The sequence below is a fragment of the Longimicrobium sp. genome, from assembly GCA_036387335.1.
Lineage (GTDB): Bacteria > Gemmatimonadota > Gemmatimonadetes > Longimicrobiales > Longimicrobiaceae > Longimicrobium.
The window spans coordinates 1-44,594 of the sequence record DASVTZ010000059.1 but is presented as its reverse complement, the minus strand read 5'-3'; the positions used below and the strand labels follow the sequence as shown (position 1 = coordinate 44,594).

Sequence of the window (44,594 nt, the reverse complement as noted above, 5' to 3'; positions counted from 1 at the left end):
TGAGCGGGCGAGTTCTCGCCAGTTGTCGGGAAGGAAGCGGGTGATCACCGCCCACTCTTCCGCAAGGATGTCGGCTCTCATGGAATCCACGATAAGCCGGCTCGTTGCCACGTGCAAGCCTTAAGTTAACGCGTATGGGATAAATCCCCCGGCTGGAACAACGGGAAGCCCACTAAAGTGGGCTCGTGAAATGGGGCATCGGAACCCGAGTCCGCGCAGGCGGACTTTGTGCTGTTGTTGCTGCGAGTTCACTCGCCCGGGGTAACCGGGACCGGCGTTGATCGATCGGAGAGGTCCGCCGGCGCGGGTGCGCGGGCGGACCTTTTGTCAGGGTGCGGCGGCGGGCTCGGGGGCGTGGCGGCGGCGCCAGAATTCGCGGGCGGGCCAGCGGCGCTCCTCCGCGTAGTAGCGGGAGCGGGCGCGGAGGTAGCCGGCGAACTCCTGCCGGATGAAGTGGTCGTAACGGCGCATCCCCCGCTCGTCGCTCGTGGTGAGGAGGTCGCCGGCGGCGTAGGCGGCAAAGATCCCCGAGCGGAGCGCCTTCAGGACGCCCTGCGAGGAGAGCGGGTCGAAGGTGGACGCGGCGTCTCCGGCGGCGAGCCAGCCATCGCCCGTGGGAGGGTCCAGGCGGCGCGAGCGTGGCGCGCGCACCAGCGGCGGCCCGCACGGCTCGGCGCCCTCGAGGAGGGACGAGGTGACGGGTGCGGCGCGCAGGGCATCCAGCCACCCCCGCTCCTCGTCCAGCCGCAGCGGGCGCGCGAGGTCGCTGTCCGTCATGCACACGGCCACCCGCAACCCGCCCGGGAGCGCCGCCGTGTACCACCAGCCGTCCGGGAACGCTTCTACCAGCGTCCCCGCGGGGGTGGGGCGCGCCTCTCGTAGAAACCGCGCAAAGCCGGCCAGCCGGTCCACCACGCGCGACCGCGCACCGCCGTGGCGCCGCGCGAACGATGCGGACGGGCCCGTGGCGTCGATCACGAAGCGCGCATGGAGCGCGGGCGCGCCGTCGAGCGCGAGCCGCCATCCCCCGCCCTCCCGCTCCGCGCCGGTGACGCGCGTGGAGCGGCGGACCGACACGCCGCGCCCCTCGGCCGCGGAGGCGAGCATGGCGTCGAAGGCGGAGCGGTCCAGGTGCCATCCCACCGAGTGCACCGAGCCGAAGAAGTCGTGGTCGTGCGGCCGGGCGCCGCCCCACGCCGCGGAGGTGCCGTATGCGGGGCGGTGCTCCTGAGCCTGGAACTCGTCCCACACACCGAGCCGCCGCAGCACCTCCGCCGCCGGGGGCGGAAGCGTCTCGCCGATGCGCGGCTCGGCGTAGGCGCTCGCCTCCAGCAGGGTGACGGAGAGGCCCGGCGCGTGGGCGCGGAGGGCGAGCGCGGCGGCGCACCCGGCCGGGCCGCCGCCCACCACCGCGACGTCCGTCATCCGGCTACTTCGCCAGGACCGCGTAGAGCGACGCCACCACCCCCGCCGGCGCCGTGCCGCCCCCGCTCGGGTGCGGGATGGTGCGCACCACGCTCCCCACGATGGCGCGCGTCTGCAGGGCGTCCGTGCTGTTGGGCCACACGGGCACCAGCCACCCGATGTAGTCGTACACCCATTCGTCGCCGCCCACCACGCCGCGCCCCTGGAAGCGCACCTGGCTCGGGTTTCCGTAGCTCATGGAGCCGCGCAGGTTCAGCGACCACCCGCCGCCGCCGATGCTGCCCGTGAGCTGCTCCGGCCCGCTCTCCTCGATCACGATGGTGCCGTAGCCGAAGAAGAGGTCGGCCCACGGCTGCGGGTCCTTGGACGGGTCCGGCGCCAGCGCCGGGTCGTTGAGGAGGCTGCGGTACGTCCAGCTTCCCACGAAGGGGTTGGTTCCTTTCATCGCGAAGTCTCCTGCTCACGGGAAGTGCGCTCCACGCCGATGAACACCGGGTCGCCGGGCGCGGGGCTGGGGTCGGGGTTGCGGATCACGAAGGGGAGCCGGCGCCACTCCGTCACCATCTTGAGGTCGCCCGCGTTGGTCTGCGTCACGCCGCGCGCCCAGTCCAGCCAGCGGTAGCCGCGGGAGCCGTCGGGCGCCACGGGGAGCGGCTCGTAGTTCTGCATGGGGCGGTGGGCCGGCCACCAGAGCGTCTCCCAGCTCCGCTGCTGGCGCTGGAGGAGCGTGTCCTGGGGGTTGGTGTAGTCGATCACGTTCCACAGCTCGTAGGTGACGTCGATCACCTGCGTGGAGCACTCGTTGAAGTCCGCCTGCCAGGGGATCGCCATGTGCTTGGTGAGGTCGCCGGGCTGCATCCCGGTGTCCAGGTCGTCCGTCTGGCTCAGCTGCTCGTCCGCGTAGCCGATGTAGTCGGTCTCCGGGGTGGCGCCCCGCCAGGCGTTCGCCTGCGCGGCCGTGAGCGAGAAGGCGCTGAACACGGGGTCGGCCTTGATGCGGTACGGCTCCAGCCAGATGGCCGGGTTGCGCATGATCCACCCCACCTCGCCACCGGGGCAGAAGGCGCCGCCCACCGCGTGCGACAGGACCCCCTGGTCGAGGTCGCGCCCGGTGCGGATGGGGCTCACCGCCCACGGGTTGTCCGGGTTCACCTCGTCGACCCACTTCTCTTCCAGCTCGTTGATGAACTTCCCCTCCGCCCACTGGGTCAGCAGGTAGTACTGGAAGTCGGTGAGGCGCAGGAACTTGGAGGGAAGGACGTTGCTGATGGGGTTGTCGCCGGAGAGGAGCGGCATCAGCGGGAGGTTGAAGACGCGCGTGGTGGCGCGCCCTCCCCGGCTGAAGCGGTTCTCCTCGCCCGGCTCGCGCAGGAGGGAGAAGAGGAACTCGCGCTCCGGCCGGAAGGGGTCGCTGGTGTGCCGCGCGATGCACTCCCGCAGGCACTCGCGGTGCACCTCGCCGCTGTAGAGGCGGCGCATCTGGCGGCGGAGGGCCCCCTCCACCTTTTCGCGCACCCCCATGGGACGCTTGTCCTCGGGGGCGGAGTTGTAGACGGGGGCGCGCTGCGTCTTGAGCGCCGTGCCGTGCGCGGGTCCGCTGGGGATTGCGGGGCCCAGCCGGTCCAGCAGCGCCGCGACCTCGTCCTGCACCCGGCCCCGTGCGTCCGCGCGCTCCGGCGACGAGGCGGACGCGGCGAAGCCCCGCGCCATCTGGTCGGGCGCCCCCGCCGGCTCCGGAGCGGCGGCGAAGGCGGCCACGGCGCGCTGGAGGCCGTCCAGCAGGTCGTCCGGCACCGAGTCGGCGGCCGCGGCCCGCATTCCGCGCGAGCCCTGGTCACCGAAGCCGGCGGTGCCGCGCAGCATGGCGCGGATGGGGGCGATCACCGCCGCGCTCACCTCCTCGCCACAGCCCGCCGCCACGCACTCCTTCACCCGCTCCCAGTCCACCTGAGGCGCCGCGCCGATGCAGCTGGGGTCGAAGGTGCCGCGCGCGGTCTGGTTGTGCGGATCGTTGGACTGCGCCAGGATGCTGGTGAGGTACAGGTACTGCTCCGGCCGCCAGAGGATCGGCCAGATGTCGCGAAAGAACCAGGGGCGGTGGTCCGGGTTCCACCCCAGCCGCCCGGCCTGCCACACCACCAGCGCCTCGCTGTCGCGCGGGTCGATGCGCTGCGGGCAGTCGAAGGTCCCCGCCTCGCCGTACAGGTCGGTGCGGAGGGCGAAGCGGCGCACGAAGAGGTCGTACACCGTCTCGTCCATCGTCACGATGTCCGGGATGTTGGGCACGAAGTCCGGGTACGCGGCGATCACCCACGCCGGGTACTCCACGTCCACGAAGCGCGTCGCTTTTACCTCTTCGGAGAAGAAGACGAGGCGCGCCATCACCGGGCCGTCGCTGGTGTCGTCGAACCACCCGTCGTTGTTGGCGTAGTGGTCGATGCGCGGCTGCCCGAAGTCGTCGTACAGGTAGGTGCCCGCGTTGCCGTGCCCGCCCAGAACCAGCAGGCGCGCCTGGTCGTCCACCATCAGGTCTCCCAGCGTCTCCACCGATGCGGGCTTCAGCGGCGGCGGAAAGGTGGAGGCGTACACCTCTCCCCCTTCGGCCGAGAAGCGGGCGCGGCGCGTGGTGTTGAGCGACACCACGCGCGGGCCGGGATCGACGATCAGGTTCTGCCGCGCCTGGTCCGCCGTCACCTGCGGGTTGCGCCGCGGGTGGTCGGCCGCGTAGCCGTGCTCTCCCTGGAGCTGCTGGAACTCGTACCACGACGCCTTCTTGTTGGCGAGGTGCACGCGCCACTGGATGTCCACCAGCGTGCCGTGGTTTCCCCCGCCCGCCACCTTGTCGCCCACCTTGAGGGGGCGCCCGTCCGGGTTCTCGTCGTCGTACACCCACACGCCGAAGCGCGCGGCCTGGCGCCGGATGCGCCCCGCATCGTCCTTGAGGTGCGTGGCGCGCTGCTCCGTGCCCGCGGGTGCGCCCAGCGGCAGCGAGTTGCCGTCCTGGTCGCACTCTATGGGGAGCGCGGCGGGCTGCTCGGCCGCGATGCAGAAGCCGTCGGGGCTGTTCCCCAGGCGGGCGATCCCGATCCCGGGATGGATCCTGTATACCGTCGCCATCGTGGAGTTCTCGGGGTTCGGGGTCAGTCCAGGAAGTTGAGCGACATCCCTTCCAGCCTCAGCAGCTCGTTCTCTTCGCAGTAGTCCGCGCCGATCACCACCAGCGTCACCTGCAGCGTGGTGGCGCCGGCGTCCAGCAGGGCGCGGGCTGCGCGCGTCACGTTCACCCGGTGGTTGCGCGGGGTGTTGTGGCTGCGCGGGCGCAGGTCGAAGGGGCGCGGCTGCCCCGGCGTGGCGCAGTGGCCCGGCCCGCCGTAGCACTCGCCGTGGCCAAACACCGCCAGGTAGCCGCCGAAGTTGTCTCCCTCCACCGGCGTCTGCGCATTGGCGTCCGGCAGGTTCAGGAAGACGCGCACGAAGCAGGAGCGCTCCAGCTGCGGAACGCGGTGCAGCCTCACCTCCACCTGCCGCGGCTGGCGCGCCGCCTCCGGCACCTCAACCGGGTCCGACACGAACCTCCCCACCGGCGCCTCCAGCCCCACCGGAATGGGGAAGGCGCAGCGGACGTACTCGTAGCCGAAGCGCGAGATGTCCAGCGTGTCGCCCGCCGTGTAGCCCCACGGCGTCATCACGGAGGTGAGGTCGGTGGGCTGCGCGTGCGGGTTGAGCTGCTGCCACTCCCACCAGATCCGGTCGACGTTGGCGTGGATCGGCCAGAAGATGGGGTCGTAGGAGGCGGTCAGATTGCTGAACATGTCGCCGTACTGCACCTTCCTGAAGCCGTAGAACTCCTCCTTCGTGTGGAACTGGCGCCCCGCCACCGTCACCATGCGGTTGCGCTCCAGGTACGACGCCCGGCTCAGCGCCTCCCCGGTGGACTTCGACGGCGGCGCCTTGTAGTCCGGGTTCATCCCCCCGGTCCAGATGTGCATGGTGTTGTGCGGGTTCTGGTCGAGGAACCCGAAGGCGTCGTTGTACTGGCTCCCCCCGCCGAAGTCCCGCCAGCTGCGCAGCGACATGATCTCGTCCATGTCGCGCGCGGTTGGATAGTGGTAGTGGATCCGCTCGTTGATGGTCTGCGACTCCCCCGCGCTGTTCTGGTACTCGGACGGAAAGCGCAGCGGGTACCAGAGCGGGTTGCCGATGACCAGCGCCTCCACCCACGGGTCCGACAGCGGCCGGTGGCTGAAGTCCACTCCCGTGGCTTTCTCGAGCGCGCTGAAGAAGTCGTGCAGCGAGCGGAAGAGGCGCCCCCCGCCCAGCTTCTCCGTCACCGCGTCCGCGTACCGGTGCCAGTCGTCCACTTTGCCGGCGAGCAGCGCCAGTCCCTCGCCGGTCAGGTACGCCTTGAACGACTGGGGGATGATCCACCCCTTGTACGGATGCGTGGGGCAGTACTGGGGCATCGTCCAGTCCCAGTACGGCATGGTCACGCCCGGGCAGACGTCCTGCATCGCCTGCTCGAACTCGTACAGGTAGATGCGGTGCCACGGAAGGAAGCGCTCCCACCCGTGCTGGCAGTGGTCCTGGTGGATCAGCGCCAGGTTGTTGTAGTTGCGGTAGTCGCGCGGCCACTTGTTGAGCGCGTACAGCTCGCGGAAGGCGAAGCGAAGCTGCTCCAGCTGGCCCGCCGTCAGGCAGTCCAGGTTCATCCGCTGCTTCACCTCCGGCCGCGCGCCCTGCTGCTGACCGCCGCCGTACACCGTCCCCGCCTCGCGCTGCAGGCGCAGGGCGGTGGGCTCGTCCACGCGCAGCCGCGGGAGCTTCTCCGTGCGGCCCGGCATCACCAGCTTCACCAGCCCGTGGCGGTAGTCCTCCGCCGGGCACCCGTCGTCGATCCAGTCGCTGATGAAGCGGATGTCGTCCTCGCTCATCCGCTTGCCGCCCCACGGGAGGCGCGGAAGGCGCGACCCGTCGAAGGGGGGCTCGCCGCGCAGCCCGCGGATCAGCCCGGAGGTGGCGCCGCGGCCGGGGAACGGCGCGCCCTCCGGCGAGGGCGGCGGGCAGCTTCCGCAGCCGCACCCGCCCCCCGGCGCGGCCGCCTGCGCGGGGGCCACCATCCTCACCCCGTGGATCTCGGCGGCGTTCAGCGTCTCCAGGTCGCGCCAGAAGCGCCCGGCTCCGGCGTACTCCGGTTGCTTGGAGTGTGCGTCATCCAGCAGCGCCTGCACCCGCTCCCAGCGCGTGAGCGTCTCTTCTGCCATGCTGCGGTGTCCTCGTTGCGGCGAAGGTGAAGGGGGAGTGCCTAGTGCCTAGTGCCTAGTGCCTAGTCCTAAGTGCTAAGTCCTAAGTGCTAAGTGCTAAGTGCTAAGTGCTAAGTGAAAGCGCACTAACGCACTCACGCACTCACGCACTGCCGTTCAGGACTTAGCACTTAGCACTTAGGACTTCCATTCTCAGTTCCTCCCGTGCGCGTGCCCCGGCGTCCCACCGCGCGGATGATCGATCGGCAGGCGCTCCACCACCTCCACCACCTCCATCATCCCCAGGTCCTCGTGGTCCAGGATGTGGCAGTGGATCACGAAGGCGCCGGTGTAGTCCTCGTACTTCGTGTACACGTTCACCGTGGCGCCCGGGGGGACGATCTGCGTGTCCTTCCACACCCACTGCGGCTGGCCGTTGGGGCTGGTGCGCTGCACCTGGAACGGGTTGATGTGGATGTGGAAGACGTGGGGCAGCGGCGGAAGTCCGTTCTGCTGCACGTCGCCCACGGTGGTCAGCGACCACATGTCGGTGTCGTTCAGCTCCAGGTAGCGGATGCGCGTCTCGTTGAAGGGCGCGTAGTTGATCTGGAAGGTGTTGCGGCTCTCGGTCGGGTTGAGCCCGCTCCCGAGCTTGAAGACGGCTTCCTGCACCCCGTTCGCCTCGGCGGCGCGCTGCACGTTGGGGAACGGGTCGAGCGCCGCCATCTCGGCCGCGGTGGGGAGCGCCATCGTCGTGGGCGGCCCCTCCACCACCACCAGCGCGAGCAGGTTAGGGTCTTCGGGGGTGCCCCGCAGCGCCTGCGCGGTGCTGGCGGAGTCGTCCATCAGCCGGTAGGTGCCGGGGGTGGTGCTGGCCTGCACCAGCACGTCGCTGCGGTAGCCGGGGTACAGCACGAGCGGCTGCCCGGGGCCCCAGCTGTCGATCCGCCCCGTGTAGATGCCGTCCGTGGCGATCTCGTGGAGCGGGTGCCCGTCCAGCCGCAGCGCCACCGTCTCGCGGAACGCCCCGTCGATCACGCGCCAGCGCTGCACCTCACCCGGACGCATGCGGATGACGGGCACGATCTGCCCGTTGATGGTCACTCGCCGCTTGGAGCTCTGCCAGGTACAGGCGCTGCTTCCCGCGGCGCACAGGCTGTCCGAGCTGGGGCCGTCGGGGAAGAAGGCGGTGATGTCGTTCGCCTCGCCGTTGGCGTCGTACAGCATCGTCTGGATCACCATCACCTTCTCGCCCGCGTTGGCCGCGGCCAGCGAGCGGGGGATGGTGCGCGGGTCGTCGTCCACGATCAGCGCGCCCGCCATCGCGCTCCCCACCTGGATGGCGGTGGAGCCGTGCGCGTGGGCGTGGTACCAGTAGCTGCCGCGCGTGTGGTCGGGCGGAAGACGGATGTCGTACCGCTGCTTCTCCTGCGGCGCGATGGCCAGCAGCACGTTGTCGCTGTTGCCGCGCGGCGACACGTGCAGCCCGTGCGTGTGCAGGTTGGTGGTGTTGAAGGTGTACGGGCGCATGGTGATGAACGCCGCGCTGTCCTCCTGCAGGAACTGCGAGTCCGCCTGTGCCCGCGACTCACGCGGCAGGCGGTTGTCCAGCAGCGGCGCGATCACGTCGCCGGGGCGCACGCGAAGGGTGGGACCCACCAGCGCGCCGTAGTAGCTGCGCACCTTCAGCGGGCACCCCGCCAGCGATGTAGTGGCCGGGTCCGTGTACTGCACCACCAGCGTGGTGTCGATGCGGCCGTTGCGCGAGCGGATCTCGGGCGGGTTGCGGAACGGCTGGTTGCCGTACCGGGCGACGTCGATCTCCTTGAACGCGCACCGCGGGTCGGGAGCGCGCTGCGCCTCGGCGGATACCGCGCCGGCGACGCCCAGCAGGGCCGCGGCGACGATGTGTGCTCGCATGTTGGGGATGGCGGGGGTGTGGAGGCTGGGAACCGTGCGGCGGGTGAAGCCGCGGGAGGACGGCTACAGGGCAAATCGGAGTACAAGTACTGGCGCATTCAGAGCCCTGGCGCACCTGGAGCCCTGAAGCGGTTCAGCGGTCGGGGCGGCGTCTTTCCGCTGCCCGGCATGCGGTATTATTCGTGTCGGACGGCCCGATGTCAACAAAGTTAAGGCGCGTACCGTTCGTGGCGCACGACATGTTTCCACCCTAACGCCTTGTCACCACGGCGGAAGCGCGTCGCTGCACTGGTTGGAATTTGCGGGGATGCAGAGCGGGCCGCGGGGGTTTGAGCGCCTGGAGAGGCCCACAACCCGCGCCTGCATGCCACCTGCCCTGCCCTACCTCCAGCCCCTCGGCTCCAGCTCTCCGTACTCGCTCCGTCCGCCGCCCGACGCCCGCAGCTCCTCGTCCTCGCGCAGCCTTTCCGCGAACTCCCTGCGCTCCACTTCCGTGAGCTGTTCCGGATGGAACCCTCGCTCGCGGATCAGGGGCGCATCACCATCCATCCTGTAACGGTCCATAGCGGTCCTCCTGGGGGGGTGATCGGCGGGAAAAACGCCGCCGCACCTTCCGTGCCCCGCGCTTGCCGTCCGCGCCCGCGGGGAGGCCCTGGAGCACGTACAACCGACGCCGCGCCTCGCATCGATGGGAGTTGAGCGCGGCGCTTGCATCGGACGCCGCGCTCCATGGCGAATCACCGCAGCGTAAGGGGTTGGATGAAGTTGTTCCGAGAATCAGGAGGCGCGCTCCTCGCGGCCCTCCTCGTCGTTACGCAGGGGTGCGGCCAGGCCGAGCGCGCGGGTGAGCGCACCGGCGCCGCGGCCCGCGACACGCGCGCGGACGCCCCCGCCCGGCCCGCCGTCGCGCCGCTCCCGCTGGACGCGGAGGGGCGCGCGTGGGTGGATGCCCGGCTCGCCGAGATGGGGCTGCGCGAGCGGGTGGCGCAGCTCGTCTTCCCCTGGATCTCCGGCAAGTCGGTCGGCGAGGCGCCCGAGGAGGCGGACCGGCTGGCGCGGTGGGCGGGGGTGGAGCGGGTGGGCGGGGTCATCATCTCCACCGGCACGCCGGCCGCCATCGCCGCCAAGCTGAACGCGGCGCAGGGGCGTGCGCGCGTGCCGCTCCTCGTCATCTCGGACCTGGAGACGGGGCCCGGGATGCGCCTGCGCCCCGGCGGCACCCCCATGCCCCCGGCGATGGCCTTCGGCGCGGCGAACGACGAGAGCCTCGCCCGCGCCGCCGGCCGCGCCACCGCCGCCGAGGCGCGCGCGGTGGGGATCCACGCCACGCTCGGCCCCATCCTCGACGTGCAGTCGGACCCCGCGAACCCCATCATCAACGTCCGCTCCTTTGGCGAGGACCCGGCGCTCGTGGCGCGGCTGGGGAGCGCGTGGGCGCGGGGCGCGCAGGAGGGCGGCCTTCTCGCCATCGGCAAGCACTTTCCCGGGCACGGCGGCACGCGCACGGACAGCCACGTGGGCCGCGTGATCGTCCCCGCGGACTCGGCGCGGCTCTTCGACGTGGAGATGGTCCCCTTTCGGCGCGCGGTGCACGATGGGATGGCGGGGGTGCTGGTGGGGCACATCGCGGCCGTGGGGCTGGAAGGGCCGCAAGCCGCGCCCGCGTCGCTCTCGCCGCGCATGACGGCCGGGGTGCTGCGCCGCGACCTGGGCTTCAGCGGACTGGTGGTGACCGATGCGCTCAACATGGGCGCCGTCACCCGCGACCACACCCCGGCCGAGGCCAGCATCCTCGCGCTCCTGGCGGGCGCGGACGTCCTCCTGCAGCCGCCCGGCCCCGAGGACGTAATCGCCGCCATCGTCCGCGCCGTTGAGTCGGGACGCATCCCCCGCGCGCGCATCGACGACGCGGCCCGCCGGGTCCTCGCCGCCAAGGCTGTCGCCGGGTTGCAGCGCGGCGCGCGGGTGGATGCAGCCCAGCTCGCCGCGCGTGTGGGGACGGCCGCGCACCGCGACGTCGCGCGTCAGGTGGCGGAGCGCTCCATCGTCCTTGAGCGCGACGAGCGGCGCCTCCTCCCGCTGCGCCGGGGGATGCGCGTTCTTCACGTCACCTATACCCGCAGCGGACGCGGCCCCGGCGGCGCCACGCTGCAGAGCGGCCTCGTAGCCGGCGGCGTGGTGGCGGAGCACGTCCGCGTCAGCCCCGGCACGTCCGCGGCAACCTTTGCGCGGCTGCGCGAGCGCGCCCGCGCCGCCGACCTCCTGCTGGTGAGCGCGGAGGTGGCGCCGCTCCAGTACGCGGCGCTCGGCGTGGGCGGCGGGTTCGCGCCGTTCGTGCAGTCCGCCGCGTCGTCCGGAATCCCGACCGTCGTCGTGTCGCTGGGGAGCCCGTACCTGCGCAGCGCCTTCCCGGCCGTGGGCACCTACGTCCTCGCCTGGGGCCCCACCGGCGTCACCGAGAGCGCCGCCGCCCGCGCGCTCACCGGAGCCGAACCATTCCGCGGGCGCCTCCCGGTGACGCTCCCCGGCGCGCGCTGAGCACCTTGCCGCGACCGTGCGCCGGGGCGTACCTTCGCGGGGTTCCTCACCCCCCTCCGCCGCCCCCGGGAGACCCCGCCGATGCGCCAGTTCCGCACCCTCGCCATCCCCGCCGCGCTCCTGCTGCTCGGCGGATGCTACGCGCCCTCAGTCCAGATGCCGTCGTACGAGCCCCGCCCCGTCGCCATCCCCGCCGAGTGCGACGCGCTGGCCCAGCGCGCCGCCGCATCGGGAGCCGCGCAGCTCACCGAGGCCGACTTCCGCATGCTGACCTTCTGCCAGCACCAGCAGCTGATCCGCGCGCAGGAAGAGGAAGCCGCCGCCCGCAAGCTGGACGCGCACGCCCGCACCGCCGGCCTCGCCCTCCAGGCCGCCACCCTCGTCCTCGGCGCCACCATCGCCGTCATCACCTGGGTGTTCTGAACCGGCCATCCGTGTTTCGTTTGTTGCGTTTGCGGTGACCCGGGTGCTATATTTGGGATCACACCAACGCACGAGGCCGGGAACATGGCAACCGTAGAATCTACCCGCGAGCTCCTTGGCGCTCTGGACCCGTCCGCCACCGGGATCGATCGTCAGGAGGCCGAGCGCAGCGCCGCCGCCCTTCAGGGGCTGCCCGAGGGAACAACGGTAACGGTCAGTGCGCCAGGTGGGTTCAAGGCCGCCCTTCCTCCAGCCGTGGTGGACATGGTGGCGACGCTGCTCTACGAGGCATCGGTCGGTCACGTGGTGGCGCTCGTCTCCGCCGCCCCGGAGGTGACGACGACTCAGGCTGCCTCACTCCTCGGAGTCTCCCGGCCCCACATCACCAAGCTCGTCGACTCGGGCCGTCTGCCCGCGCGCATGGCGGGCTCCCATCGCCGCATCCGGCTCGCGGATCTGCTCCGGTACAAGGTCGAGCGAGACCGCCGGCGTGAGCTGATCGACGATGTCGTGGACATGAGCCAGGAAATGAACCTGTACGAGCTCCAGGCAGCCCCGCCACGCCGGTCCGGGAGGTGATGCCTGCGACCCAACGCTCTGCCGCGTGCGCTACTGGACGCAAACACGCTGTTCGGTGCGCTCATCAGGGACGTCCTCCTCAGACCAGAACAACGAGTTGTTGTGGAGGTTTATCTCGCCAACTTCACTTTGGCTGCCAGTTACCAGTTTTGTCGTACAAATCGCACTCCGCGAACCCCCCCGCGTTCCAGATCGCGTCCAAGCAAGGACGTAGAACTTGAGTTACGTCTGCATCCCAGTCTTCTACGATTACCTCCGGGCAGGTTACTATGTCCCGATCCACAGCAACACCGCTGAGAAACCAGCGCTGGCCAGCGGCAACTTGGTACCCCTTGATGCCTACCAGCCCCAACATGACGACTATGGGGAGTTGGACGCTCAACTCCCTCTGAGCCGCGAGGTACTTCAAAACACTTTCGACGAGTTCGGTCGCAAGGAGCATGGCCGGAATCGTCCGTTGATTGGCCTGACCAGGATCGAGTAATCTGGCCTCCACCGCTTCGATGGCGCCGTGGCGGAATACCTGGACGTACGAACCGATCCGAGGTCCGGACCGGGAAAAGGTGGCAAATCCGTCCACATTGTAACGCTTGTCCCAGCCGTTTGAGTACAGCGGGGCTAGCGAGAGTGTCTGTCTCCCGGAAAGGCGAACATCGAACGGAGTGCCGGAGTCTGCCAGCCGGAGCGGCACCAGATGAAGCACTATGAGCGCGGGACCACTCATATCGAAGGCTCCCTCTCCGGCGACGATACGTGCGAGACGCTCGTCACGGAACCGCCTGATCCGCTCTACCGCATTTGCGGAGCCGAGGAATTGGGCGCGCAACTCGGCAACATCGAGCTGATATTTCCCCGCCGAAGTCCGCGAGAAGAACCGCGAGAGGTTCTTGAAGACAACCATGTGCGGCGGTGCCCAACTTTGCGGGACGCGAATTACGAACACGTTGTTCCCGTTCGCCAGTGGAACGGCCCGTAGGTGGATCCCGGGAATGCGGGGCTCTACCCCCGTGCGGACGATGTTTTCGAGCCGGAGGATCTCCGCATCAGGATCGGCCGAGTTCACGCCCACGAGCCTCGTCGGAACTCCACCTGCCTCCTCGATTCCGTAGAGGAGATCCCCACCCGCGGCGTTCGCGAACGACGAGACATCGCTCAGAAACTCGCGCTTCTCGTCGTCGCTGTTGCCCGGCAGCTGGCGCTTGTATTCGATATGGCGACCTTCGGGCACTCCCTCTGTGAGAAGTTCCTGAAGGTCCTGTTCGGCTACAGCCTCCAACGGTTTCTGTACCCCAGCCATCACCAAGCCTTGGGTTTGTGGTTGAGCAGAACGAGCTTCACCGTGACGAAGTGGGCAGGTTAACCCTGGGGTCGACGCGTACGCCGCCTGAGCCTCAGATGCAAAAAGGGGGCATGGACTGGTGCGGATATACGCAAACCCCCTCCCCCCGGCAGTTTGGGGGGAGGGGGATGCGTCGCGGAGCGACGCTGGGGGTGGGGCCTCAGCTCCCCGGCAGCACCGAATCCGCCTGCGCGGACGCGACCAGCACGCGACGTGCGCCCTGCCACCAGGAGCGGTTCGGAAGCGGGCTCTCGGTGACGTGGCCCGCGTAGCTGCTGGCGTGGATGTAGCGCCCGTTCCCCACGTAGATCCCGATGTGCGAGATGCGCCCGCCGCGCCCGAAGGTGATCAGGTCGCCCACGCGGAGCTGGGACACGTCGCGCGGCACCTCCTGCCCCATCCGCGCCTGCTGCGCCGAAGTCCGCGGGAGCTGCACGCCCGCCATCCGCATGATGTGCCGCACGAACCCGCTGCAGTCGAACCCCGTCTCGGGACGCTCGCCGCCCCAGGTGTAGCGGAGGCCCATGTAGCTGCGCGCACGCCGCACCACCGACTCCTCGGAAGCGGAGGCGGCCGGCGCGGGGGCTTCGATCCCCAGGAAGCGCTTGATGTAGGTCTGGGCGGCGGCGGGGGCCGGCACGGCGAGCAGGACGGAGAACGCGAGGAGGAACGGGAGGCGCGCAACGGCGCGGCGCGGCTGTGCTTTCATCGAGCTCTGCGGATTTCGGTTCGCGCGCCGGAACTGCGCTCGGCGCGTGGGGAAGAGACCCCGGTCAGCGGTAGGCTGGGCTTGGGAAGGGCGGCAGAATACGCTCCCCGGAGGCCCCTGTCAACACCCGCGTGGCTGCCACGGTATCAGCCGCAGCCCCCGCGGTTGCCACGAATCGCCGTGCAGGACTAGATTTAGAGCGACTTCGCGGAACAACGTGGCGCGGCCACTTCGTAATATCTCGTACGTCAGTCTGGAGACAGGAAGATGAGCGTAGCAGAGTCAGCCGAGCGGGTGCGGGTCACGCTCCCGGACGGCTCGGTCCGCGAGCTGCTGAAGGGCAACTCGGTCCGCGACCTGGCGGAGCAGATCGGGCCGGGGCTCGCCAAGGCCGCGCTCGCCGCCAAGGTCGACGGCCAGGTGGTGGACCTCGCGCGTCCCCTGGAAGGCGACGCGCGGGTGGAGATCCTGACCGACAAAAATCCCGAGGCGCTCAACGTCCTCCGCCACTCGGCCGCGCACATCATGGCGACGGCCGTGCGCCGCCTGCGCCCGGAAGCCAGGATCGGCTTCGGCCCGTCGATCGACGACGGCTTCTACTACGACTTCGAGGTGAGCCGCCCCTTCACCCCCGAAGACCTGGAGCAGATCGAGAAGGAGATGGCGGCGGTCGCTAAGGAGAGCGACCCCTTCGAGCGCCGCGTGGTGAGCCGCGAGGAGGCCCGGGAGCTCTTCGCCGGCGATCCGCTCAAGCTGGAGCGGCTGGAGGAGCTGCCCGAGGGCGAGACGATCACGGTCTACCGCAACGGCCCCTTTTTGGACCTGTGCCGCGGCCCGCACGTCCCCACCACGGGGGCCCTCAAGCACTTCAAGCTCCTGAACGCCGCCGCCGCGTACTGGCGCGGCGACGAGAAGCGGCAGACGCTGCAGCGCATCTACGGCACGGCGTGGTTCACAAAGGACGCGCTGGAGCAGCACCTCCACCGGCTGGAAGAGGCCCGCAAGCGCGACCACCGCGTCCTGGGCAAGCAGCTCGACCTCTTTTCCATCCAGGAGATGGTGGGGCCGGGGCTCGTCTTCTGGCACCCCAAGGGCGCGCTGGTGAAGTGGCTCCTGACGCGCGCGGTGGAGGACGACAACGTGGCCAACGGCTACTCCCTCGTCTCCACGCCCAACATCACCCGCGAGGAGCTGTTCAAGGTCTCTGGGCACCTTCCGCTCTACGCCGAGAACCAGTTCCCGGCCATGGAAGCGGGCGCGGGCGAGGGCGAGGAGGTGAAGTACCGCGTGAAGCCGATGAACTGCCCCATGCACGCGCTGATCTTCAAGAGCCAGCCGCGCAGCTACCGCGACCTCCCCATCCGGTACTCGGAAGTCGCCAACGTGTACCGCAACGAGCGCTCGGGCACGCTGCACGGCCTGCTGCGCGTGCGCGGGCTGTCGATGGACGACGCCCACATCTTCTGCACGATGGACCAGATCGAGGACGAGATCTTCCTCTGCCTGGACCAGGTGGACCGGCTGGTGAGGGAGACGTTCGGCTTCGAGCTGAGCTTCGAGATCAGCACGCGCCCCGAGGAGCGTCTCGGAAGCGACGACGTGTGGGACCAGGCCGAGGCGACGCTCCAGCGCGCCCTCGAGCGCAAGGAGATCCCCTTCGAGGTGGACGAGGGGGGCGGCGCCTTCTACGGCCCCAAGATCGACATCAAGTTCAAGGACGCGATCGGCCGGCTCTGGCAGGGCCCGACGATCCAGCTCGACTTCCAGCTCCCGGAGCGCTTCGAGCTGGAGTACACGGGGCAGGACAACAAGCCGCACCGCCCGGTGATGGTGCACCGCGCCATCTTCGGCACCCTGGAGCGCTTCACGGGCAACCTGATCGAGCACTTCGCGGGCGCCTTCCCGGTGTGGCTCGCGCCGGTGCAGGTGGTGGTGATCCCCATCAGCGACGACCAGGCCGAAGTCGCGCGCCGCTACGCCGCCGAGCTCAAGGCCCTCGGCATCCGCGCCGAGGCCGACGACCGCGGCGAGACCCTGAACTACCGCATCCGCGAGGCGGAGACGCAAAAAGTCCCCTACATGGCCGTCATCGGCGGCCGCGAAGCCACCGAGGGCACCGCCGCCGTCCGCGTTCGCGGCGCCGGCCGCAAGCAGGAGATCGTGGACCGCAAGGAGTTCGCGGAGCGCATCCTTGAGCAGATGAGGACGCGCACGCTGCAGGTGGGGTTTGGGGAGGGAAGTGCGTGAGTGCGGGGGCCCCCTCCCCCGCTCGTTCCTCGCGGCCCCTCCCCCAAAACAACCTGGGGGAGGGGCGCACGTATGGATTCGTGCTCCCCTTCCTGTCATCCTGAGCGACGCGCCTCGCCGACCTTGCCCGTGCACCATGCTCATGGCGCGTAGCGAAGGATCTACTGTGCGTTCCGGAATGCCGGGGGACAGGTGCGGACCCCGGCCCAGCGTCGGCTCGACCGCGTGACGCACCTTTCCGCGATGCGGCTCTCGCAGGATGACAAGAAGGGGCTGTAATGCGGGGTTCGCACTCACACCCCGCACTCACGCACTAACGCACTTACGCACTCCCCTCCCCGCCCGCATGACTCAACACCCTGAAAACGCCACGGCCGGCGACATCTTCCTGCGGATCGTGGCATACCTCGCCCGCGGGTATCTACTGCTCCTGACGCTGGCATCGATCGGGGCGCTCAGCGAAGGACCCGATATCCTGTTCCTGCCGTTCGGGTTGATCCTGACCGGCGTGGCGCTGGCGGTCGCGTGGTTTTTCTTCAAGGAGAGACGAAGGCTGCGCCTCCTCGGGGTCGCGGTGGTGGCGGGAGCGGCGGGGGCGGTGTTGGCCGGCGGCGGAGCAGCCGAGTTCTTTGCGGTTCTGCTGGTCATATGGCCGGTAGGGGTGGGACTACCGCTGATGCTGGCGCTCCAGGGCCTGCCGGGCGTCCATCCCTGGAAGCTGGGGAGCGCGCCCTCCCAGCCGCGCCTCGAGGAAGAAACGTCGCACGTCTCCCCCGCGCTCCCCTTCGCGCGGCCGGAGAGCCTGGAGCGGGGCATGGATGCGGACGAGGCCCGCATCCACCAGCGGCTGCGGGAGATCGACTCGCAGCAGGCGCGCATCGACGGTGTGCAGGCGATGCTGGAGCGCGAGGTGGGACCGGCGGCCCTCCAGCCCGTGCGCGAGAAGCTGGCGTACGCCGAGAGCGTTCTTCTCAGCCAGCGGGCGCGCCATGAAGCGCGGCTCTGGTCGATCGACCTGGTGCGATGGCAGCAGGAGCTGTCCACCTTCGTGGAGCACACCGCCGAGTCGACACTGGCCGACGCGCAGCGCAGGCTGGCGGAGCTCGCCTCCGTCGTCCAGAGCGGCAAGGCCCTGCTCGCGAGCTGGGAGCGCGACCAGCGGATCGGCGCGACGCCCGAGGGAGAGCGGTGCATCACCCACCTGCGCGACCTGCTGGCGCGCTGCGAAGAGGTGCGGCAGGGGATCGTGGTGCAGCAGGCGATGCTCGCCATCCGCGGGATCGCACCCACCGAAGACGAGATGCGCACGACCGCCCTCTCCACCGAGCCGCTGGAGAGCCTGCAGACCGAGCTGGGCCCGGACGGCTCCCTGGCCGCGTCGCTCGCCGGCTTCGAGGCCGAGCACGAGCGCCTTCGCGAAGACCACGCCGCCGCGCAGGACGTGGAACGCTTCCTCACGCAGCTGGAACGCGGCCAGGCGTAGCTTCTCGCACGCGGCCCGGCCAGCCATTCAACCGAAGAACTTCGAGCTTGCACAAAAGTAAGTACGCGCTAACTTTGATTAGCGCGTTCTTACTTTCATGGTGCTGATGAATACCACTAATCGTTCGCATCATCCATTCGGTACCCTGCTCGATCCGGTGCTTGGATCGGAGGCAGCGGTGCGCATTCTGCGCGAGCTTTGCGTTGCCGATGCGCCGCTGATCCGCGCGGAGATCGCGCGCCGCAGCGGGCTCAGCCTGCCCGGCGTCGGAAGCGCGCTGCAGAGGCTGCACACCGCCGGCGTGGTGGAGCTCGTAGGCGGGGGCGCGCGGCAGTCGGTCCAGATGCGCCCGCAGCACCCGCTCGCGGCGCATCTGGGCACTCTATTCTTCGCCGAGCGCGTCCACGGCGAGGCGGTGCTGGAACGGCTGCGCCGTGCGGTGGCGAGTGTGAAGCCCGCACCGCAGGCTGCGTGGATCGATACTCCCAGCGCGCCGTCGCCTGCCGTGCTCACCGTGCTGGCCGGCGCGCGCGACGTCCCCACGACACGCGAGCAGCTGCGCGCCCCGCTCGCCGAAGTGCAGAGCGAGCTGGACGTAGCGGTCGAGGTGCACATGATTACGGATGCGGACGTGGCGACGGCCGCCGATCAAACCGCCTTCGCGTGGGGGCATGCGACGCCAGTCTACGGGACCGGACCAGCGGGCGCCGCGACGTCGGGCCCGCGCGCGAACGGCGGCCGGACGCACAAGGCCCGCGATGCATCGGCGCTGCAGCGCGGTCTCTGGATCGCGCGGCAACTGGAGCGCGATCCGACACTGGTGAAGCGTGCGCGCCAATGGCTGGTGAAGCGAATTCCCGAGGTCTCTCCCCAGGAAGAACACGAACTCCAGGAGTGGCTGGACGTGCTGAACGGCTCCTCGGTCCCACGCATCCAGCACGTGCTGACGGACCCGGGAGAGCGCGGCAGGCGCCTCCGCCAGAGCAACCCGTTCATCCACGCCCTCAGCGAGCGCGAGCGCACACAGATGCGGAAGGAGATCTCCGCGTGACCCGCGAGCAGCCGGCAAGCCTCCTACTCTGAGTTAATCAACGCACTCACGCACTAACGCACTCACGCTTCCCTGGCTTGACCCGCCCCCGCTTTCCCGCTACATTGCGTGAGCGAAAGAAGTTCAGTCATCGGACCTGGACGCTGGCCGTTCGGGTCCGTTTCTGTTTCTTGCCGCCGCGCCCCGCGGAGCGCCACCATTCCGCGGACGATACGGGCAGTCGGTGAGTACGGAGATACCGCACTTCTGGCAGTCAGTACAATACCCAACAGGAGTACGGCAATGCGTACCAACGGCACCGTGAAGTGGTTCAACGCGGAGAAGGGCTTCGGCTTCATCACCCCGCAGGACGGCGGCAAGGATTGCTTCGTCCACCACAGCGCCATCCAGGGCAGCGGCTTCAAGTCGCTGAACGAGGGTGACCAGGTGGAGTTCGACGTGGTGCAGGGCCAGAAGGGCCCCGCCGCCGAGAACGTCGCCGTCGTCGGCTGAGCCGAACGACAGTCCCGGGGGGTGAGCACCCGGGGGAGAGCCGCCCCGAAGCTTCGGGGCGGCTCTTTTCATTGGGCGGAGCCCGTTTGGGCTCCGGCGGGACCCACCCCTGGCGAGGCAGGACGATGAGCGAAGGCCCGAAGCCGTTGACGGAAGAGCAGGAGCGCGCCCTGCGCCGCACGCTGGGAACGGCGTCGGCGGTGGAGATCGTGATGGTGGTGGCGACCAGCCACTTCGTCCGCATCGAGGGGCGCCGCGCCATGGAGCTCGAGCACACCCACTTCCTCCCCGGGGGACGCGCCATCCGCTACGGGCTCGACGGCCGCAAGCTGTTCGTGGCCGACGTGGTCCACTAGCGGCCCGCTCCCATTCTCAGAAGCCCCCCGGTCCCTGTCCGGGTCAGGGGGGCGCCCGGCACCCAATCAACACGAGGTCGGCCCGATGCAGCTTCAGAACGACTCCAACGACGGCCAGCTCCGAATCGGACGCCACGCCGTCGACGGCGACACGCTCGTCTTCGACCCCAGCCAGTCCGCTCCGGGTTCGCCCAACGTGGCGCTCTTCAGCCTCACGCAGTTCCGCACGCGCGCCTTTCCGCAGCGGATCGTGGAGTCGCAGGTCGTGGAGATCGTCGATCCCGAGCAGCGCGCGCAGGCGGAGGCCCGCTACCGCCAGTGGCCCACGCTGAAGGCGGAGCTGGAGAAGGAGAAGGGCCTGGCGCAGGAGGCGAGCGGCGCCCGCCGCCGCGAGCACACGCTGGAGAACCACCGCCGCTTCCTGGAAGGGAACGGGGTGGAGTACAAGGGCGTGCAGGACAGCGCCACCAAGGTGACCGGCGGCTCCCGCAAGCGCGCCCGCTCCGCCTGCTCGCGCTGCACCACGCCGCTGGACGATTTCCTGGGGCTGCGCTGCGCGGCCTGCGGCGGCGTGCTCTGCTCGTGCGGCGCCTGCGCCTGCGCCCCGCCGCGCACGGCCGAGTAAGCTCGCATCGCGGGTGAGAAAGAGGGGGAGAGGCCATCGCGCCTCTCCCCCTTTTTCGTGCTCAGACCAGACTGCATGGCTCACGCGGAGACGCGGAGGCGCGGAGAACTCCGCCCCGCCCCGGCGCTTGCGGGAGATGTCCGATTCGGATGGCGTTTAAGGTGGAGGGAATAGTCAGCGGTGCATCGCGAGCACGCACCAGGCGGCGCCCGCCAGCAGCACCACCGCCGACAGGTGCCCCAGCGTCCGCGTTGCGCGAGAGGCGCCGGGGTCGATCATCCCGCGCCGTTCGAGGACGAGGCCGAGCAACCACCCGGCCACGAGCCCACCAAGGTGCGCCGCGTTGTCGATGAGGGCGAATCCCACGAGGCCCAGGACGGCGGTGGCGGCGATGACCAGCACGACGGCACCCGCGAAGCCGTGGGGCAGCCTTTCGCGGCGGCGGTAGCCCAGCACCAGGAGGAAGCCGGTGAAGCCCATCAGCCCTCCCGATGCGCCCACCGACGTCGTGTTTGGATAGAGGAGCACGCTCGCGACGCTTCCGGCCAGCGCGGAAACGAGGAAGACGAGCGGGATGTGGTCGCGTCGCGAATGCACCTCGATCAGGGGCCCCACCGCCAGGAGACCCGCGCCGTTCATCCAGAGGTGAGTGAAGTTGCCGTGCATGAGGGTGCCGGTGAGGAGGCGCCACACCTCGCCGTTCCACACCGCCGGCTTCACCAGCCCCGCCAGCGCGACGCCATTCGCGCGCCCCGCGAACATCTGCGCGATGCCGACGGCGACGAGGAGTGCCAGGAGCGCCTTCGTGTAGTGCGCGGGCTGCGCCTTCATCCACGCGGCGTGGCGCGACCATGCGCGCGCCGCGGGGAAGGAATCCGCGCCCATCCGCCGGAGCTCCCTGCGCCTGAACAGCGCCTCCACCACGCCCGCCGCGAGGAAGGCCGGGATCAGCACCAGCACGGACCGGAATCCCCACCCGGGGATCCAGATCGCCATCGCCGCCAGGGTGATGGCCAGCCCCGCGAGGCAGACTTTCAGCGTGCGCGCCGTCCGCCGCATCCCGTGGCGGGTGAGCTCGTCCACCAAAAAGGGCACGCGCTCCGGCGGTACTGCCGCGCCGGACTCCCTCGTCCAGACCAGCGAGGTGGAGGGGACCTTGATGCAGCGCTCCACGAGCTGCGCGCGTGTGCAGGAAATCCACTTTTCGCCGGTGTGGTAGCCGTGCTCCACGCCGGCCGCCGGCACGTCCGCGATCTCCGGCTCCTCCGTCCAGTGACGGGGCTTCGGGGGCGGCGCCGGCCAGTGCGCGACGCGCGGCGGACGTACGGCGTACGGCCCGTCTTCCGGGACGCCCTCGGCGGCCGGGCTGTGCGTGGCGACGGAGAAGGCGGTGCCTTCCGCCCACGTGTGGAACCCGCTCTGGAGCGCGGGAACGTCCACCGTGCGCCCGATCCGCGCACGCCAGGCGCTGTACGGAATCCCGTAGTATTCCTCGTCCGGATGTAGCCGGTATGCGCCGCGCGGCACAATCCCGTCGCGCGGTGCGGCCTGGACGTCCGCGTGCGTGCCCCCGTCGTCCCACGTGATCAGCAGTTCCATAATTGACCGGCTTGCCTCACGCAGAGGCGCAGAGACGTAGGGACAAGGCAACAGAGAAAAGCCTCACACAGAGCCACAGAAGGAACTGAAAGCCCACAGAAATTCTTTTGGCGTTCTTTCCGTTACCCTCTGTGTCTCTTTGTGAAATACCGGTTCAGGGGCGTTGCAGCAGCCGGGCGTGGGTCACGAACGAGGTGCCGACGTTGCCGCTGAAGCCGATCATCACCGCTTCCAGCACGGGATCGGTGACGATGGAGTCCGCGGCGAGCTCCACCAGGAAGTTGGCGCCCGAACCGCCCGTGGTGTCGTCGCGGGGGACGACGTACTCGGCGGTCTCCAGCGGCGCGAGCCGGCGCGGAGAGGAGAGGTAGGCGCGCAGCGGGCGTCCGTGCGTGTCGTAGTAGTCCACGCGGCTCAGCGTCAGCCCGTGCTGCGGGTCGGTATTCCGGATGCTGAGGGTGACCGCCAGGTTCACGGCCGAGACCGTGTCGCGAAAGTAGATGTGCGAGTAGACCGGCACGTAGTACAGCCGCTTCCCCGTTGCGTCCCCGGCGCGCGGCACCATCGCGGAGGCGGCGGGTGTGGCGGCTGCCTCGCGCGCTTTCGGCGGGCCGCCGCGCTCGCACGCGGATGCGGCCAGGAGGAGGGCTCCCATCATCAACCTTCCCAACATGCGCGCTCCTCTCGGGGTGAGGCAGGATGCCGCGTCGTTCGCGGATCCGAATGCGGCGGAGAGGCTCACCCGCGGCTCTTCGACCGCTCGCGCATCGCGCCCACGGCTTGGTACGCGACGTTCGCGGTGATGACCAGCATCCCGGCCGCCATCGCCAGCACCAGGATGGCGCCCAGGTATTCGGAGGCGGCGAGCAGCCTCAGGCCGTCCTTGATCGTCGCGATGGCGGCGGCGCCGAACACGAGCGAGGCGATGACACCGACGACCGCGACCAGGATGTCGGCGCCGCGCGTGCTCGGGAACGCCTTCGGCCGGGCACCTCTCGACTTCTCCTGCCGTACCTTCGCCAGAGCGCGCCACACCTGCCCCGGCGCGATCCCCGCCTCCCGCGCTGCGCGGGCGACGTCGTTCCCATCGACTTTTGCCCCGCGACTTGCGTGCAGCTCCGCCGCCAGCTTGTAGGCGCGTTCGGTGGCCGCGCGAGAGATTCGCTTCATCCGGCCTCGCTTGCGGATCGGAATTGCCTCGGCCGCCACACGGGTATCGGATTGTACGGCGCCACCGGATTCTTTCGCAACGATGCGAACGAGCGACCAATATGCTCGTGTTGACGTTATACGTTTAAACAGATAAATTAGAGGCAGAGATGCAGACTGTGTCTCCAACCACCGGGAGGAGCAATCATGGGAGTTACCACGCGCGATATCTTCGGCGAAGCGACTGGCGCGCAGCCCGCGGCGCCCGGCACGTACGGCGAGCACCCGCGCGGCCGCAGGCTTCCGGATTCGACCGCGCTGGGCCCCGTCCGCCTGCAGATCGCGGATCTGGAGCGGTCTCTGGCGTTCTACGAGGGCGTCCTCGGGCTGCGGGTGGTGGAGCGAGATGGCTCGCGTGCCGCACTCGCCGCGCACGGCGACGAGCGAGTCCTCGTGGAGCTGAATGAGCGGCCGGGCGCGCGGCCGGCCGGGCGTGGAGGGCGGCTCGGGCTCTACCATTACGCCATCCTCCTTCCCGACCGCGCATCGCTCGGGCGGCTGGTGCGGCACATGGCCGAGGCCGGGGTGCGCGCGGGCGCGGGGGACCACCTGGTGAGCGAGGCGTTCTACATCAACGATCCGGACGGGCTCGGGATCGAGGTGTACGCCGACCGCCCGCGCGAAACCTGGCGTCGGAACGGCCGCGAGCTGATGATGTCGACCGATCCCGTGGATGTGCAGGATCTTCTCCGCGCCGCGGGCGACGCGCCGTGGACGGGGATGCCGGCCGGGACGGTGATGGGCCACGTCCACCTCCACGTCGGCGACCTGGAGCAGGCAGCGGCGTTCTTTTCGGAGGCGATCGGCTTCGACCGCATCACCTGGAGCTATCCGGGCGCGCTCTTCATGAGCGCGGGCGGCTACCACCACCACCTGGGCACCAACACCTGGGCCGGCCCCGGCGCGCGCCCCTCCGACGATGGCGACGCGCGGCTGCTGGAGTGGACCATCGAGCTGCCGGATGCGGAGAGCGTCCACAAGGTCTCGCGCGGCCTCGCCGAGGCGGGCTACCCGGCGGATGCCTGGCCGGACGGCGCGATCACCACGCGTGACCCGTGGGGCACCGGGCTCCGGCTGCGGGTGCGGGCGGGGGTGTGACGCTCTGAATCGCTGGCACGGTTGGCGCGAGGCACCGGGGCCCGTTCCCCGCCCTGCTCACCGAGACACGAGACGGCTCCCGAATGACTGACAGAGCTACGATGACGGCCGTGCGGCTGCACGAGACCGGCGGCCCGGAGGCGCTTCGCACGGAGCGCGTACCCGTTCCGGAGCCGGGTCCGGGTGAGGCGCTGGTGCGGATCGATGCCACGGGCGTGAACTTCATCGAGGTCTACCAGCGCACGGGCCTCTACACGGTCCCGCTCCCCGCCACCCTCGGCGGCGAGGGCGCGGGCGAGGTGGTGGAAGTCGGCGCTGGCGTCGAGGATGTGCGCGTCGGTGAGCGTGTCGCGTGGGCCGGCGGGTTCGGTGCATACGCCGAGTACGCAGTCGTGCCGGCCGCGAAGCTCGTCCCCCTCCCCGCCGGCGTCAGCGCGCGGCTCGGGGCGGCGGTGATGCTGCAGGGGCTGACGGCGCACTACCTGGCCACCTCCACCTATCCGTTGCGCGCGGGCGAGCGCTGCCTGGTGCACGCCGCGGCGGGTGGCGTCGGCCTGCTGCTGGTGCAGATCGCGAAGATGCGCGGCGCCCACGTCATCGCGACCGCCGGTTCGGACGAGAAGGCGGAGCTCGCACGCGGCTCGGGTGCGGACGAGGTGATCGTCTACACGCGCGACGATTTCGCCGCGGAGGTGCGCCGGCTGACGGATGGCGGCGGCGTGCAGGTGATCTACGACTCCGTGGGCAAATCCACTTTCCTCCCCGGCCTGGACGTGCTGGCGCCGCGGGGGATGATGGTGCTCTTTGGGCAGTCGAGCGGTCCCGTGGAGCCGGTCGATCCGCAGCTGCTCAGCCAGAAGGGCTCGCTCTTCCTCACCCGGCCCACGCTGGGGCATTACGTGGCGACGCGCGAGGAGCTGCTGCGCCGCGCGAGCGACCTGTTCGGGTGGATGGCGGCGGACCAGCTCTCCGTCCGCATCGGTGCCGAGTACGCACTGGCCGACGTGGCGGAGGCGCACCGGGCGCTGGAGGCGAGGCGGACGACGGGCAAGGTGCTGCTGCGCGTCGCATCCTGACCGCCTGGTCCGATGATGGATTCGGATCGGCCGCTGGTGGTGTGGAGCATCGGGCACTCGTCACGCGCGATCGGCGAGTTCCTGGCTCTCCTGCAAGCCCAGCACATAGAGCGCATCGCCGACGTTCGGCGATACGCCGGCTCTCGTGCGCACCCGCACTTCAATCCCGAGCCTCTCGCCGCGGCGCTGGCGGATGCGCGGATCGAGTACTGCCCCTTTCCGGAGCTCGGCGGGCGGCGGCCTCCCCTTCCCGACTCGCCTAACACGATCTGGCGGCATCCCAATTTCAGGGGATACGCGGACTACATGGATTCCGCGGAGTTCCGCGGCGGCCTCGATCGCCTGGTGCGCGTCGCGAGCGAGCGCAGGACTTCGCTCCTCTGCTCCGAGGCGGTGTGGTGGCGGTGCCATCGCGCCATGATCGCGGATGCGCTAAAGGCGGGCGGCGCCGAGGTGCTCCACATCATGGAACGCGGCAAGGTCGTCGCGCACCCGTACACCGCCGCGGCCAGCATCGTGGACGGGGTGCTGCGGTATGGGGCGGGGGCGGGGTGATGACGCGGGCGCCGGGGGCCGGGGCGCGGGCGCCGGGGGCGCGGGCGCGGGGCGCGGGACGCCGGGCGTCGGCGGAGCCGGGGGATGAATCCCCCGGCTGGAGCCACGGGAAGACGGCTGAAGCCGTCTCGCGCGCTGCAGGGTTGGGATAGAGGGCGGGCGGCGGGCAGACACGCAGGTCTGCCCCTACCGGGTTCGGTGCGGACGGGGGAGGTTCTGGAGGGCGGAGGGTGGGCGCGATGAATCGCGCCCCTACAATCGATCTCGCCCCGCCGAGTCCGCGAAGGCGGACTTTGTGCTGTTGTTGCCGCGAGTTTACTCGCCCGGGGCAACCCTCCAGGGCGACCCTCCAGGGCAACCCTCCGGGGCAACCCTCCAGGGCCACCTCCGCCCCTACGAGATCGCCGCGCGGGGGGCGGAGATGTGGGCGGGGGAGGGGTCCGGGTGGTAGCCGTAGGCTACGGCGAGCATGACGCTGGAGACGACGACGTGGGGGAGGTTCAGCATGATGTCGTCGGTCCAGCGGAGGTCGTTGACGAAGCCGTTCAGGAGGTAAAAGGTCGCGTCGAGGGCGTAGTAGGAGCCGAACGTCACCAGGAAGAGGCGGCTGGCGCGGTCGGAGTGGAGGGCGGCGGCGAAGGCGGCGAGGGCCGTCAGGCCGTGCGTGATGTCGTCCACGGCGCTGATGGCGAAGGAGTTGAACATCATCCGCTCGTGGCCGGCGTGCGGCGAGATGCCGGGGATCCAGCCCAGCACGACCACGACCACCCCGAACAGCCCCATCACGAACGTCACTTTTCTCAGCATCGAAAATCTCCTCAGTAGTCGTAGACGTGGTCCACCCGCATCCGCTTCTCCGCATCCATGCGGCGCAGGAAGGGGAGCAGGTCGCGCGTGTGCACCTTGAGCACGGGGCGGATGCGCCGCGCGTCGTTGGCCAGCGGCAGGGCGTACAGGAACTCGGCTTCGGGGCCCACGTAGCGCCAGTCCGCCGGGGCGATGCCGGTCACCACGATGTCGTCGTTGCCGGCGATCTCCACGATGGGCACGCTGTCGCGACGCGCGCGCTCCAGCAGCAGGCCGCTGAACGCGGCGTAGCGCTCCGCGGTGATCAGCGAGTGATGGGGGCCCAGGGGTCGCCGCGCCTGCACGCGCCGGTCGCCCGCGGCGAAGGAGGCGGTGTCGCCGTAGACGACGACGCCGATCTTCAGGTCCTCCGCCGCGTACGCCGTCCCCGTGGCCCAGCCGATGACGGACGCGTAGCCGGCCTTGATCGCGTACTCGAAGGTGAGCGCCAGCCGCCGCTCCCATTTCCGGAAGGCGTGCGGGCCCCACATCGGCACGTCGCTCCATAGCTTCCGCAACTGTTTACCGAACGGATAGCGGTACCACGGGATGGTGTGGATGAAGTGCGCGTAGTCCGCCGCCACCTCGTGCGCGAAGCGGTCCTCGGCGGTCGCCTTGCCGCCCGCCGTCCACGCGCTGAAGCGGCCGACGGTGTTCTCGTACGCGCCGCGCAGGCTGTACTCCACCGAGTGGCTCACGCCGATCACGCCCAGCATGATGGAGTACTGGCTGTTGGGCGGGTTCTCCGCGCGGCTGGCTCGCGATGCGTAGCTCCAGTTGCGCCAGAACTGCCCGATGGACTCCGCGTACGCGAAGCCGTTCGGGAGCCGGTCGCGCGTCCAGTCCGCGTACTCCACGGAACTGTAGACGATGAACCACTCCGGGTGGCTCAGGTAGCTCTGCGACTCGGGGCGGCGATAGCCCGGCATGCGGTCCACGGCCGCGCGCTCGGCCGGGGCCAACTCCATGCGCGCCGGTCCGGCGGGGTCGTAGCGGTCCCACAGCCGGTTGCGGAAGCGGTTGTTCGGGTCCAGGCGCCGCTTGAGCGCAAAGAAGCGGTCAGCCTTCGGATATGCCTTCCGGAACTGCGCGGGGGTGGCGTGCGGCTGGTACGGCAGGTACCAGCGCCCGCCCGAGGCCAGCGCCGCATCCGCCAGCTCGCGCGTCCACCTGCCCACCTTCTGCCGCGACTCGGGGTCCGTGCGCTGCTTGTAGTAGAGGACGAACGCGAACATCTCCTCCGGCGCCCAGGCCAGCAGGGTGCCGGGATCGGGGGTGGCGTGGCGGATGGAGACGTTGACCACGTTCACGTCGTAGCGCGTCAGCACCTCGCGCATGCGCGGCACGAAGGCGTCGAAGCGGCCGATGGGGATGAAGTACTCCTGTAGGACGTAGGTGTACTCCTCGCGCGTCGACGGCTCCAGCTCGGCGACATCGTAGCTCGCCTCGTAGTTTCGCCACACCACCTGCGACTTGCGGTTCACCCACGGGTCCAGGACGTGCTCGCGGATCTCCTTCCCCCCGGGCCACCCCGTGATCACCCGCTGCGCGAAGCGGCTCCCCGGGTACGACTCGCGCCGCGGGATCAGCCGGTCCGGGATGGTGACGGGGTCGCTGGTCTCGGTGAAGGTGACCGCGCTGACCCGGTCGTACTCGTTGGGATAGATGTCCGCGTTGTGGAAGACGACCCTAGGGTTCTCGCGGATCGTCGAGCGGAAGTAGCGCAGGTACTCGCTCACCGGCATGCCGCGGCGCGTGCGGCGCACGCGGACGTTGGGCGCCAAGTCGAGCGTGGCCTCGGTGATGACGCCCAGCCCGCCGTACCCCCCGATTGCGCCGTAGAAGATCTCCGCGTTCTCGGTAGGCGACGCGGTGATCGCGCTCCCGTCCGCCAGCACCATGCGGATGGAGCGCACGGTGGATACGACCGGCCCCAGCCCCACGTAGCGCCCGTGCACGTTCACCGAAAGCGAGCCGCCCACGGTGAAGTTGCCGTACGACTGCATCACCTTCACCGAGAGGCCGTGCGGGTCGATGGCCTCCTGGATCTGCCGCCACGTCGCGCCCGCCTGCACCGTAATGGTGCGGGCCGCCGTGTCGATCCGTACGATGCGGCGCAGGCGGCGCATGTCGATGTGCAGCGCCCCCTCCGTCCCGATCTGCCCGCCCATGCTGAAGCGCCCGCCGCCGATGGACACCGGCCCGCTCCCGCCGCGGATGGCCGCCGCGATCTCCGCCTCCGTCGTCGGCGCGATCACGCGCGCGACTTCGATGCGATTGAGCTGCGTGACGTCGTTCACGGTGGGCCCCGACACGGCGCCGATCACCGGCGTCTTCGCGATCCCGTAGACGGTCATCCCCAGCGTCAGCAGCCCCACCAGGAGCACCGTCCAGCCCACCACGCGCGCGATCCTGCGCACCCCGCGGCCCAGCGCGCGCCCGATGCGGACGTGCCGTCTGGCCCGCGGCGCGCCATCCGCGGGGGGCTTCTTCGCAACTGATTTCGGGCCCTGGTCTCCGGGGGCCGTGGTGGGCTTCATCAAGAAGGGTGTTGCGGGGGAACAGCAGGGCTCACACAGAGACACGGGGCCACGGAGAGAACGGCAAGAGGTTTTCTCCGTGGCTTTCAGTGCCCTCTGCGTCCTCTGTGTGATGCTTTTTCTCGGAAGGATCTCGGCGCAACGATAATCGTGCTCGTGTGCGCCCGCAAACGATTTCTTTCAGCGCTGGTTGAGCAGGGAGTCGATGCGGCTCCACTCGCGCGCCAGGTCCGCGCGGTCGTCCGCGTCCAGCGTGTCGCCGCCGCCGGAGCCGTCGCCCTCCTTCATCAGCTTCATCAGCCGGTCGCGCCGCTGTTCCAGCTTGGCCCGCTCCGCGTCCGTCAAGCTCGCCGCGTCTGCCATCGTCGTCTCCTGTGCCGGTGAGGGGTGCGCCGCGTCACACATCATAATACGTCACCACGGGCAGTGCTCGCCACGCACCGCCGCATGCGATAAGATCACCCGGACAGTTTTTCTCCCATCCCCCCTGGCGAACCGGGAAAATGAGCGAGCTCAACGAGGACACCACCATCTACCAGGTGGTGGTGAACGACATGGAGCAGTACTCCCTGTGGCCCCTCGACCGGGAGCTTCCCATGGGATGGAAACCCGCGGGGAAGCAGGGGACGAAAACCGAGTGCCTGGACTACATCCACCAGGTCTGGACCGACATGCGCCCCCACACGGTGCGCGACGCGATGGACGAGCCCGAGGGCGCCTGACGCACGTACGCCGCACGGCGCGAGACGAAGTCGCGGACGGCGCGGTAGATGGAGGGGTCGCGCAGCAGGCCCAGGTGTGAGACGCAGCCCGTGAGGTGATTGTCGGCCCCCTGCAGGACGACGGTGTCCACCGGATCGATGATCTCGTCGCACGGCGAGCGCCAGGTGGCGTACCGCGCCTCGCCCGGCGTCTCGTCCCCCTCGTTGAGCGCGGCTAAAAAGGGAGATCCGCGCCGCATGTCCCTGCAGTCGGCGGAGATGCACAGGTCCGCCACGTGGATGCCGTGGTTGGGCCCGCCCAGCGAGACCCACGCATCCACCTTGCCCTCGCTCTCCAGGTTCTTGAGATAGTACCGCGTGGGGAGCGCCCCCATGGAATGCGTGACGATGTCGACGCGCGAGGCGCCGGTGGCCACCAGGATCTGGTCCACCCTCGCCGCGATCTTTGCCGCCGCCGCGGCGTGCGAGTCGCGAGGATCGAGGGTCCACGCAAAGAGCCGCGCGCGGCTCCACCCGTCGTCCACGAACCGCGCCATCATCGGCCGCCACTGCTCCGCCCGCCCCCGCCAACCGTGCACGAACAGGATCGGGTCGCGCGCCTGTGCGTCCGCCCCGGGCGCGGCGAGCAGAATGGCGGCGAAGACGAGCGCGTAGCGGAGCATCGTTCGTTTGTCGAGGGGTCGAGTGTCGTCCAGTCGTGCTCCGGCAGAAACGTGCCGGGTCGCGCCGCGCTCACCGCCGCGGACAACACCTGCACACGAGTGCATCCATCATGGACTTGTCGCTGGAAGAAGTAAGCCTCCTCGTCGCGTCCGCCAATACCGCGCACTGGCGGGGCGGCACGGCCGATGACGAGAGCGCCGCCGACGCCGAACGGCGGCTCGACGACCTGTTCGCGACGCGCCACACGCTGGCGGTGTACGGCACACTGGCGCCGGGCCGCCCCAACCATCACGTCGTGGCCCCGCTCGGCGGCGAGTGGACGGACGGCGTGATCGAGGGCGATCTCTTCCCGGAGGGGTGGGGCGCGACGCTCGGATATCCGGCCTGCCGGCCGCGCGCCGGGGGTCCCATCATCCCCGTAAAGGTACTCTCCACCCCGGCGCTGACGGCAGCCTGGCCGGAGATCGACCGCTTCGAAGGCCCCGGCTACCGGCGCATCCTCGTCCCCGTCCTCACGCGCGAGCGGCGCCTGCACACCGTCGCGAACCTCTACGCCGCCGCGGAGGAAATGGTCTCACGCAAAGGCGCGAAGGCGCAAAGAAAGGGCTTCCGTGTCTTTCCTTAGCGTCTTCGCGCCTTTGCGTGACATCTTGATCCTTTGAGTTTGCACAGACTTCTGTCGAGACGGTATCAGTTGTACGCCGCGGTCGCCGGACGAGGCGCGGGCACGGCGAGCGATTCGGGCTCGACCAGGACGATGGAGGGGGTGGCGGAGGGATCGTGCAGCCGAAGCAGGAAGTGGCCGATCCCCGCGTCGCCCAGCATCAGCGACGGGGTGGCGCCACCGGGGACGCCGCCCGGCCAGGGGAGGTCGCGGCTCTCGTAGAGGGCGATCCCGCGGCGCCCCACCTCGCGCGCGAACTCCAGGTACTCGCCGCCGCCGGTGGCGGTGTGCGCCGCCAGGAGCGTTTCCGCGTTTCCGGCGTGGCCGTGGCACAGCGAGAAGCCGCCCCCCGGCGCGTCGATGCTCTCCCGGATCACCCGCGAGGTGGTCTGCAGCGCCACGTTGGCGTCGGCGGCGAGTTCGTCGTCGGGCGCCAGGCGCATGGCGCGGAGGCGGGCTAGGCCGATGCCGGGCGCGCCGTGGCACCACGCCACCCCGCACACCGGCGCGGGGGAGACCGCCCCGGCCTCGATCACCCGCAGGTCGGGCCAGTTCCCCTGCCGCGCATCGAGGAGCGCGCGCTCGTAGCGGAAGCCCTCCCGCGCCGCCGCGCCGAAGCGCGCTTCACCGGTGGCGTGCGCCAGCTCCAGCAGGGCGAGCGCCACGCCGGACGCCCCGTGCGAGTAGCCGGTGAGCGGCGCGGACGACTCCACGCCCGGGCTGGGCCACGCCGTGCCGGACGGCCCCGGAAGCGCGAGGCCGAGGAGGAAGTCGCCGTGGCGCACCGCCGCGTCCGCCAGGGCGCCCACGCCGGTGGCGCGCGCCAGCCCCAGCATCGCGGGCACGGCCCCGGCGCTCCCCGAGATCACGTCCACCGCCCCCTCCGCCGGCTCCACCCCGGCCAGCTCCGCCGCGAGCGCCGCCGCCACCTCGCGGAGCTCGTCGTCGTCCATCGCCATGCCGGCGCGGGCCACGGCCCAGGCGATCCCCGCGAGCCCCGTGTGCAGCGCCACGCGGGTGGACGGGTTCAGGTCGCCGCGGCGGGTGACGGCGAGCGCCAGCGCCCCGCGTGCGGCCGTGCGGAACGGCGCCTCGCCGGTGGCGGCGTGGAGCTCGGCCAGGAAGAGCCCGATCCCGGCCGCACCGTCGTAGAGCGCCGGTCCCAGCGCGCGCCGCACCGGGAGCCACTGGGCGCCCGTGGGCTCCAGCCCGTCGCCGACCCAGTTGCAGCGCGCGCCGTGCCAGATGGCGTCGCGGCAGAGCCGCCCGCCGATGGCGGCGGCGGCGTCGAGGAACGGGGTGCTCGGGTCAGTGCGCATGGCCGGGGAGGTGGTAGGGGTCGTCGGAAAGCGGGCCCAGGTAGGGGCGCGCGGGGTCGAGCCCGGCGTCGGCGAAGCGGCGCTCCACCGAGGAGAGGCGCTGGCCGGGTCCGCCGCCGCGGGCCGCCCACACCCCCTCGGCCACCAGGCGGCAGCGGTGCATCCCGAAGCTCTCGCCGCCGCCGGGGTCTTCCGCGAGCCCCAGTCCCGGCGCGAGCGGCTTGGTGAAGAGCGGCACCTCGCTCCCCAGCCCGCCGCCGAGCTTCGCGTGCACGCCCGCGGCGAGCTCGCACACCAGCCGGTGGTGGCGTCGGCCCACGTACAGCACCCCGGCGTCGGCGCGCGGGTAGAGCGCGCGGTGCTTGAGGCACTTGAAGATGAACGGCACCGCGAACCGCCCCAGCGCGCGCGCCAGCTCCGCCACCAGCGCCGGGGCGCCGTCCGGCGTCACGTTCCAGTACAGGCGCAGCAGCGAGGCGCGCGGGTCGGTGTCGTGCGGCGCGGTGCCGAAGACGTAGTAGAAGCCCGGCTGGTCCGTGCGCTCGTGGGGATGCCAGGTGCTCGCGCGGGCGCCCGGATGCTTGCCATCCGCCCGCACCTCGGCGGCCTGGACGTAGCGCACCAGGGGCCCGCGCTGTATCCCGACCGTGCCGTTGGGGAGGCGGTCGATGACCGTCCATCCATCCACCCAGCGCGAGGTGCCGGGGTTGCCCGCGCTGAGGGCGGCGGTCAGGTCGCCCTCGCCCGTGACGGCGGGGACGGGGCCGGCCGAGCGGGTGTAGCAGTGCGTGTAGAGCGCAGCCTGGAGTGCATCGACGGCGGCGGGCACGGGCACGGAGAAGGAGTGGCCCGCGCACCGGAAGTCCGTGTCCGAGACGATCTCCACCGCGCGTACGGCGGTCAGCAGCGCACTCATGCGCCGCCCTCCAGGCCGAGGAGCGAGCGCGCGGCCTGCTCAGGGCGGATGAGGACGTTGGCGCCCAATTGGAGGAGGAGGTGCGTGTAGCCGGGCACCGCCGCCTGCGTGCGCGAGTACTCCCAGGTGGTCTGCACCAGCCGCGCTCCCGCGTAGCGCACGGCCCGGAGCAGGAAGCCGAGCTCCACCCCGCCCCGCCCTTCGCGGTACGCGCGCCAGAACGCCCGCAATGCGGGGTGCATCGCCTCGGCCGGATACTCGTTCGCGTCCGTGAGCGCGCGCGGCGACGCGGCGGCGGCGAGCGGGAGCCCCAGCACCCAGCAGGCGAGATAGGAGTGCAGCGCCGATCCCACGTCCCACGCGCTGTCACCCACGCCCGCCATCTCCCAGTCCACGATGCGCAGCTCCGGAGCCTGTTCGCCGCCGTCGCCGCCGCGCGCGATGCAGTTCTCCCACTTCATGTCGCCGTGGATCAGGGCGTCGTTCCGCCACTCGGCGGCCAGCGCGTCGAGCGCGGCCTCGAACCCGGGCGTCTCGCGGATACGCGCTAGCAGCCACCCCAGCCGGGGCTCGCCCTCCACGTAGCCCGGCGGAAAGGTGCGGCGGAGCACCCAAGCGACCCCGATCTCCAGCGCCGCCGCCCCCGCCTCCACCGGAACGCGGTGGTATGCGGCCAGCGCGGATCCCAGCGCGCGCGCCGTGCCCACAGGAAAGCGGCGGAAGCGCGCATGGTGGTCCTGCAGCGGCTCCACCACGCGGAGTAGCTCCAGCACCAGGGTGGACGATGCCGCGTCGGAGTCCACCAGCGCGGGGATCAGGGCGCGCAGTCCCTCCCACCCCGGCGCCTGCGCCAGCTGGTAGCAGGCGGCTTCGCGCTGGATGCACGCCACCGAGAGCTCGTCCCACAGGATCGGCTGCTTGATGAAGAGCCCGCGCTCCCGCTGCCGCTCCACGGCGAAGCTGCGGTTGTGGCGAAGGACTTCGCGCGCCGCGAAGTCGCCCGCCACGACGGCCTCGGCCGCGATCAGCCGCCGGTCGAGGAGAAAGTGGACCAGGTTGCTCTTGGTGAGGATCATGGACGGGCCGGATCACAGTGTTTTCAGGACCGCGGGGAGAGGGGCGAGAAGCCGCCCCTCTCCCCCAGCCGTCAGCAGACGGGCGGAACGCCCGTGCAGGTGACGACGCAGCTCACCACCGGGAGCGTGGGGAAGCCCAGCGCCCCGCTGCCCTGCGGTGCGGCCTGGGCCTGCACCCCGCCGCCCGACTGCGGAGCCGCGGCGCAGAGCGGGGGGACGTGCGTGCAGGTGATCACGCAGCTCACCACCGGGACCGTGGGGAAGCCCAGCGCGCCGCTCTGCAGCGCCGCCGCGGAGTGGGACCCGCCACCCAGCGCCGCCGGATCGGGGGGCGTGGCGCAGAGCGGGGGGACGTTGGTGCAGGTGACGATGCAGCTCACCACCGGGAGCGTGGGGAAGCCCGCGGCGCTCTGCGCGCCCGCCTGGGAGCCGCCACCCCCGCCCTGCTGGGACGCGACGCAGACCGGCGGGAAGCCGGTGATGAAGTCCCCGGCCCCCTGGGCGGCCGCATTGGAGCCGCCACCCCCCGCAGACCCCTGCTGCGGCGTCGCGCAGAGCGGGAAGACGTGGGTGCAGGTCACGAGACAGCTGACCACCGGAACGGTCGGAAATGCGCCTTCGGACATGGTGATTTCTCCTGGATCGTGCCCGGGATCCGCCGGGCCGGTGGGTGGAGCGGGATCGGCTCCACCCGTTTCCTGGGGCCATTCGGGAAACGCCTCGCCGGCGATGGGACCGCCGAGGAACTCGTGCGGCGGCGGCACGGACCCGTCTTCGTTCGCGGAGGGCGGCGCGTCGTCCGCGGTGGACGAGGTGTCCGGCGGCGGGGCGTCGCCCTGCTTCCGGGGCTTGCGGCGCGGCTGCGGCGCGGGGTCGTCCGGCATCGGTCCTCCGGGTAGGCGGGGGCGCGGCCGAGCGCCGCGCTGGTGATGCACAACCTGACGTCGCCGGGCGGCGCGCTCCGTATCCGTATCGGCCACCGTGCGGTCCGTGACGGCCGGCGTGGAAAGGGAAGCGGCCGGTACGCGGGGTGCGCACCGGCCGCTCGTCATTCCGCCACGATCGCGGAGATCTGCCGCTCCTCGCGCAGGGGCGGCTCCACGTAGTGCGCCACCAGGGTGCGGGCGCGGGTCTCGGCTACCAGCATGTCCCGTCCGCTCTCCACCACCAGCTCCGCCGCCCCGTGATCCGGGTCCACCGCGACGGGCCACGTCTGCACCGTGCCGTCCGCAAGCCGGAAGTGCGCCTGCACCGCGCGGGGGACGCGCGCGGGGAGGCTCTGCAGCAGCTTGACCCTGTACCTCATCGGCCACTCCTGGCGAGCGGAGGGGAGCTCGCCTCGGGAGGCGGGCGTGTGGGAGTTTGCATCAAGGTGCGGCCTCCCCGCCCCGCTCCCCGTATCCGCACCGGCCACCGGCCGCTCCCCACCGGCCGCCCGTCATGCCGCCACGGAGAGCCGCACCGCGACGCCCGCGCCGCCGCAGCGGGCGATGAAGAGCCCCGCCAGGATCCGCGCGCCGCCCGTACCGGACAGGTCGCGCGGGCGCAGGCCGGTGAGCTGCTTGAGGCTCTTGCGCAGCGCCGAGCCGCTGGAGAAGCCCAGCGAGCGGGCCACGCCGTCCGCCGTGCGCCCGTCGCCCATCAGCCGCGCGGCGTGCAGCAGGCGGCGCCACGCCAGGAGCTGCTCCGGGGTGGGAAGCTCCGCCGCGCGCAGCGAACGCCGCAGGGTGCGCGGGCTGCACCGCGCCGCTCGCGCCAGCGCGGCGACGTCCTCCGGCGCCGATGCGGCGACGAGCACCGGCGCCAGCCAGCGGTGCACCGCCGGGGGCAGCGCCGATGCCAGCGTCTCCACCATCTCGTCCAGCGGCGCGCGGTTCAGGTGCTCCCGCACGGCGTCCACAAAGGCCCCCATGCCGTCCGCCGGGTCCACCAGCGCCCGCACGCCCAGGAGGGCGATCGAAAAGGCGTCGGCGGCGGGGCGGCCGGCGAAATCCGCGCAGGCCACGATCTCCAGCGCGGGAGCGCGCTCTCGCAGCCGGCGGATCTCTGCCGCGGCGAAGGCGCCACCGCCGTACGGGTCCACGAACGCCACCGCGCACGCCGACGACGACGCCAGCACCGTCAGCTCGGCCCACCCGCGCGCCTGCCGCACCCGGTGGTGGACGCCGCCGGCGGCTTCGCGCTGCACCGCCTCGCGGATGCGCCGCGCCGCGGTGGGACACGAGGAAAGGAGAAGGATGTCGGCCATGGTTCGCGCCCCGGTGCGAGTCTGGCGGGCCGCCGTCCGGCGCTCCCCGCCGCGGCGGGGGGAGAGGCGTTTCGCCTTGCTCCCCCTGCCACGCGAGGTTATCTATCCCCCACCCCTCAAGGTCATTTCCTGCCGGATCTCATAGCGGTCATTGATATCGCGTGCTGTGCCTCAAAGTCCTCGGTGATCCCGTCCTGCTGGGCCCCAATGGGCCCGTTACCGGCCGCGCCGCGTACAAAAGGCGGATAGCGCTTCTCGCCGTGCTGGCGGTGGCGCGCGGCAGGCCCGTGGGGCGCGAGCGGGTGATCGCCCTCCTGTGGCCCGAGCACGCGGGCGACGCGGCGCGCCACACCCTTTCCGAGTCGCTCTACGTACTGCGCAAGGAGCTGGGAGCCGGCGTCTTCGTGGCGGTCGGCGACGAGATCGGGCTGTCGCCGGAGGTGGTGCGGAGCGACGTGGCGGCGTTCGAGGAGGCGCTGGAGGAGGGGCGGCTGGATGCGGCGGTGGAGGAGTACCGCGGACCGTTCCTGGACGGCTTCTACGTGTCCGACGCGCCGGAGTTCGAGCGCTGGGTGGACGGCGAGCGCGACCGCCTGGCCCGTGCCTGCGCCGGGGCGCTGGAGAGGCTCGCCAGCACTGCCGAGGCGGAGGGGCGGCGGATGGAGGCGGTGGAGTGGTGGCGGCGCGGGGCCGCGCACGACCCGTACTCGTCGCGCGTGGCGCTGGCGCTGGTGCAGGCGCTGGACGCCGCGGGAGAGCGCGCCGCCGCGATCCGCGCCGCCGCCGCGCACGTCGCCCGCATGCGCGAGGAGCTGGGCGTGGAGCCCGATGCGGCGCTCACCGCCTTCGTCGCGCGCCTTCGCGCCGAGCTCCCGCCCGCCGCACCGCCCGCGCCCCCCCCGCCGGCTCCCGCTCCGCCTTCCGAACCGCCCCCCTCGCCACCCGGCCCCCCCGCTCTCCCGCCGGCCGAGCCCCCCAGGGCGGCGGCCGGCCCGGAGGCGGTGGCCGGGACGGAAGCGCCGGTCCGGCCCGTGCGCCGCACCTGGTCGCGCGGGCGCTACGCGCTCGTGGCGGCGCTCGCGGCCCTGGCGATCACGGCGGTGTTCGCGCTGGCCCGCGGGTGGCGCTCCGAGCCCGAGCCGGTGCGCTACGACCCGCGGCGCATCGCCGTGCTCTACTTCGAAGACGACTCGCGCCGCGGCGAGCTGGGCTACCTGGCCAACGCCCTCACCGGGGAGCTGATCGAACAGCTGAGCCAGGTTCCCCAGCTGGACGTCGTCTCGCGCAACGGGGTCAAGGCGTACCGCGACAGCAACGTGGGCTTCGACAGCCTGGTGGCCGGGCTGCGCGTGGGGAGCGTGGTGGAGGGGAGCGTGCAGCGCTCGGGCGACAGCGTGCGCGTGACCGTGGCGCTGGTGGACACCAACCGCCGGGCCCACCTGGAGAGCCGCACCATCATCCGCCCGCTCGGCGACCTCTTCTCGCTGGAGCGCGCAGTCGGCCAGGAGGTGAGCGGCTTCCTCCGCCGCCGCCTGGGCGAGGAGATCCGGGTGGGGCAGGCCGCCGCGGAGACGAGGAGCGCGGAGGCGCTGGGCCTGGTGCTGCGCGCGGAGCAGCTGCGCGAGGACGCGGCGCGGCTCGTCCGCCGCCACCACGCGCTCGACGTCGCCTCCGCCGGGCAGCTCCTGAACCGCGCCGACTCGCTCCTGGCCCGCGCGCAGGCCGCCGACCCCGCGTGGGCGCGCCCCGCCCTGCTTCGCGGCTTCATCGATCTCACCCGGTCCGGGCTCGCCCGCGGCGCGGAGCGCACCCGGCTGGTGCGCAGCGCGGAGGCCCACGCGCGCGGCGTCCTGCAGCGCGAGCCCCGCAACGCGCGTGCGCTGGAGCTGCGGGGCCGTGCCCTCTGGCTGGCCGCGGGCGAGACGCTCGACACGGCGGGAGTGGCACGGCGGCTCGATCTGGCGGAGCGCGACCTGCGCGCCGCCGTGGAGGCGGATTCCGGTCGCGCCTCCGGGTGGGCGGCGCTCAGCCAGCTGCTGCGCATGCGCGGCCGCTTCGCCGAGTCGGACCTGGCCGCGCGGCGGGCGCTGGAGCGGGATGCCTGGCTGGAAGACGCGGGAGACATCCTCGCGCGCCTCTACTTCAGCGCCATGGCGCAGGGCGACTATGCGGCCGCGCGGCAGAGCTGCGGGCAGGGGCACGCCCAGTTCCCCGGCGACTGGCGCTTCGTGGAGTGCCGGCTCACCCTGCTGCGCGAAGACCCCGCGCTCCGCCCGGACGCCGCGCAGGCGTGGGCGCTGGTGGCGGAGCTGGACCGGCTGGATCCGCCCGCCCGCGCCCGCGAGGAGGGGCGCGCGTACTCCCCCCTCTTCCGGCGCACCGCGGTGGCGGCCGTCCTGGCGCGGGCGGGCGCAAGCGACAGCGCCCGGGCCGTGCTGGCCCGGGCGCGCCCCGCGGCCTCGGCAGATCCCGAGCTCCGCATCCCCTTCCTCTTCGACGAAGCCTACGTCACCCTCCTGCTGGGCGACCGGGCCGGCGCCCGCCGCCTGCTGGAGGAGTACATGGCCGCGCGCCCCGCCCTGCGCCCCTACGTGGCGCGCGACGTCCTCTTCCGCGACCTCTTCGCGCCGGCCGGGCGGCCGTAGGCTACCCGCGGGTGAAGCGGGCCAGCGCCTCCGGCTCCCTGCCGATCGTCAGGAAGTGCGTGCGCCCCTCCAGCCCCTGGGTGGGCGGCTCGTCCAGGGTCGGGATGTACTCCGAGCGCGGCAGGTGCGTCACCGCGTACGGGGTCTCGTCAATGGGATCGTCCTCCGCCGCCCGGCTTTCGCCGCCGCCATCCGCGGCCGTACCGAGGAAGTTGCGAAAGATCTCCAGCACCGCGCACGGGCCGAGCGGCGAGTCGCGGCGGACCAAGCCGTTCCACGCCCCCAGCAGCACCGTGGTGAAGAAGGGCGCCGACAGCCCCTTCACGGATCCGTAGTACGGCACCAGGAGCTTCTCCACGGCGCCGTCGCTCCAGAAGATCGAGTCGGGGACCCGCGTGGGATCGCCGTATGGCGCGGCGGGCGCGGGGATCACCACCTGCACCTCGGCGCCCGCGACCTGGACGGCCACGCGCGACGGAACCGGGCGGTCGCTCCGCACGCGCTCCATCCCGGCCTCGATCCAGGTTCCCGGCAGGTGGCGGCCGGGACCGCCCTCCGAGATCCACGGGTCCAGCTTCCCGTCGTGCTGACGCAAGCGCACGGTGTGCCCGCGCAGCCCGCTCACGAACTCCGCCGCGTCGCGCGCGACGATGCTCTCCACCCCCGGGGAGAGGGCCCACCCGGGCTCGTCGCGGAAGACCTCCAGCGGCTGCGGTGGCGCCACCGGCCCGGTTCCCTGTCCCGGAAAGCGCCGCGCGAACTCCGCCAGCGACATCTTCTCCAGCGTCTCGTCCACCAGGCACACCAGCGCCACCATCCCCTCCAGCGTCAGCCTACGCGTCCCCGTTGGAGCGGCGGGCCCGCACTCGTACGCCACCGCGCAGACCTGCACCCTGTCCGCCGGATAGTCGTACCAGGCGTGCGCCACCTTTTGGAACAGCGACGCAGCCTCGCTCCCCGCCACCGACGCGAAGTAGGGGAAGAGGAACTTCTCCACCGCGCTCTCTCCCCAGAAGAGCGCGCTCGTCTCGCGTCCGTTGATCTTCAGGGTGTCCGACCCGACGTTCGTCGGCACGGTGAAGTACACGTGCTCCACCGTGGGCCTGCGGGTGAAGGGGCGGGTGAACACCGGCAGCGCACCGCTCTCGGGCGCGTCCGTGAGGGTGGCATCCGTGCCGTCGAAGCCGAAGTACAGATTCTCCCCCCGCACGCCGCTGGCCCACTCGGCCACCATGCGCATGGCCGGGTAGCCGGGCCGGCTGGTGTTCACTGCATCGGGGAGGATGGTGTTCGAATACGTGCTCATGGCGGGATCTCCGGGGTGGCGTACCGTGCTCGCTTCCGCTTCAGTGCGGATCGCTGGGGTGAAGATAGCCCCCCTCCGTCAAACCCCTGTCCTCCTGGGTCTCAATGCGTGAAAATCCGCGCGGCGCCTCACTTTCTTCAGCCACTTCCCCCGCAGCCGATCCGCGGGGTTGAGCGCCTTGACCGCTGTGTGCGTCCTCGTTCTACCCCTCACCCGCCCACGAAACCGAACGGAAACGCGGATGCGCGCCTCTCATCCCCGGGAGCCGCGGGGAGAGACACGAACCCGGGCCCCATGCGCCGAGTGCCGAGCAGCGGTTCGGTGACTCAGGACCGAAAACCATCTCACCGGAGACTCGTCATGCAACCCACAACTCCGTCCCCCCGGCGCCGGACGACGGTGATCGCGGTCTGGACCTTCGCCATCATCGAGGCGGCGGCGATCGGCGCCGCGCTCTTCTTCCGGTAGAACAGACCCTCACACGGAGCAACAGACATGGCCAGCATGGACCGCGACGCGCTCGTCACGGGCGTCCTTGACCAGATGGACCGTCACAACCAGCGGATGCGGCTCGCGGTGGTGGCGGCCGCCGCCGTCGAGGCCCTCCTCCTGGTGGTGGCGATCCTCAAGCTCGATTGGAAGGACGACACACAGGTACTCCTCTTCCTCTTCTCGGTGCTGAGCTACACCATCGTCGCCTTCGGGCTCGTGGCGCTCGGCGCACACGTGTCCCGCGTGGGAGCGCAGGTGGTCGCCGCGCTCGAAGAGCGGCCCCGGGCGTGAACGCCGGGGGAGCGGGCCCGTCGCTGCCGGCCCTCGCGGCCCGCGCGCAGCTCGGCGACCGGGCCGCCCTGGACGGACTTCTGCGGATGCTCCAGGATCCGCTCTACCAGCACATCCGCGGCATCGTCGGTGACGACGATGCCGCGGCGGACGTGCTCCAGGACACGCTCCTTATCATCTGCAGGCGTCTGGGCACGGTGCGGGAGCTCGAATGGGTCCGCGCCTGGGCCTACCGCGTCGCCACGCGCGAAGCCGTCCGCTCCGCCCGCAGCGCCCGCGCCCACCTCCACGACCCGCTCGACTCGCTCCCCGAGCTCCCCGCCTCCGAACCGGATGAGCCCGCCGCCGACCCGGAGATCCTCGCGGAGCTCCCCGCCCGCCTCGCCGCGCTGCCACCGGCCGCGCGCGTCGTGCTGCGCATGCGCTATCAGCAGGAGCTCACCCAGCCCGAGATCGCCGAAGCCCTGGAGATCCCGCTCGGCACCGTCAAATCGCGCATCTCCTACGGCCTCGCCACCCTCCGCCGCAGCTGGACGCGCGCGGAGGAATGAGGGCCACCAGAGAGACAGCCGTTACGCGATGGCCAGCGCCCGCTCCATCCCTCCCGCGAGCAGGGGATCGCGATCCTCCAGAACCATCCCAACCTATTTGCGGCCGCGCCGACCGCTTCGGGCGCTTCCGACGGCGTCCGCCGGCAGGTAACGGCAGCGTTCGAGCATCTCGGGCGTGAGTTCGAGGCGCTCTGCGCCCTTTTTGACCAAGGCTTTCATAGTCTGGTGCGCGGACGTGTAGGCCCACACGACGCGCTTGCCGAGTGCTTTCACCATTTCCACCGCTGGTCCGAAGTCGGCGTCGGAGGCGACGAGCACGGCGACGTCGTACCTGTTCTTCTCGGCCCCCTCATACATCAGGAGTGCCGTCCGGATGTCGGTTCCCTTCTCGATGATCGGGCGGGAGTCCTTCTCGTCCGGCGTGCGGTAGATGAACGTCTCCCGCCAGACCCGGACCCCGGGCTCCTGTTCGACCCGGTCGAACAGGCGCTTCGTATCGCGGAAACGCCCAAGTCGTTCCTGGTACTCCCCAGGCTTGTGCACCAGGTGCGGGTCCCTGGGGTGAGGCTCGCGGAACACGCCACCGACATAGTGGAGGGCGACCAGTGTGGTGCCTCCGACCGCCGAAGTCAGCTCCTGAGCGAGGAGTCCGAACGCCACCGGGTGCCCGATCCCGGATTCTTCGAGGGCAGGGTGGAAATTGGACGCATCCACGAAGATTTCGACGCGGACCTCCGGAGGCGGCTCCTGATCGTCAGGGTCGCTGTCGCCTTCCAGATCCTTCGTTTGATCCATGGCGGGCACAGACGTGGTAGAAGAGAAACGGGCCACGCTCACGCGTGGCCCGTTTCTGGATCAGGAGCCGCTCCTTGCGGAGGGGCCGTACTTCTGGTGCCCGAATGATACTGCATATCCCTCGCCCGCGCAAGGTAGGACCTGTCCGCTAGGTCCTGTCCGAGACCGCGGCTGACGGCCCTCTGTTCGCCAGAGCGGCTTCGCGGATACTTGGTATAGACGGGCGGGCCGGAGATGTTCCGCGACTGGCCGCGCCGTCGTCGGATTCCCCACAGCAGGAGCCAAGGTCCGGAGCGTGCCGCGGAGGTTCCCGCGCGGAAACGCGAACAAGCGGGTGGGGATCCTCGACCGCGTCCGTCAGCAGAGCCTCCGGCGGCGCACGAGCGGCTACGGAGTGGGTAGTGAAGGAGGCGGGGCCGGTGCGATGAACAACAAGTCCGCCTTGTCTTTCCTGTCTTCGGACACCCGCCTTTTGCCCCGTGCGTCGGCTGCCCCGACAGTTACGAGGGCACCTACACGATCTTACGACGGCAAGCTCAAGACAGTTATCATGACACGCGAGGTTAACGTGCGGCACGAGCAGTGTTGGCTGCACCGAGTTTGTTCCGCAAAATGAGATGTAAAATTTCCGTTTTTGCAGCGATGCGAACTGTAAATTTTCCGGGTCTGCAAAACGGTCCGCGGAGTTGCTCAACAGTTGTGACTCTCACCAGTCGAGTTGGTCTACCTCTAGCTGCAAGTACTCATGGCAGCATAGTCTTCTCCCACGGCTTCTTTCCTCCTTACCCAAGCTCAACCCTCACCGATGAGCGAGCACACGAACACACCGGCGGTTCGCCACCCGGAATTGGCGATAAGGAACGGTGGTGTTTGGAAACTCACCGCAAATGTGTTCGCGATACTGGAGCGCCGGCCAGCGCTCGGCACTGCATCCATCCTTGTGTCGTATGTGCTCGGGTTCATCATCTCCAACATACATCTGGCCCAGTACAAGCTGATCACATTCGACCTGGTTGAAGGCCGATACTTAGCGGCGGCCATTCTGTTCTTTCTCTTCACTCCAACGCCAGTGTTCCTTGGGTTCGCACTCGGCGCGAGCCTGCACTGGGAAAGTGAGGAGGCGACCGCAGAAGTCCCCAGTTGGAGGATGCGCATCCTCGGCGTGGTCCTCACCGCTGGACTGCTCTACTTTGTGGTGATGGTGAGTCAATGGGCCTTTGAAATACTCGCTGTACCGTCGGAGCGGGAGAACATCAAGTTCGTCTACTTATACTTCGCCTTGTGTGGGTTCGTAGGGCTCTTGTTGAGCTATCGTGGGGTGAGATCCAAAGCCGAGCGGGAATCCGATGATGGAAGAGGTGGCCTCGAGATCTTGATGTTCCCCATGTTCGTCTTGTTACCTGTGCTTGTCGCGACAGTGTTCAGCCAGGCAATCTATCCAGCGCTGTCCCCTGCCTTCGGCGGTGGGGGCGCATGGAAAGGCCAGGTATTCCTCAACGAGCCTCCTACGACAGGAATGCTCGCGGACCTCGACACCGTCCTCATCATTGACCGGG

At 70.5% G+C, this 44,594-nt stretch carries 41 protein-coding genes; 18 read left to right on the top strand and 23 right to left on the bottom strand.

Annotated features, from left to right (window positions below):
- Positions 1 to 327 precede the first annotated feature (327 nt).
- From VF647_05055 to VF647_05030, 6 genes are all read right to left on the bottom strand, one after another.
- A complete protein-coding gene (locus VF647_05055; GenBank protein ID HEX8451445.1) occupies positions 328 to 1,425 on the bottom strand; it encodes an NAD(P)/FAD-dependent oxidoreductase in 1,098 nt (365 codons plus the stop codon).
- A 4-nt stretch (positions 1,426 to 1,429) separates the two neighbouring features.
- Complete coding sequence (locus VF647_05050; protein HEX8451444.1) at positions 1,430 to 1,870, bottom strand: hypothetical protein; 441 nt, start codon at positions 1,868 to 1,870, stop codon at positions 1,430 to 1,432.
- The gene (locus VF647_05045) at positions 1,867 to 4,542 is read right to left on the bottom strand and encodes a LodA/GoxA family CTQ-dependent oxidase (protein ID HEX8451443.1); all 2,676 of its coding nucleotides are present in this window, start codon (positions 4,540 to 4,542) and stop codon (positions 1,867 to 1,869) included. Before VF647_05045 ends, VF647_05050 begins: the two co-directional genes overlap by 4 nt.
- A gap of 23 nt (positions 4,543 to 4,565) precedes the next feature.
- A complete protein-coding gene (locus VF647_05040) occupies positions 4,566 to 6,686 on the bottom strand; it encodes a tyrosinase family protein (protein ID HEX8451442.1) in 2,121 nt (706 codons plus the stop codon).
- Positions 6,687 to 6,878: 192 nt separating this feature from the next.
- Positions 6,879 to 8,585, bottom strand: a complete 1,707-nt coding sequence (locus VF647_05035; protein ID HEX8451441.1) for a multicopper oxidase family protein — start codon at positions 8,583 to 8,585, stop codon at positions 6,879 to 6,881.
- Between the two features lie 381 nt (positions 8,586 to 8,966).
- Complete coding sequence (locus VF647_05030; protein ID HEX8451440.1) at positions 8,967 to 9,149, bottom strand: hypothetical protein; 183 nt, start codon at positions 9,147 to 9,149, stop codon at positions 8,967 to 8,969.
- 195 nt (positions 9,150 to 9,344) lie between these two features.
- Between VF647_05030 and VF647_05025 the strand changes: the two genes are divergently transcribed.
- The 3 genes from VF647_05025 (at position 9,345) to VF647_05015 (ending at position 12,125) form a co-directional block, all read left to right on the top strand.
- On the top strand, positions 9,345 to 11,123 hold the full coding sequence (locus tag VF647_05025) for a glycoside hydrolase family 3 N-terminal domain-containing protein (protein HEX8451439.1): 1,779 nt from the start codon (positions 9,345 to 9,347) through the stop codon (positions 11,121 to 11,123).
- Positions 11,124 to 11,204: 81 nt separating this feature from the next.
- Positions 11,205 to 11,546 (top strand): hypothetical protein, encoded by a 342-nt coding sequence (locus VF647_05020; protein HEX8451438.1) that lies wholly within the window; start codon positions 11,205 to 11,207, stop codon positions 11,544 to 11,546.
- Positions 11,547 to 11,630: 84 nt separating this feature from the next.
- Positions 11,631 to 12,125: a helix-turn-helix domain-containing protein gene (locus VF647_05015; protein HEX8451437.1), complete on the top strand. Its 495-nt coding sequence runs from the start codon at positions 11,631 to 11,633 to the stop codon at positions 12,123 to 12,125.
- 124 nt (positions 12,126 to 12,249) lie between these two features.
- On the opposite strand, the gene VF647_05010 is transcribed toward VF647_05015, so the two are convergent.
- Complete coding sequence (locus VF647_05010; protein HEX8451436.1) at positions 12,250 to 13,422, bottom strand: ATP-binding protein; 1,173 nt, start codon at positions 13,420 to 13,422, stop codon at positions 12,250 to 12,252.
- A 202-nt stretch (positions 13,423 to 13,624) separates the two neighbouring features.
- A complete protein-coding gene (locus tag VF647_05005; protein HEX8451435.1) occupies positions 13,625 to 14,173 on the bottom strand; it encodes a C40 family peptidase in 549 nt (182 codons plus the stop codon).
- 267 nt (positions 14,174 to 14,440) lie between these two features.
- Here VF647_05005 and thrS point away from each other — a divergent pair, with 267 nt between their 5' ends.
- From thrS to VF647_04975, 6 genes are all read left to right on the top strand, one after another.
- The gene (thrS, locus tag VF647_05000; GenBank protein HEX8451434.1) at positions 14,441 to 16,420 is read left to right on the top strand and encodes a threonine--tRNA ligase; all 1,980 of its coding nucleotides are present in this window, start codon (positions 14,441 to 14,443) and stop codon (positions 16,418 to 16,420) included.
- Between the two features lie 346 nt (positions 16,421 to 16,766).
- Positions 16,767 to 17,903, top strand: a complete 1,137-nt coding sequence (locus VF647_04995; protein HEX8451433.1) for a hypothetical protein — start codon at positions 16,767 to 16,769, stop codon at positions 17,901 to 17,903.
- 97 nt (positions 17,904 to 18,000) lie between these two features.
- Positions 18,001 to 18,954 carry a winged helix-turn-helix domain-containing protein gene (locus VF647_04990; protein HEX8451432.1) on the top strand — a complete coding sequence of 318 codons (954 nt, stop codon included), beginning with the start codon at positions 18,001 to 18,003 and terminating at the stop codon, positions 18,952 to 18,954.
- 282 nt (positions 18,955 to 19,236) lie between these two features.
- Positions 19,237 to 19,446, top strand: coding sequence for a cold-shock protein (locus tag VF647_04985; protein ID HEX8451431.1), 210 nt, complete (start codon positions 19,237 to 19,239; stop codon positions 19,444 to 19,446).
- Positions 19,447 to 19,571: 125 nt separating this feature from the next.
- On the top strand, positions 19,572 to 19,802 hold the full coding sequence (locus tag VF647_04980; GenBank protein ID HEX8451430.1) for a hypothetical protein: 231 nt from the start codon (positions 19,572 to 19,574) through the stop codon (positions 19,800 to 19,802).
- Between the two features lie 85 nt (positions 19,803 to 19,887).
- Positions 19,888 to 20,427 (top strand): hypothetical protein, encoded by a 540-nt coding sequence (locus tag VF647_04975; GenBank protein ID HEX8451429.1) that lies wholly within the window; start codon positions 19,888 to 19,890, stop codon positions 20,425 to 20,427.
- A 174-nt stretch (positions 20,428 to 20,601) separates the two neighbouring features.
- Here VF647_04975 and VF647_04970 read toward each other — a convergent pair whose 3' ends face one another.
- The 3 genes from VF647_04970 to VF647_04960 all read right to left on the bottom strand — a co-directional run bounded on the left by VF647_04970 (position 20,602) and on the right by VF647_04960 (position 23,196).
- A complete protein-coding gene (locus VF647_04970; GenBank protein ID HEX8451428.1) occupies positions 20,602 to 22,026 on the bottom strand; it encodes a rhomboid family intramembrane serine protease in 1,425 nt (474 codons plus the stop codon).
- A gap of 154 nt (positions 22,027 to 22,180) precedes the next feature.
- Positions 22,181 to 22,699: a DUF3124 domain-containing protein gene (locus VF647_04965; protein ID HEX8451427.1), complete on the bottom strand. Its 519-nt coding sequence runs from the start codon at positions 22,697 to 22,699 to the stop codon at positions 22,181 to 22,183.
- A 65-nt stretch (positions 22,700 to 22,764) separates the two neighbouring features.
- Positions 22,765 to 23,196 (bottom strand): hypothetical protein, encoded by a 432-nt coding sequence (locus tag VF647_04960; GenBank protein HEX8451426.1) that lies wholly within the window; start codon positions 23,194 to 23,196, stop codon positions 22,765 to 22,767.
- A gap of 186 nt (positions 23,197 to 23,382) precedes the next feature.
- On the opposite strand from VF647_04960, the gene VF647_04955 reads away from it, so the two are divergent.
- The 3 genes from VF647_04955 (at position 23,383) to VF647_04945 (ending at position 25,964) form a co-directional block, all read left to right on the top strand.
- Positions 23,383 to 24,333, top strand: a complete 951-nt coding sequence (locus tag VF647_04955; protein ID HEX8451425.1) for a VOC family protein — start codon at positions 23,383 to 23,385, stop codon at positions 24,331 to 24,333.
- 83 nt (positions 24,334 to 24,416) lie between these two features.
- Positions 24,417 to 25,409: a quinone oxidoreductase gene (locus VF647_04950; GenBank protein ID HEX8451424.1), complete on the top strand. Its 993-nt coding sequence runs from the start codon at positions 24,417 to 24,419 to the stop codon at positions 25,407 to 25,409.
- A gap of 12 nt (positions 25,410 to 25,421) precedes the next feature.
- Complete coding sequence (locus VF647_04945) at positions 25,422 to 25,964, top strand: DUF488 domain-containing protein (protein HEX8451423.1); 543 nt, start codon at positions 25,422 to 25,424, stop codon at positions 25,962 to 25,964.
- A gap of 393 nt (positions 25,965 to 26,357) precedes the next feature.
- Here the strand turns inward: VF647_04945 and VF647_04940 are convergent, their stop codons facing one another.
- The 3 genes from VF647_04940 to VF647_04930 all read right to left on the bottom strand — a co-directional run bounded on the left by VF647_04940 (position 26,358) and on the right by VF647_04930 (position 29,713).
- Positions 26,358 to 26,771, bottom strand: coding sequence for a hypothetical protein (locus VF647_04940; protein ID HEX8451422.1), 414 nt, complete (start codon positions 26,769 to 26,771; stop codon positions 26,358 to 26,360).
- Positions 26,772 to 26,782: 11 nt separating this feature from the next.
- Positions 26,783 to 29,350, bottom strand: coding sequence for an FAD-binding oxidoreductase (locus tag VF647_04935; protein HEX8451421.1), 2,568 nt, complete (start codon positions 29,348 to 29,350; stop codon positions 26,783 to 26,785).
- Positions 29,351 to 29,530: 180 nt separating this feature from the next.
- Positions 29,531 to 29,713 (bottom strand): hypothetical protein, encoded by a 183-nt coding sequence (locus tag VF647_04930; protein HEX8451420.1) that lies wholly within the window; start codon positions 29,711 to 29,713, stop codon positions 29,531 to 29,533.
- Between the two features lie 140 nt (positions 29,714 to 29,853).
- On the opposite strand from VF647_04930, the gene VF647_04925 reads away from it, so the two are divergent.
- Positions 29,854 to 30,072 (top strand): MbtH family NRPS accessory protein, encoded by a 219-nt coding sequence (locus tag VF647_04925; protein ID HEX8451419.1) that lies wholly within the window; start codon positions 29,854 to 29,856, stop codon positions 30,070 to 30,072.
- On the opposite strand, the gene VF647_04920 is transcribed toward VF647_04925, so the two are convergent.
- Positions 29,997 to 30,734: a triacylglycerol lipase gene (locus VF647_04920; GenBank protein HEX8451418.1), complete on the bottom strand. Its 738-nt coding sequence runs from the start codon at positions 30,732 to 30,734 to the stop codon at positions 29,997 to 29,999. The genes VF647_04925 and VF647_04920 overlap by 76 nt on opposite strands.
- Positions 30,735 to 30,844: 110 nt before the next feature.
- On the opposite strand from VF647_04920, the gene VF647_04915 reads away from it, so the two are divergent.
- A complete protein-coding gene (locus VF647_04915) occupies positions 30,845 to 31,360 on the top strand; it encodes a gamma-glutamylcyclotransferase (GenBank protein HEX8451417.1) in 516 nt (171 codons plus the stop codon).
- A 65-nt stretch (positions 31,361 to 31,425) separates the two neighbouring features.
- Here VF647_04915 and VF647_04910 read toward each other — a convergent pair whose 3' ends face one another.
- From VF647_04910 to VF647_04885, 6 genes are all read right to left on the bottom strand, one after another.
- Positions 31,426 to 32,718, bottom strand: a complete 1,293-nt coding sequence (locus VF647_04910; GenBank protein HEX8451416.1) for a lanthionine synthetase LanC family protein — start codon at positions 32,716 to 32,718, stop codon at positions 31,426 to 31,428.
- Complete coding sequence (locus VF647_04905) at positions 32,708 to 33,634, bottom strand: T3SS effector HopA1 family protein (protein ID HEX8451415.1); 927 nt, start codon at positions 33,632 to 33,634, stop codon at positions 32,708 to 32,710. The genes VF647_04910 and VF647_04905 overlap by 11 nt, the downstream gene beginning before the upstream one ends.
- Positions 33,631 to 34,710 carry a phosphotransferase gene (locus VF647_04900; GenBank protein ID HEX8451414.1) on the bottom strand — a complete coding sequence of 360 codons (1,080 nt, stop codon included), beginning with the start codon at positions 34,708 to 34,710 and terminating at the stop codon, positions 33,631 to 33,633. Before VF647_04900 ends, VF647_04905 begins: the two co-directional genes overlap by 4 nt.
- 71 nt (positions 34,711 to 34,781) lie before the next feature.
- Positions 34,782 to 35,594, bottom strand: coding sequence for a hypothetical protein (locus VF647_04895; GenBank protein ID HEX8451413.1), 813 nt, complete (start codon positions 35,592 to 35,594; stop codon positions 34,782 to 34,784).
- A 164-nt stretch (positions 35,595 to 35,758) separates the two neighbouring features.
- Positions 35,759 to 36,016, bottom strand: a complete 258-nt coding sequence (locus VF647_04890; GenBank protein ID HEX8451412.1) for a hypothetical protein — start codon at positions 36,014 to 36,016, stop codon at positions 35,759 to 35,761.
- Positions 36,017 to 36,148: 132 nt separating this feature from the next.
- Positions 36,149 to 36,958 carry a helix-turn-helix domain-containing protein gene (locus tag VF647_04885; GenBank protein HEX8451411.1) on the bottom strand — a complete coding sequence of 270 codons (810 nt, stop codon included), beginning with the start codon at positions 36,956 to 36,958 and terminating at the stop codon, positions 36,149 to 36,151.
- 161 nt (positions 36,959 to 37,119) lie between these two features.
- Between VF647_04885 and VF647_04880 the strand changes: the two genes are divergently transcribed.
- Positions 37,120 to 39,603, top strand: a complete 2,484-nt coding sequence (locus VF647_04880) for a BTAD domain-containing putative transcriptional regulator (GenBank protein ID HEX8451410.1) — start codon at positions 37,120 to 37,122, stop codon at positions 39,601 to 39,603.
- Position 39,604: 1 nt separating this feature from the next.
- Here the strand turns inward: VF647_04880 and VF647_04875 are convergent, their stop codons facing one another.
- Positions 39,605 to 40,909, bottom strand: coding sequence for a hypothetical protein (locus VF647_04875; protein HEX8451409.1), 1,305 nt, complete (start codon positions 40,907 to 40,909; stop codon positions 39,605 to 39,607).
- A 495-nt stretch (positions 40,910 to 41,404) separates the two neighbouring features.
- Here VF647_04875 and VF647_04870 point away from each other — a divergent pair, with 495 nt between their 5' ends.
- Positions 41,405 to 41,692, top strand: a complete 288-nt coding sequence (locus VF647_04870; GenBank protein HEX8451408.1) for a hypothetical protein — start codon at positions 41,405 to 41,407, stop codon at positions 41,690 to 41,692.
- On the top strand, positions 41,689 to 42,243 hold the full coding sequence (locus VF647_04865) for an RNA polymerase sigma factor (protein ID HEX8451407.1): 555 nt from the start codon (positions 41,689 to 41,691) through the stop codon (positions 42,241 to 42,243). The genes VF647_04870 and VF647_04865 overlap by 4 nt, the downstream gene beginning before the upstream one ends.
- Before the next feature lie 93 nt (positions 42,244 to 42,336).
- Here the strand turns inward: VF647_04865 and VF647_04860 are convergent, their stop codons facing one another.
- On the bottom strand, positions 42,337 to 43,038 hold the full coding sequence (locus tag VF647_04860) for an NYN domain-containing protein (GenBank protein ID HEX8451406.1): 702 nt from the start codon (positions 43,036 to 43,038) through the stop codon (positions 42,337 to 42,339).
- 805 nt (positions 43,039 to 43,843) lie between these two features.
- Between VF647_04860 and VF647_04855 the strand changes: the two genes are divergently transcribed.
- Positions 43,844 to 44,594 (top strand): hypothetical protein (locus VF647_04855; protein HEX8451405.1); only part of this gene is annotated, 751 nt, incomplete at its 3' end.

Bases quoted from the DNA above. Each gene is read 5' to 3' on its own strand.
- VF647_05055 (HEX8451445.1), bottom strand. From the start codon at position 1,425: ATGACGGACGTCGCGGTGGTGGGCGGCGGCCCGGCCGGGTGCGCCGCC.
- VF647_05050 (HEX8451444.1), bottom strand. From the start codon at position 1,870: ATGAAAGGAACCAACCCCTTCGTGGGAAGCTGGACGTACCGCAGCCTC.
- VF647_05045 (HEX8451443.1), bottom strand. From the start codon at position 4,542: ATGGCGACGGTATACAGGATCCATCCCGGGATCGGGATCGCCCGCCTG.
- VF647_05040 (HEX8451442.1), bottom strand. From the start codon at position 6,686: ATGGCAGAAGAGACGCTCACGCGCTGGGAGCGGGTGCAGGCGCTGCTG.
- VF647_05035 (HEX8451441.1), bottom strand. From the start codon at position 8,585: ATGCGAGCACACATCGTCGCCGCGGCCCTGCTGGGCGTCGCCGGCGCG.
- VF647_05030 (HEX8451440.1), bottom strand. From the start codon at position 9,149: ATGGACCGTTACAGGATGGATGGTGATGCGCCCCTGATCCGCGAGCGA.
- VF647_05025 (HEX8451439.1), top strand. From the start codon at position 9,345: ATGAAGTTGTTCCGAGAATCAGGAGGCGCGCTCCTCGCGGCCCTCCTC.
- VF647_05020 (HEX8451438.1), top strand. From the start codon at position 11,205: ATGCGCCAGTTCCGCACCCTCGCCATCCCCGCCGCGCTCCTGCTGCTC.
- VF647_05015 (HEX8451437.1), top strand. From the start codon at position 11,631: ATGGCAACCGTAGAATCTACCCGCGAGCTCCTTGGCGCTCTGGACCCG.
- VF647_05010 (HEX8451436.1), bottom strand. From the start codon at position 13,422: ATGGCTGGGGTACAGAAACCGTTGGAGGCTGTAGCCGAACAGGACCTT.
- VF647_05005 (HEX8451435.1), bottom strand. From the start codon at position 14,173: ATGAAAGCACAGCCGCGCCGCGCCGTTGCGCGCCTCCCGTTCCTCCTC.
- thrS (HEX8451434.1), top strand. From the start codon at position 14,441: ATGAGCGTAGCAGAGTCAGCCGAGCGGGTGCGGGTCACGCTCCCGGAC.
- VF647_04995 (HEX8451433.1), top strand. From the start codon at position 16,767: ATGACTCAACACCCTGAAAACGCCACGGCCGGCGACATCTTCCTGCGG.
- VF647_04990 (HEX8451432.1), top strand. From the start codon at position 18,001: ATGGTGCTGATGAATACCACTAATCGTTCGCATCATCCATTCGGTACC.
- VF647_04985 (HEX8451431.1), top strand. From the start codon at position 19,237: ATGCGTACCAACGGCACCGTGAAGTGGTTCAACGCGGAGAAGGGCTTC.
- VF647_04980 (HEX8451430.1), top strand. From the start codon at position 19,572: ATGAGCGAAGGCCCGAAGCCGTTGACGGAAGAGCAGGAGCGCGCCCTG.
- VF647_04975 (HEX8451429.1), top strand. From the start codon at position 19,888: ATGCAGCTTCAGAACGACTCCAACGACGGCCAGCTCCGAATCGGACGC.
- VF647_04970 (HEX8451428.1), bottom strand. From the start codon at position 22,026: ATGGAACTGCTGATCACGTGGGACGACGGGGGCACGCACGCGGACGTC.
- VF647_04965 (HEX8451427.1), bottom strand. From the start codon at position 22,699: ATGTTGGGAAGGTTGATGATGGGAGCCCTCCTCCTGGCCGCATCCGCG.
- VF647_04960 (HEX8451426.1), bottom strand. From the start codon at position 23,196: ATGAAGCGAATCTCTCGCGCGGCCACCGAACGCGCCTACAAGCTGGCG.
- VF647_04955 (HEX8451425.1), top strand. From the start codon at position 23,383: ATGGGAGTTACCACGCGCGATATCTTCGGCGAAGCGACTGGCGCGCAG.
- VF647_04950 (HEX8451424.1), top strand. From the start codon at position 24,417: ATGACTGACAGAGCTACGATGACGGCCGTGCGGCTGCACGAGACCGGC.
- VF647_04945 (HEX8451423.1), top strand. From the start codon at position 25,422: ATGATGGATTCGGATCGGCCGCTGGTGGTGTGGAGCATCGGGCACTCG.
- VF647_04940 (HEX8451422.1), bottom strand. From the start codon at position 26,771: ATGCTGAGAAAAGTGACGTTCGTGATGGGGCTGTTCGGGGTGGTCGTG.
- VF647_04935 (HEX8451421.1), bottom strand. From the start codon at position 29,350: ATGAAGCCCACCACGGCCCCCGGAGACCAGGGCCCGAAATCAGTTGCG.
- VF647_04930 (HEX8451420.1), bottom strand. From the start codon at position 29,713: ATGGCAGACGCGGCGAGCTTGACGGACGCGGAGCGGGCCAAGCTGGAA.
- VF647_04925 (HEX8451419.1), top strand. From the start codon at position 29,854: ATGAGCGAGCTCAACGAGGACACCACCATCTACCAGGTGGTGGTGAAC.
- VF647_04920 (HEX8451418.1), bottom strand. From the start codon at position 30,734: ATGCTCCGCTACGCGCTCGTCTTCGCCGCCATTCTGCTCGCCGCGCCC.
- VF647_04915 (HEX8451417.1), top strand. From the start codon at position 30,845: ATGGACTTGTCGCTGGAAGAAGTAAGCCTCCTCGTCGCGTCCGCCAAT.
- VF647_04910 (HEX8451416.1), bottom strand. From the start codon at position 32,718: ATGCGCACTGACCCGAGCACCCCGTTCCTCGACGCCGCCGCCGCCATC.
- VF647_04905 (HEX8451415.1), bottom strand. From the start codon at position 33,634: ATGAGTGCGCTGCTGACCGCCGTACGCGCGGTGGAGATCGTCTCGGAC.
- VF647_04900 (HEX8451414.1), bottom strand. From the start codon at position 34,710: ATGATCCTCACCAAGAGCAACCTGGTCCACTTTCTCCTCGACCGGCGG.
- VF647_04895 (HEX8451413.1), bottom strand. From the start codon at position 35,594: ATGCCGGACGACCCCGCGCCGCAGCCGCGCCGCAAGCCCCGGAAGCAG.
- VF647_04890 (HEX8451412.1), bottom strand. From the start codon at position 36,016: ATGAGGTACAGGGTCAAGCTGCTGCAGAGCCTCCCCGCGCGCGTCCCC.
- VF647_04885 (HEX8451411.1), bottom strand. From the start codon at position 36,958: ATGGCCGACATCCTTCTCCTTTCCTCGTGTCCCACCGCGGCGCGGCGC.
- VF647_04875 (HEX8451409.1), bottom strand. From the start codon at position 40,909: ATGAGCACGTATTCGAACACCATCCTCCCCGATGCAGTGAACACCAGC.
- VF647_04870 (HEX8451408.1), top strand. From the start codon at position 41,405: ATGGCCAGCATGGACCGCGACGCGCTCGTCACGGGCGTCCTTGACCAG.
- VF647_04860 (HEX8451406.1), bottom strand. From the start codon at position 43,038: ATGGATCAAACGAAGGATCTGGAAGGCGACAGCGACCCTGACGATCAG.